This is a genomic window from Streptomyces sp. NPDC093089 (assembly GCF_044754405.1).
Lineage (GTDB): Bacteria > Actinomycetota > Actinomycetes > Streptomycetales > Streptomycetaceae > Streptomyces.
Genome location: NZ_JBIVPA010000001.1, coordinates 256,738 through 310,680 on the forward strand (window position 1 = coordinate 256,738; position 53,943 = coordinate 310,680).

57 protein-coding genes, 2 tRNA genes and 2 pseudogenes (2 of these 61 cut by a window edge) are annotated in these 53,943 nt (G+C 71.4%); 35 read left to right on the forward strand and 26 right to left on the reverse strand.

Annotation, left to right across the window (positions count from 1 at the left end):
• The 3 genes in view from dnaJ to dnaK are tightly spaced (at most 33 nt apart) and all read right to left on the reverse strand, a layout consistent with a single transcriptional unit that may run on beyond the window.
• Window positions 1–422 carry the start of a molecular chaperone DnaJ gene (gene dnaJ / locus ACIQFX_RS01210; RefSeq protein ID WP_402457463.1) on the reverse strand. Its footprint begins 757 nt before the window's first position, so 422 of the gene's 1,179 nt are visible here — the first part of the coding sequence; its start codon is at window positions 420–422; its stop codon lies beyond the left edge, outside the window.
• A gap of 33 nt (window positions 423–455) precedes the next feature.
• On the reverse strand, window positions 456–1,112 hold the full coding sequence (gene grpE, locus ACIQFX_RS01215) for a nucleotide exchange factor GrpE (protein ID WP_402457466.1): 657 nt from the start codon (window positions 1,110–1,112) through the stop codon (window positions 456–458).
• Entirely contained in the window at window positions 1,109–2,947 is a 1,839-nt protein-coding gene (gene dnaK, locus ACIQFX_RS01220; RefSeq protein ID WP_367823456.1) for a molecular chaperone DnaK, read from the reverse strand. Before dnaK ends, grpE begins: the two co-directional genes overlap by 4 nt.
• A gap of 261 nt (window positions 2,948–3,208) precedes the next feature.
• Between dnaK and ACIQFX_RS01225 the strand changes: the two genes are divergently transcribed.
• The 3 genes from ACIQFX_RS01225 (at window position 3,209) to ACIQFX_RS01235 (ending at window position 7,171) form a co-directional block, all read left to right on the forward strand.
• Window positions 3,209–3,697: a sugar transferase gene (locus tag ACIQFX_RS01225; RefSeq protein WP_402457470.1), complete on the forward strand. Its 489-nt coding sequence runs from the start codon at window positions 3,209–3,211 to the stop codon at window positions 3,695–3,697.
• A gap of 107 nt (window positions 3,698–3,804) precedes the next feature.
• Window positions 3,805–6,066 (forward strand): (Fe-S)-binding protein, encoded by a 2,262-nt coding sequence (locus tag ACIQFX_RS01230; RefSeq protein WP_402457473.1) that lies wholly within the window; start codon window positions 3,805–3,807, stop codon window positions 6,064–6,066.
• A gap of 193 nt (window positions 6,067–6,259) precedes the next feature.
• A complete protein-coding gene (locus tag ACIQFX_RS01235) occupies window positions 6,260–7,171 on the forward strand; it encodes a Yip1 family protein (RefSeq protein ID WP_402457475.1) in 912 nt (303 codons plus the stop codon).
• Window positions 7,172–7,257: 86 nt separating this feature from the next.
• On the opposite strand, the gene ACIQFX_RS01240 is transcribed toward ACIQFX_RS01235, so the two are convergent.
• The 3 genes from ACIQFX_RS01240 to ACIQFX_RS01250 all read right to left on the reverse strand — a co-directional run bounded on the left by ACIQFX_RS01240 (window position 7,258) and on the right by ACIQFX_RS01250 (window position 10,501).
• Window positions 7,258–7,992 carry a LuxR C-terminal-related transcriptional regulator gene (locus ACIQFX_RS01240; RefSeq protein ID WP_402457478.1) on the reverse strand — a complete coding sequence of 245 codons (735 nt, stop codon included), beginning with the start codon at window positions 7,990–7,992 and terminating at the stop codon, window positions 7,258–7,260.
• Entirely contained in the window at window positions 7,989–9,236 is a 1,248-nt protein-coding gene (locus ACIQFX_RS01245) for a sensor histidine kinase (RefSeq protein ID WP_402457481.1), read from the reverse strand. The genes ACIQFX_RS01240 and ACIQFX_RS01245 overlap by 4 nt, the downstream gene beginning before the upstream one ends.
• A 140-nt stretch (window positions 9,237–9,376) precedes the next feature.
• The gene (locus ACIQFX_RS01250) at window positions 9,377–10,501 is read right to left on the reverse strand and encodes a peptidoglycan DD-metalloendopeptidase family protein (RefSeq protein ID WP_402457484.1); all 1,125 of its coding nucleotides are present in this window, start codon (window positions 10,499–10,501) and stop codon (window positions 9,377–9,379) included.
• A gap of 208 nt (window positions 10,502–10,709) precedes the next feature.
• Between ACIQFX_RS01250 and ACIQFX_RS01255 the strand changes: the two genes are divergently transcribed.
• Together ACIQFX_RS01255 and ACIQFX_RS01260 are read left to right on the forward strand one after the other, a co-directional pair.
• On the forward strand, window positions 10,710–11,258 hold the full coding sequence (locus ACIQFX_RS01255; RefSeq protein WP_402457487.1) for a hypothetical protein: 549 nt from the start codon (window positions 10,710–10,712) through the stop codon (window positions 11,256–11,258).
• Complete coding sequence (locus ACIQFX_RS01260; protein ID WP_402457490.1) at window positions 11,255–13,873, forward strand: GH25 family lysozyme; 2,619 nt, start codon at window positions 11,255–11,257, stop codon at window positions 13,871–13,873. The genes ACIQFX_RS01255 and ACIQFX_RS01260 overlap by 4 nt, the downstream gene beginning before the upstream one ends.
• Before the next feature lie 50 nt (window positions 13,874–13,923).
• Here the strand turns inward: ACIQFX_RS01260 and ACIQFX_RS01265 are convergent, their stop codons facing one another.
• The gene (locus tag ACIQFX_RS01265; protein ID WP_190155575.1) at window positions 13,924–14,421 is read right to left on the reverse strand and encodes a phosphoribosyltransferase; all 498 of its coding nucleotides are present in this window, start codon (window positions 14,419–14,421) and stop codon (window positions 13,924–13,926) included.
• A gap of 13 nt (window positions 14,422–14,434) precedes the next feature.
• Window positions 14,435–15,010, reverse strand: coding sequence for a dCTP deaminase (gene dcd, locus ACIQFX_RS01270; protein ID WP_402457494.1), 576 nt, complete (start codon window positions 15,008–15,010; stop codon window positions 14,435–14,437).
• 426 nt (window positions 15,011–15,436) lie between these two features.
• Here dcd and ACIQFX_RS01275 point away from each other — a divergent pair.
• The 4 genes from ACIQFX_RS01275 to ACIQFX_RS01290 all read left to right on the forward strand — a co-directional run bounded on the left by ACIQFX_RS01275 (window position 15,437) and on the right by ACIQFX_RS01290 (window position 18,380).
• Window positions 15,437–15,507 (forward strand) — tRNA-Gly (locus ACIQFX_RS01275).
• A gap of 290 nt (window positions 15,508–15,797) precedes the next feature.
• Window positions 15,798–17,666 carry a hypothetical protein gene (locus ACIQFX_RS01280; protein ID WP_402457498.1) on the forward strand — a complete coding sequence of 623 codons (1,869 nt, stop codon included), beginning with the start codon at window positions 15,798–15,800 and terminating at the stop codon, window positions 17,664–17,666.
• A 332-nt stretch (window positions 17,667–17,998) separates the two neighbouring features.
• The gene (locus ACIQFX_RS01285) at window positions 17,999–18,127 is read left to right on the forward strand and encodes a hypothetical protein (RefSeq protein WP_402457500.1); all 129 of its coding nucleotides are present in this window, start codon (window positions 17,999–18,001) and stop codon (window positions 18,125–18,127) included.
• Between the two features lie 73 nt (window positions 18,128–18,200).
• Window positions 18,201–18,380: a hypothetical protein gene (locus ACIQFX_RS01290; protein WP_402457503.1), complete on the forward strand. Its 180-nt coding sequence runs from the start codon at window positions 18,201–18,203 to the stop codon at window positions 18,378–18,380.
• 346 nt (window positions 18,381–18,726) lie between these two features.
• Here ACIQFX_RS01290 and ACIQFX_RS01295 read toward each other — a convergent pair whose 3' ends face one another.
• Together ACIQFX_RS01295 and ACIQFX_RS01300 are read right to left on the reverse strand one after the other, a co-directional pair.
• Window positions 18,727–19,125: a RidA family protein gene (locus tag ACIQFX_RS01295; RefSeq protein WP_402457506.1), complete on the reverse strand. Its 399-nt coding sequence runs from the start codon at window positions 19,123–19,125 to the stop codon at window positions 18,727–18,729.
• 9 nt (window positions 19,126–19,134) lie between these two features.
• Window positions 19,135–20,328: an MFS transporter gene (locus tag ACIQFX_RS01300; RefSeq protein ID WP_402457510.1), complete on the reverse strand. Its 1,194-nt coding sequence runs from the start codon at window positions 20,326–20,328 to the stop codon at window positions 19,135–19,137.
• A gap of 47 nt (window positions 20,329–20,375) precedes the next feature.
• On the opposite strand from ACIQFX_RS01300, the gene ACIQFX_RS01305 reads away from it, so the two are divergent.
• The 6 genes and pseudogenes from ACIQFX_RS01305 to ACIQFX_RS01330 form a co-directional block, all read left to right on the forward strand.
• On the forward strand, window positions 20,376–21,785 hold the full coding sequence (locus ACIQFX_RS01305; RefSeq protein WP_402457513.1) for a PLP-dependent aminotransferase family protein: 1,410 nt from the start codon (window positions 20,376–20,378) through the stop codon (window positions 21,783–21,785).
• Between the two features lie 11 nt (window positions 21,786–21,796).
• Window positions 21,797–21,943, forward strand: coding sequence for a hypothetical protein (locus tag ACIQFX_RS01310; RefSeq protein WP_402457515.1), 147 nt, complete (start codon window positions 21,797–21,799; stop codon window positions 21,941–21,943).
• Window positions 21,944–22,060: 117 nt separating this feature from the next.
• Window positions 22,061–22,152: transfer RNA gene (locus ACIQFX_RS01315), tRNA-Gly, on the forward strand.
• A gap of 470 nt (window positions 22,153–22,622) precedes the next feature.
• A complete protein-coding gene (locus ACIQFX_RS01320; protein ID WP_402457518.1) occupies window positions 22,623–22,826 on the forward strand; it encodes a cold-shock protein in 204 nt (67 codons plus the stop codon).
• Window positions 22,827–23,079: 253 nt separating this feature from the next.
• The gene (locus tag ACIQFX_RS01325; RefSeq protein WP_402457522.1) at window positions 23,080–24,591 is read left to right on the forward strand and encodes a DEAD/DEAH box helicase; all 1,512 of its coding nucleotides are present in this window, start codon (window positions 23,080–23,082) and stop codon (window positions 24,589–24,591) included.
• A gap of 45 nt (window positions 24,592–24,636) precedes the next feature.
• Window positions 24,637–24,840: pseudogene (locus ACIQFX_RS01330) on the forward strand (hypothetical protein); the annotation flags it as partial.
• Here ACIQFX_RS01330 and ACIQFX_RS01335 read toward each other — a convergent pair.
• Window positions 24,827–25,036, reverse strand: a complete 210-nt coding sequence (locus ACIQFX_RS01335) for a hypothetical protein (RefSeq protein WP_402457525.1) — start codon at window positions 25,034–25,036, stop codon at window positions 24,827–24,829. The pseudogene ACIQFX_RS01330 and the gene ACIQFX_RS01335 sit on opposite strands and share 14 nt — an antisense overlap.
• 50 nt (window positions 25,037–25,086) lie before the next feature.
• Window positions 25,087–25,467 carry an ATP-binding protein gene (locus tag ACIQFX_RS01340; RefSeq protein WP_402457527.1) on the reverse strand — a complete coding sequence of 127 codons (381 nt, stop codon included), beginning with the start codon at window positions 25,465–25,467 and terminating at the stop codon, window positions 25,087–25,089.
• Between the two features lie 735 nt (window positions 25,468–26,202).
• On the opposite strand from ACIQFX_RS01340, the gene ACIQFX_RS01345 reads away from it, so the two are divergent.
• The 3 genes from ACIQFX_RS01345 (at window position 26,203) to ACIQFX_RS01355 (ending at window position 27,836) form a co-directional block, all read left to right on the forward strand.
• Window positions 26,203–26,541 (forward strand): MerR family transcriptional regulator, encoded by a 339-nt coding sequence (locus tag ACIQFX_RS01345; RefSeq protein WP_033202319.1) that lies wholly within the window; start codon window positions 26,203–26,205, stop codon window positions 26,539–26,541.
• Window positions 26,542–26,691: 150 nt separating this feature from the next.
• On the forward strand, window positions 26,692–27,162 hold the full coding sequence (locus ACIQFX_RS01350) for a DUF1206 domain-containing protein (protein WP_402457531.1): 471 nt from the start codon (window positions 26,692–26,694) through the stop codon (window positions 27,160–27,162).
• A 146-nt stretch (window positions 27,163–27,308) separates the two neighbouring features.
• Complete coding sequence (locus ACIQFX_RS01355; RefSeq protein WP_402457534.1) at window positions 27,309–27,836, forward strand: hypothetical protein; 528 nt, start codon at window positions 27,309–27,311, stop codon at window positions 27,834–27,836.
• A 200-nt stretch (window positions 27,837–28,036) separates the two neighbouring features.
• Here the strand turns inward: ACIQFX_RS01355 and ACIQFX_RS01360 are convergent.
• The 4 genes and pseudogenes from ACIQFX_RS01360 to ACIQFX_RS01375 all read right to left on the reverse strand — a co-directional run.
• Window positions 28,037–28,414 (reverse strand): annotated as a pseudogene (locus ACIQFX_RS01360) (ribonuclease BN); the annotation flags it as partial.
• 265 nt (window positions 28,415–28,679) lie between these two features.
• On the reverse strand, window positions 28,680–28,850 hold the full coding sequence (locus ACIQFX_RS01365) for a hypothetical protein (RefSeq protein WP_181924584.1): 171 nt from the start codon (window positions 28,848–28,850) through the stop codon (window positions 28,680–28,682).
• Between the two features lie 28 nt (window positions 28,851–28,878).
• Entirely contained in the window at window positions 28,879–29,235 is a 357-nt protein-coding gene (locus ACIQFX_RS01370; protein ID WP_402457537.1) for a PRC-barrel domain-containing protein, read from the reverse strand.
• Window positions 29,232–29,723, reverse strand: a complete 492-nt coding sequence (locus ACIQFX_RS01375; protein WP_402457540.1) for a DUF5994 family protein — start codon at window positions 29,721–29,723, stop codon at window positions 29,232–29,234. The genes ACIQFX_RS01370 and ACIQFX_RS01375 overlap by 4 nt, the downstream gene beginning before the upstream one ends.
• Window positions 29,724–30,031: 308 nt before the next feature.
• Here ACIQFX_RS01375 and ACIQFX_RS01380 point away from each other — a divergent pair, with 308 nt between their 5' ends.
• The 10 genes from ACIQFX_RS01380 to ACIQFX_RS01425 all read left to right on the forward strand — a co-directional run bounded on the left by ACIQFX_RS01380 (window position 30,032) and on the right by ACIQFX_RS01425 (window position 35,563).
• Window positions 30,032–30,622: a DUF5994 family protein gene (locus ACIQFX_RS01380; protein ID WP_402457543.1), complete on the forward strand. Its 591-nt coding sequence runs from the start codon at window positions 30,032–30,034 to the stop codon at window positions 30,620–30,622.
• A 4-nt stretch (window positions 30,623–30,626) separates the two neighbouring features.
• On the forward strand, window positions 30,627–30,836 hold the full coding sequence (locus ACIQFX_RS01385) for a hypothetical protein (protein WP_402457545.1): 210 nt from the start codon (window positions 30,627–30,629) through the stop codon (window positions 30,834–30,836).
• A gap of 113 nt (window positions 30,837–30,949) precedes the next feature.
• Window positions 30,950–31,216: a hypothetical protein gene (locus tag ACIQFX_RS01390; RefSeq protein ID WP_402457548.1), complete on the forward strand. Its 267-nt coding sequence runs from the start codon at window positions 30,950–30,952 to the stop codon at window positions 31,214–31,216.
• A gap of 42 nt (window positions 31,217–31,258) precedes the next feature.
• On the forward strand, window positions 31,259–31,534 hold the full coding sequence (locus ACIQFX_RS01395; protein WP_402457551.1) for a hypothetical protein: 276 nt from the start codon (window positions 31,259–31,261) through the stop codon (window positions 31,532–31,534).
• Window positions 31,535–31,758: 224 nt separating this feature from the next.
• On the forward strand, window positions 31,759–32,958 hold the full coding sequence (locus ACIQFX_RS01400) for a PP2C family protein-serine/threonine phosphatase (RefSeq protein WP_402457554.1): 1,200 nt from the start codon (window positions 31,759–31,761) through the stop codon (window positions 32,956–32,958).
• Between the two features lie 191 nt (window positions 32,959–33,149).
• The gene (locus tag ACIQFX_RS01405) at window positions 33,150–33,581 is read left to right on the forward strand and encodes a DUF5994 family protein (protein WP_402457558.1); all 432 of its coding nucleotides are present in this window, start codon (window positions 33,150–33,152) and stop codon (window positions 33,579–33,581) included.
• Between the two features lie 251 nt (window positions 33,582–33,832).
• Window positions 33,833–34,036, forward strand: coding sequence for a cold-shock protein (locus ACIQFX_RS01410; protein ID WP_402457561.1), 204 nt, complete (start codon window positions 33,833–33,835; stop codon window positions 34,034–34,036).
• 357 nt (window positions 34,037–34,393) lie between these two features.
• Window positions 34,394–34,657, forward strand: coding sequence for a CBS domain-containing protein (locus ACIQFX_RS01415; RefSeq protein ID WP_402457564.1), 264 nt, complete (start codon window positions 34,394–34,396; stop codon window positions 34,655–34,657).
• Window positions 34,658–34,715: 58 nt separating this feature from the next.
• Window positions 34,716–35,027 carry an SCO5918 family protein gene (locus tag ACIQFX_RS01420; RefSeq protein WP_402457567.1) on the forward strand — a complete coding sequence of 104 codons (312 nt, stop codon included), beginning with the start codon at window positions 34,716–34,718 and terminating at the stop codon, window positions 35,025–35,027.
• A 197-nt stretch (window positions 35,028–35,224) separates the two neighbouring features.
• Entirely contained in the window at window positions 35,225–35,563 is a 339-nt protein-coding gene (locus ACIQFX_RS01425; protein WP_402457569.1) for a MerR family transcriptional regulator, read from the forward strand.
• A 223-nt stretch (window positions 35,564–35,786) separates the two neighbouring features.
• On the opposite strand, the gene ACIQFX_RS01430 is transcribed toward ACIQFX_RS01425, so the two are convergent.
• Window positions 35,787–38,024, reverse strand: a complete 2,238-nt coding sequence (locus ACIQFX_RS01430) for a LuxR C-terminal-related transcriptional regulator (RefSeq protein ID WP_402457571.1) — start codon at window positions 38,022–38,024, stop codon at window positions 35,787–35,789.
• Between the two features lie 193 nt (window positions 38,025–38,217).
• Between ACIQFX_RS01430 and ACIQFX_RS01435 the strand changes: the two genes are divergently transcribed.
• Window positions 38,218–38,895, forward strand: a complete 678-nt coding sequence (locus ACIQFX_RS01435; protein WP_402457574.1) for an esterase/lipase family protein — start codon at window positions 38,218–38,220, stop codon at window positions 38,893–38,895.
• A gap of 418 nt (window positions 38,896–39,313) precedes the next feature.
• On the opposite strand, the gene ACIQFX_RS01440 is transcribed toward ACIQFX_RS01435, so the two are convergent.
• Window positions 39,314–40,417 (reverse strand): M23 family metallopeptidase, encoded by a 1,104-nt coding sequence (locus ACIQFX_RS01440; RefSeq protein WP_402457577.1) that lies wholly within the window; start codon window positions 40,415–40,417, stop codon window positions 39,314–39,316.
• A 564-nt stretch (window positions 40,418–40,981) separates the two neighbouring features.
• On the reverse strand, window positions 40,982–41,965 hold the full coding sequence (locus tag ACIQFX_RS01445; RefSeq protein ID WP_402457580.1) for a LysR family transcriptional regulator ArgP: 984 nt from the start codon (window positions 41,963–41,965) through the stop codon (window positions 40,982–40,984).
• Between the two features lie 69 nt (window positions 41,966–42,034).
• Between ACIQFX_RS01445 and ACIQFX_RS01450 the strand changes: the two genes are divergently transcribed.
• Window positions 42,035–42,658, forward strand: a complete 624-nt coding sequence (locus ACIQFX_RS01450) for a LysE/ArgO family amino acid transporter (protein ID WP_402457583.1) — start codon at window positions 42,035–42,037, stop codon at window positions 42,656–42,658.
• Between the two features lie 251 nt (window positions 42,659–42,909).
• On the opposite strand, the gene ACIQFX_RS01455 is transcribed toward ACIQFX_RS01450, so the two are convergent.
• From ACIQFX_RS01455 to ACIQFX_RS01470, 4 genes are all read right to left on the reverse strand, one after another.
• Window positions 42,910–43,569: a response regulator gene (locus ACIQFX_RS01455; RefSeq protein WP_402457585.1), complete on the reverse strand. Its 660-nt coding sequence runs from the start codon at window positions 43,567–43,569 to the stop codon at window positions 42,910–42,912.
• A complete protein-coding gene (locus ACIQFX_RS01460) occupies window positions 43,566–44,669 on the reverse strand; it encodes a sensor histidine kinase (protein ID WP_402457588.1) in 1,104 nt (367 codons plus the stop codon). The genes ACIQFX_RS01455 and ACIQFX_RS01460 overlap by 4 nt, the downstream gene beginning before the upstream one ends.
• Window positions 44,666–45,301 (reverse strand): DUF998 domain-containing protein, encoded by a 636-nt coding sequence (locus tag ACIQFX_RS01465; RefSeq protein ID WP_402457591.1) that lies wholly within the window; start codon window positions 45,299–45,301, stop codon window positions 44,666–44,668. Before ACIQFX_RS01465 ends, ACIQFX_RS01460 begins: the two co-directional genes overlap by 4 nt.
• A gap of 126 nt (window positions 45,302–45,427) precedes the next feature.
• The gene (locus ACIQFX_RS01470) at window positions 45,428–46,036 is read right to left on the reverse strand and encodes an SMI1/KNR4 family protein (RefSeq protein WP_402457593.1); all 609 of its coding nucleotides are present in this window, start codon (window positions 46,034–46,036) and stop codon (window positions 45,428–45,430) included.
• A gap of 138 nt (window positions 46,037–46,174) precedes the next feature.
• Here ACIQFX_RS01470 and ACIQFX_RS01475 point away from each other — a divergent pair, with 138 nt between their 5' ends.
• Window positions 46,175–46,690 carry a hypothetical protein gene (locus ACIQFX_RS01475; protein ID WP_402457596.1) on the forward strand — a complete coding sequence of 172 codons (516 nt, stop codon included), beginning with the start codon at window positions 46,175–46,177 and terminating at the stop codon, window positions 46,688–46,690.
• 66 nt (window positions 46,691–46,756) lie between these two features.
• Here the strand turns inward: ACIQFX_RS01475 and ACIQFX_RS01480 are convergent, their stop codons facing one another.
• The 3 genes from ACIQFX_RS01480 to ACIQFX_RS01490 all read right to left on the reverse strand — a co-directional run bounded on the left by ACIQFX_RS01480 (window position 46,757) and on the right by ACIQFX_RS01490 (window position 49,692).
• Complete coding sequence (locus tag ACIQFX_RS01480) at window positions 46,757–48,127, reverse strand: FAD-binding oxidoreductase (protein WP_402457599.1); 1,371 nt, start codon at window positions 48,125–48,127, stop codon at window positions 46,757–46,759.
• 492 nt (window positions 48,128–48,619) lie between these two features.
• Window positions 48,620–48,979, reverse strand: a complete 360-nt coding sequence (locus tag ACIQFX_RS01485) for a hypothetical protein (RefSeq protein ID WP_402457602.1) — start codon at window positions 48,977–48,979, stop codon at window positions 48,620–48,622.
• A 98-nt stretch (window positions 48,980–49,077) separates the two neighbouring features.
• On the reverse strand, window positions 49,078–49,692 hold the full coding sequence (locus tag ACIQFX_RS01490; RefSeq protein WP_402457605.1) for an MBL fold metallo-hydrolase: 615 nt from the start codon (window positions 49,690–49,692) through the stop codon (window positions 49,078–49,080).
• Between the two features lie 116 nt (window positions 49,693–49,808).
• Between ACIQFX_RS01490 and ACIQFX_RS01495 the strand changes: the two genes are divergently transcribed.
• The 4 genes from ACIQFX_RS01495 to ACIQFX_RS01510 all read left to right on the forward strand — a co-directional run.
• Window positions 49,809–50,765 carry a GlxA family transcriptional regulator gene (locus tag ACIQFX_RS01495; protein WP_402457608.1) on the forward strand — a complete coding sequence of 319 codons (957 nt, stop codon included), beginning with the start codon at window positions 49,809–49,811 and terminating at the stop codon, window positions 50,763–50,765.
• A 273-nt stretch (window positions 50,766–51,038) separates the two neighbouring features.
• A complete protein-coding gene (locus tag ACIQFX_RS01500; protein WP_402457611.1) occupies window positions 51,039–52,505 on the forward strand; it encodes an APC family permease in 1,467 nt (488 codons plus the stop codon).
• Window positions 52,502–52,939, forward strand: coding sequence for a hypothetical protein (locus ACIQFX_RS01505; RefSeq protein ID WP_402457614.1), 438 nt, complete (start codon window positions 52,502–52,504; stop codon window positions 52,937–52,939). The genes ACIQFX_RS01500 and ACIQFX_RS01505 overlap by 4 nt, the downstream gene beginning before the upstream one ends.
• Before the next feature lie 7 nt (window positions 52,940–52,946).
• Window positions 52,947–53,943, forward strand: partial view of a threonine/serine exporter ThrE family protein gene (locus tag ACIQFX_RS01510; RefSeq protein WP_402457617.1) — the 5' portion only. It continues 260 nt past the right edge of the window; 997 of the gene's 1,257 nt are visible here — the first part of the coding sequence; the start codon lies at window positions 52,947–52,949; its stop codon lies beyond the right edge, outside the window.

Genomic DNA, 53,943 nt, shown 5'->3' on the forward strand with positions numbered 1-53,943 from the left:
CGCCGCGGCTGGGTGCGCGTGCCCCCGGCCGCCCCGCGGTTGAACAGCCCGCCGAAGACGTCCCCGATGCCGCCCCCGCCGCCGAAGCCGCCGCCGCCCGCCCCGCCCTGGGCGCCTCCGAAGAGGTCGCCCAGGTCGAAGTTGAACGAGCCGCCGCCGGGGCCGCCGGCCCGGAAGCCGCCGTTCCCGAACAGCGCGCGCGCCTCGTCGTACTCCTTGCGCTTCTTGGGGTCACCGAGGATGTCGTTCGCCTCGGAGATCTCCTTGAAGCGCTCCTCGGCCTTGGTGTCGCCCTTGTTGGCGTCCGGATGGTTCTCGCGGGCGAGCTTCCGGTACGCCTTCTTGATCTCGGCCTCGGTGGCGTCCTTGGGGACGCCGAGAACCTTGTAGTAGTCCTTCTCGACGAAGTCCTTCGTGCTCATCGACGTCCCTCCTCCCGCTTCCGGGTACGGCTGCTACTCGCTGTCCTTCTCGGACTTGTCGGCGTCGTCCGACTCCTCCGCCTTCGCCTGCGCGCCCGGCTGGGGCTCGGCGACGGCCACGCGGGCGGGCCGGATGGTCCGCTCGCCGATCCGGTACCCCGGCTGCAGGATCGCCACGCACGTCGTCTCGGTGACGTCCGGCGCGTACGAGTGCATCAGGGCCTCGTGGATCGTCGGGTCGAAGGGCTCGCCCTCCTTGCCGAACTGCTGCAGACCCATCTTGGCGACGACGGTCTCCAGCGATTCGGCCACCGACTTGAACCCGCCCACGAGCTCGCCGTGGTCCCGGGCCCGGCCGACGTCGTCGAGCACGGGAAGGAGCTCGGACAGGAGGGTCGCGACGGCGATCTCCTTGACCGTGACCCGGTCCCGCTCCACGCGGCGGCGGTAGTTCTGGTACTCGGCCTGGAGCCGCTGGAGGTCCGCGGTGCGCTCGTCGAGCGCGGAACGGACCTGGTCCAGCTGGGCCGTGAGGCCCGCGGCGGCGGCCGACTTCTCGTTGCTTGCGTCCCCGGCCGGGGCCGTCGACTCCTCCTTGGCGGAGGTCTCGACGGCCTCGGCGGCGTCGTCAGGGGTGGCGCCGGAGGGGACGTCGGACTTCTCCTCGAAGCCCGGGGTCTCCTCGGTCACGCCTGACCGCCCTTCTTGGGCTCGTCGTCGATGATCTCGGCGTCGACGACGTCGTCGTCCTGCGCCTGGGCCTGGCCGGCGTCACCGGCGGCCTGGGCGCCCTGGGCGTCGGCGTACAGCGCCTGGCCGAGCTTCTGGGAGACGGCCGCGACCTTCTCGGTGGCGGTGCGGATCTCGGCGGTGTCCTCGCCCTTGAGCTTCTCCTTCAGCTCGACGAGCGCGGCCTCGACCTCGGCCTTGACGTCACCGGGGACCTTGTCCTCGTTGTCCTTGAGGAACTTCTCCGTCTGGTAGACGAGCTGCTCGCCCTGGTTGCGGGACTCGGCGGCCTCGCGGCGACGGTGGTCCTCGTCCGCGTACTGCTCGGCCTCCTGGCGCATCCGGTCGACCTCGTCCTTCGGCAGCGAGGAGCCGCCGGTGACGGTCATCTTCTGCTCCTTGCCCGTGCCCAGGTCCTTCGCGGTCACGTGCATGATGCCGTTGGCGTCGATGTCGAAGGCGACCTCGATCTGCGGGACGCCGCGCGGCGCCGGCGGCAGACCGGTCAGCTCGAACATGCCCAGCTTCTTGTTGTACGCCGCGATCTCGCGCTCGCCCTGGTAGACCTGGATCTGCACGGACGGCTGGTTGTCCTCGGCCGTCGTGAAGATCTCGGACCGCTTGGTCGGGATCGTGGTGTTGCGCTCGATGAGCTTGGTCATGATGCCGCCCTTGGTCTCGATGCCGAGGGACAGCGGGGTCACGTCGAGGAGCAGGACGTCCTTGACCTCACCCTTGAGGACACCGGCCTGGAGGGCGGCGCCGATGGCGACGACCTCGTCCGGGTTGACGCCCTTGTTGGCGTCCTGGCCACCGGTCAGCTCCTTGACGAGCTCGGCGACGGCCGGCATGCGGGTCGAACCACCGACGAGGACGACGTGGTCGATCTCGGAGAGGTTGATGCCCGCGTCCTTGATGACGTTGTGGAACGGCACCTTGCAGCGGTCGAGCAGGTCCGAGGTCAGCTGCTGGAACTGAGCGCGCGTGAGCTTCTCGTCCAGGTGCAGCGGGCCCTCGGCGGAGGCCGTGATGTACGGCAGGTTGATGGAGGTCTCGGTCGAGGACGAGAGCTCGATCTTCGCCTTCTCCGCGGCCTCGCGGAGACGCTGGAGAGCCATCTTGTCCTTGGCCAGGTCCACGCCGTGGCCGTTCTGGAACTGCGTCACCAGGTAGTCGACGACGCGCTGGTCCCAGTCGTCGCCACCGAGGTGGTTGTCACCGTTGGTGGCCTTCACCTCGACGACGCCGTCGCCGATCTCCAGGAGGGACACGTCGAAGGTGCCGCCACCGAGGTCGAAGACGAGGATCGTCTGGTCGTCCTTGTCCAGGCCGTACGCCAGGGCGGCCGCGGTCGGCTCGTTGACGATGCGCAGGACGTTGAGGCCCGCGATCTCACCGGCCTCCTTGGTGGCCTGGCGCTCGGAGTCGTTGAAGTACGCCGGGACGGTGATGACCGCGTCGACGACCTTCTCGCCCAGGTAGGCCTCGGCGTCGCGCTTCAGCTTCTGCAGGATGAAGGCGCTCATCTGCTGCGGGTTGAAGTTCTTGCCGTCGATCTCGATCTTCCAGTCGGTGCCCATGTGGCGCTTGACCGACCGGATGGTCCTGTCGACGTTGGTGACGGCCTGGCGCTTGGCCACCTCGCCGACGAGCACCTCGCCGTTCTTCGCGAAGGCGACGACGGACGGCGTGGTCCTGGCGCCCTCGGCGTTGGTGATGACGGTGGGCTCGCCGCCTTCGAGAACGCTGACGACGGAGTTAGTCGTGCCCAGGTCGATGCCGACCGCACGTGCCATTTCGATTCCTCCAGCTGACCGACTTGAGTGGAACTGACTCAAGGATGCACGACGACGGGGATCGCGTCAACAGACCTGAGTGGAGGTGGCTCAACTCTTCGCCTGCAGTCTCACTCAAAGGAGGGTCCGGAGCGCGTCGATGCCGGGTCGGACGGGGTGCGGCATGAGAGAGTCCGGATGCCCGTGTCCGGGCAAAGCAGGCATATCCCACGAATATCCCATGATTCCTTACGGATCTCGCCGGATCACGGAGGCAGGCGCATGACGGCGAAGCGCACGCTCGACCTGACGGGCGGAGTCACCCTGCTCGCCCTCCTCTCGCCCCTGGTCGTCGCCGTCGCCCTGTCGGTCGCGCTCGGCTCGGCCACCCCGGGCCGCGGCGTGCTGCGCCGGCGGACGGTGGCCGGCCTGAACGGCCGACCCTTCACGATGCTGACCTTCCGCACGAAGAGCCCGCTGGCCGCGCTGCCGCTGCTGCTGCACGTGGTCACCGGCCGGATGTCGCTCGTCGGACCGTGCCCGCTGGCCCCCGCCCACCGCGAGTGCGCGGGCGACGGCCGCCGCCGGCTCTCCGTGCGCCCCGGGCTCACCGGCCCGTGGCAGATCAGCGGCCGCTCGGAGCTGCCGTGGGAGGAGCGGGAGCTGCTCGACCTCCACTATGTGGACCATCATTGGCTGGGGATGGACCTCACCATCCTGGCGCGTACGCTTCCAGCAGTCCGCAGGCGTCGCGCGGCAAGGTTTGCCTGAGCGACACATATCACCGCGAGCGCCGCTACAGCGCGGCGCCGTGACCGGGTAATCTCAGCAGGAACTCAATAAGTTACCGCTTAGTAGGCCCGCCCGAGGAGCCCGTCATGCAACTCGCCGCGATCATCGTGTCGATCGCCATCACGGTGGTGGCCGTCGCGCTGTTCGGCCGCGCCACCGTGCAGATCTACCGCTTCGTGCGGCTCGGTCAGCCGGTGCCCGCCGGTACACGCACCGGTGACCCCAAGCAGCGCACCATCACGCTGGTCAAGGAATTCCTCGGCCACACGCGCATGAACCGCTGGGGCATCGTCGGCTTCGCGCACTGGTTCGTCGCGGTGGGCTTCTTCTCGCTGCTCCTCACCATCGTGAACGCCTTCGGCCAGCTCTTCCAGGCCGACTGGCTGATCCCGATCATCGGCGACTGGCTGCCGTACGAGGTCTTCACCGAGTTCCTCGGCCTCATGACGGTCCTCGGCATCGTGACCCTCATCGTCATCCGCCAGCTGAGCAAGCCGACCAAGGCGGGCCGCAAGTCCCGCTTCGCCGGCTCCAAGACCGGCCAGGCGTACTTCGTCGAGGCGGTCATCCTGATCGTCGGCGTCTGCATCATGACGCTCCGCGCCCTCGAAGGCGTCCAGCACCACGTGACGAGCTGGGAGCCCGGCTTCTTCGCCTCGTACCCGCTGATCGCGCTGCTCGACGGCCTGGACCTGAGCACGATCCAGTACCTGACCTACTTCTTCGCCTGCCTCAAGATCGTCACGTCCTTCACCTGGATGATCACGGTCTCGCTCAACACCAACATGGGCGTCGCCTGGCACCGCTTCCTCGGCTTCCCGAACATCTGGTTCAAGCGCAACGCCGACGGCTCCACCGCCCTGGGCGCGCTCCAGCCGATGACCACGGCCGGCAAGGAGATCGACTGGGAGGACCCGGCCGAGGACGCCGTCTTCGGCGTCTCCCAGGTCGAGCAGTTCTCCTGGAAGGGCATCCTCGACTTCTCCACCTGCACCGAGTGCGGCCGCTGCCAGTCGCAGTGCCCCGCCTGGAACACCGGCAAGCCGCTCTCCCCGAAGCTCCTCATCATGTCGCTGCGCGACCACGCGCACGCCAAGGCCCCGTACCTGCTCGCCGGCGGCGGCAAGGACATGGAGGGCAACGAGAAGGCGTCCGAGGAGCAGCTGAAGGACGTCCCCGCCTCCGCGATCGCCGAGGCCGAGCGCCCCCTCGTCGGCACCGCCGAGGAGAACGGCGTCATCGACCCCGACGTCCTGTGGTCCTGCACCACCTGCGGCGCCTGCGTCGAGCAGTGCCCGGTCGACATCGAGCACATCGACCACATCGTCGACATGCGCCGCTACCAGGTGATGATCGAGTCCGCGTTCCCGTCCGAGGCGGGCACGATGCTCAAGAACCTGGAGAAGAAGGGCAACCCCTGGGGCCTGGCCAAGAAGCAGCGCGTCGAGTGGACCAAGGAGGTCGACTTCGAGGTCCCGATCATCGGGAAGGACGCGGAGGACCTCTCCGAGTTCGACTACCTCTACTGGGTCGGCTGCGCCGGCGCCCTGGAGGACCGGGCCAAGAAGACCACCAAGGCCTTCGCGGAGCTGCTGCACATGGCGGGCGTCAAGTTCGCGATCATGGGCGGCGACGAGAAGTGCACCGGTGACTCCCCCCGCCGCCTGGGCAACGAGCCGCTCTTCCAGCAGCTCGCCCAGGAGAACGTCGCCATGCTGAACATGGCGTTCGGCGAGGACGACGAGGACGAGTCGACGAAGAAGCCGAAGTCGGCCAAGAAGATCGTCTCGACCTGCCCGCACTGCTTCAACACCATCGCCAACGAGTACCCGCAGCTCGGCGGCGAGTACGAGGTCATCCACCACACCCAGCTGCTCCAGCACCTCATCGACGAGGGCAAGCTGGTCCCGGTGACCCCGGTCGAGGGCCTCATCACCTACCACGACCCCTGCTACCTGGGCCGGCACAACAAGGTCTACACGCCGCCGCGCGAGATCATGTCCGCCGTCCCCGGCCTGCGCCAGCAGGAGATGCACCGCCACAAGGAGCGCGGCTTCTGCTGCGGCGCCGGTGGTGCCCGGATGTGGATGGAGGAGCGGATCGGCAAGCGCATCAACAACGAGCGCGTCGACGAGGCCCTCTCCCTCAACCCGGACATCGTCTCCACCGCCTGCCCGTTCTGCCTCGTCATGCTGACCGACTCGGTCAACGGCAAGAAGAACGACGGCAAGGCCAAGGAGTCCGTGACCGTCGTCGACGTGGCCCAGCTGCTCCTCGAATCGGTGAAGACCCCGGTCGACCCGGAGCCGGAGCCGGCCGAGGAGCCGGAGCCGGAACCGGCCGCCTGAGCCTGACCTGACCTGACGTGAGAGGGCCGCCCCGCGATCTCGCGGGGCGGCCCTCTCACGTACGTCTCAGCGGTGCTGGGCCACCGAAGTGTCGCCGAGCGAGCCGTCGGGCGTCCCTTAGGGGATGTCACAGCTCAGTGGCAAGGACCGGCCGGAGGAGCGCCTGCACAGCCCGAGCGGGTACGTTCAAGGCGTGGCTGGATTCAGGAACGGACGCGGCCGGGACAACCGCCCCCCGCAGCAACAGCAGCAGCAACCGCAGCAGGCGCCCTACGGGTACAACGCGGCTCCGCCGTCGTACCCGCAGCAGCAGTGGCCCCCGCAGGGCGGCGGCCAGTACGGCGGTCAGCAGAGCGGCCAGTACGGCGGTCGGCGCGGCGGCCCCCAGGGGCAGCAGCAGCCCTACGGCGAGCCGGAGTACTTCGGCGACCCCTACGGCCAGCAGCAGCCGGCGCAGGCGCACCCCGGCACGGCGAACAACCCGGGCCACACGCAGATGTTCAGCGTCGACGACCCGTACCGCGACGGTGGCGGCGGCTACCAGCCCGCCCCCGTCCCGATCGGCCCCCGCCTCCCCTGGAAGGCCCTCCTGAGCGGCATCGTGGTGCGCCCGGCGGACACCTTCCTCCGGATGCGGGACCACGCCGTCTGGGGCCCGGCCCTGATCGTCACCTTCCTCTACGGCATGCTGGCGATCTTCGGCTTCGACAAGGCCCGCGACGAGGCGATCAACGCGACCCTGTCGACGGCGATCCCGTACGTCCTGATGACGGCCCTCGGCTTCGTCCTCGGCGGACTGATCCTCGGCACGGTCACGCACACGCTCGCCCGCCAGCTCGGCGGCGACGGCTCCTGGCAGCCGACCGTGGGCCTGTCGATGCTGATCATGTCGATCACGGACGCGCCCCGGCTCGTCTTCGCGCTCTTCCTGGGCGGCGAGAACGGCTTCGTCCAGGTCGTCGGCTGGCTGACCTGGCTCGCGCTCGGCGCGCTGCTCACCCTGATGGTGAGCCGCTCGCACGACCTGCCGTGGCCGAAGGCCCTGGGCGCGTCGGCGATCCAGCTGGTGGCGCTGCTGAGCCTGACCAAGCTGGGCATGCTGTAGAGCGCGTACGCAGACAGACGGACTGACGGACAGAGGGAAGCCCCCCACCGCACGACGGTGGGGGGCTTCCCTTCGTCCGCGTCCGGTCAGCGGCTGCGGCCGATGCGCCACCAGTCCTTGCGGGTCGCCGGGTCGGCCTGCTCCGCCGCCTCCGCCCTGTCCGTCGTCCCGTCGGCCCAGAACTCCAGCAGGTCGCCCGGCGCGAGCCCGAGGGCGTGCTCGATCTCGCCGGGGGTGAGTCCGCGCAGGGAGTCCGAGAGCGATCTGGTGAGGTCGTACCAGTAGCCGCGCAGCGTCGACTCGCTCACGAACAGCTCCCGCGCGACCTGCGCGTAGCTCAGGCCTCGGGCACGGCCGTGCAGGATCTGGCGCTGGCGCTCGCTCAGCAGGGTGATGCAGTCGCGCCGGACGAGCACTTCGAGGATGCCGACGACCTGTTGCGGTACGACGGTGCCGCCGGCGGCGACCTCCAGGAAGAGCTCTTCGGCCCGGGCGCGCGGCAGGGCCTTGGAGACGATGCCGCTCGCACCGGCCGCGACGCACGCCGCCAGGACGAACCGGCGTTCCTCCTGGCTGTAGACGCAGACGCGGTAGCCGCAGCGGGTCAGCGTACGGATCGCGGCGATGCCCTGGCGCACGTCGGGCTGCTGTTCCAGGTTGGCCAGGTGCAGGTCGAGCACGACGACGTCCACCGCCGGGCGGCGCCGCACCAGCTCCTCCACCGTCGCGACCGCCGCGACCACGTCGAGGCCGGGCATGAGCGGGCCGATCGCCTCACGGATCAGCGAGGCGTCGTCGACGACCGCCACCGCGGGCCTCACGGCGCGTCCGCGAAGGCGGCCCGTACGGTCGGCTGCGCCGGCCCCGGCGGACCCGCCTCCGGTCCCGGGCGCGAGCGGACCGTCACGGTCGTCCCCTCGCCCACGGCGGACACGATCCCGACGCCGAGGCCCCGTCGGCGCAGCTCTCCGACGACCACCTCGCGCAGCCCGAGCCCGGCGGTCACCGACGCCGGGTCGAAGCCGACGCCGTCGTCGTGCACGGTCAGCGTCCAGGCTCCTTCCGGCTCCGTCGCGTCGAGGTGGACGACGACCTCGTGCGCGCGGGCGTGCACGCGGACGTTCAGCAGCACGCTCCCGAGGGCGCGCTCCAGCGCCTCCGCCTGCGCGGCGGGGATCCGCAGGCCGGTGCCGAGATCGAGCGAGGCGACGACGTTCAGGTCGGCGAACCGCTCGCACACCCGCCCGACCGTCGGGACGAGCCCCGCCGAGGGTCCCTCACCGTCGGAGGCGCACCGTTCCGTGCCCCTCAGATAGGAGCGCATCCGCCGCAGCTCCACCTCGGCCTGGTCGACGAGCCGGGCCCGCGAGACGTCGTCGCCCTGCTCGGTCAGCAGGCGCATGACGGCGACCCCGTTGTGCATCATCACCTGCGCCCGCCGCTCCTCCTCGCGCCGCGCGAGTTCGGCGGCACGCGCGCGTGAGGCGTCGGCATCGCGCGCGATGCGGCGGGTGTACCCGAAGAACATGCGGGCGACCAGCGCGTACACGACATAGGTCAGGACGTTGCCGACGGCGGTCGAGGTCATCTCGCTCCCGACGTCGCCGCCGAGGTAGACCACGTAGCAGACGGAGACGGCGAGCAGGCTGCCCGCCCAGACGCCGAGGCCGCGCACCCCGCCGGCGGTGATGATGACGGACAGCGCGTACCCCGGCTGGAAAGCGGTCCACGTGCCGAAGCGGTCCCAGGGCGCGAGCACCAGGGGGCCCAGGACGAGCAGGGCGCAGGCAAGACCGAAGTCGAGCACGGACACGACCGTGCCCGGCGGCCGGCGGCGTACGAGCGTCACGACGCTCACCGCGACCGCCGCGAGGGCGGCGGCGCCCCAGCACACGAGGTAGCCGGCCTCGTGCGGCGCCCGCGCCGCCCCGAGCTGCACCGCGGGCACCATCTGCGCGACGGTCCCGAGCCGGACCCCCGCGGTGAAGTACGAGAAGGCCCGCTCGACGCCGGCCCTGGTCGTGGGCAGCTCCGCGACCCGCCACAGCCCGCTCAGACTTCTCATCGTCCTCCTCGGCTCCGGATCGGCCCGCTGATCCGCAACGATGAAGATAGTTGAGCGGCATGCCGATGGGCAGGGCCTCGGAAGAGGCCCTGCCCTTGACGGAGCGCGAAGAGTCGGAGAAGTCCGAAGAGTCGGGGACGTCAGACGAGCTTGGCCAGCGCCGCCCAGGTGTAGTCCCCCGGGAGCCCGTCGACCGGGCCGCTGTAGCCACCCAGCTTGGCCATGTTCTGGAGCCCCTTGTACGTGTTCGTGCCGGGCGCTCCGTCGATGGGGCCGGTGTACCCGTGGCCGGTGAACAGCCTCTGCAGGCCCATCCACGAGTTGACGCCGAGCGCGCCGTCGGCCGGTCCCGTGTAGCCGCCGAGCTTGGCCATCCGCTGCATCGCCGCATACGTGTTCGTGCCCGGGGCGCCGTCGACCGGACCGTCGTAGCCGAAGCGCTTGCAGACGTTCTGCACGCCCTTCCACGAGTTGACGCCCATCACGCCGTCGACGATGCCGCCGTATCCGCCCCGCTGGGCCAGGCGCTGGAGCCCCTTGTACGTGTTCGTGCCGGGGATGCCGTCGATGGGGCCGGTGTAGGCATAGCCCTTGACGACGTACTGCACGCCCATCCAGGTGTACGTCCCCGGCACGCCGTCCAGAGCGCCCGTGTAGCCGCCGGCGCCGGCGATCTTCTGGAGCGTCAGCCCCTCGCCCTGGGCGGGGGGCGTACCCCCGCCACCGCCGACGACGGAGAGCGGATTGATCCGGGAGCCGCTGGGGTTGTAGATGTGCCAGTGCAGGTGCGGGCCGGTCGAGTTGCCCGCGCCGGGGGCGCCCGCAGCTCCGCCGGAGTACCCGACGACCGTCCCGGCGGCCACGGAGGCGCCGTTGGACAGCCGGAACTGCGACAGGTGCATGTACTGACTGCGGTAGCCCTCGGCGTGGTAGATGGTGACGGTGTGGCCGCCGGTGCCGTTGTCGTAGATGTTCTGGATCGTTCCGGCGCCGCAGGCGGGCAGCGCGGTCCCGACGGCCATGCCGTAGTCGATGCCGTTGTGGTTCGGCGGGTCCCACGGGCCGGTGACGGCATACGCCTGGAAGGGGTTGTAGAGCGCGGGGACGGCGTACGCGCTCGTGGGCAGCACGAGCCCGCCGACGGTCAGCGCGCCGCCTCCCACCACCGCGCCGCGCAGCAGCGTGCGGCGGCTGACGCCCGCCGGGGCCTGGGGGACGTCATGGTCGCCGCCGCAGCGGTGCGGCCGTGCCTCGTTCTCGGTCAACGCTTCTCCCTGAGGTCGTCCGGTCGTGAATCGATGTGCTCGGGAGGAAGATCGCGAGCCCGCTCATCCCATCGGGGCGCCCGGGGACCGACAACCCAACGAATCCGCGGAGTCGATCCTCAGGTTCCGCGGATTCGTTGGGTTGTCGGCGCGGGACCCGCCGGGTGATCTTGCCCTTCCGATGGTCCGGTGGATTCCAGGAGGTCAGGTGCCCGAGTGGGTTGACGGCGAAGGGCGGGGGCCGTCCCGGCGGTCCCTCCTGCGGACGGCCGGCGCGCTGCTGCCGGCACTGGTCATGGGGGTCGGCGGCGCGGCCGGTACGGCGACGGCGGCGGGCGGCCCGGACAGGGCCTTGCCGGCGGATCCCCGGGGGACGTTCTCGTCACCCGGCTACGACTGGACGGTGGTCCCGGGATCGGGAGTCGCGTCCGGAGTGGTGTTCACGCTCACCGGACCGGACGGCGGGCCGCTGCCCGGCCGGCGCGTCCGCTTCTCCCTGAGCGCGTTCCACACGGTCCGCCCGAGCCTCTGGTTCGAGGCGGCCACGGCACCCAAGGGAGGCAAGTCCCCCGAGCGGTACGGGTACATGGACCTGGACACGGACGCACGAGGCCGGGTCACCCTCGACTCCCTGCTGCGGCACGGAGCCGTGCCGACCGGCGCGGCGGGCCTCGGACTGCGCGCCCAGCTGGTGGGCACCGAGACCCTCCTCGCCACCTCCCGCCTGTCCGTTTCCGACCCGAGGAGCACGCGTTGACGAGAACGGTCGCCGGGGCGGAGCAGTGGGCCCGCCAGCACACGACCGACGGCGGTCCCTCCGGATTCGACAACGGCTACAACTGGGCCGAGATGTGCCAGTCCCTGATGTTCCGGGCCTGTGACCTGAGCGACTCGCGCGGGACGGCGTACGACGCGTGGGTGGCGTCCGGCGAGGGGCACGACGACTGGTCGGCGGCCCCGCGCGGGGCCTTCCACTGGTGGGCGAACCCGGGGCGGCTCAGGCCCGGCCACGTGGCCCTCGACCTCGACGGCGGCGGCACCCGCTGCCTGATGGCGTCGAGCGCCCTGTCGGGCGGTGAGGACTTCGCCCCCGGCGGCTACCGCATCGGCACCCAGTCCGTCGCCCGGTACAACTCGCTCACCGGCCTCGACTACCTGGGCTGGACGCTGGACAACGTCGGTGCGCGGATGGCCGACCTCGGCACCCCGGGCCCCGGTGGCGGCAGCGGCTCGTACACCCTGACCACGGCCGACCAGAAGGTCCTGCAGACGCTCGCGCAGCGCGGCGGCTACACGGGCGTCGTCGACGGCGCGATCGGCGTCAACGGCTGGAAGGGCGTCCAGACCGCCGTCCGCGGCTACGGCTACTCGGGCCCGATCGACGGCCTGCCCGGCACGAACACGTACAAGGCCGTGCAGGAACTCGCCAGGGACGGCGGCTACAGCGGGCCGATCGACGGCGCCCTCGGCCCGAACACGATCCTCGGCGTCTCGCGCTGGCTCGCCGCACACCCGCAGACCACCACCCCGCCGGCGCCGGGTCCCGCGCCCACGCCGTCGCCGACGGACCCGGTGTACGGGATCGACGTCGGCACCAGCCAGGCGAACCTGGACTTCCTGGCCGCGCGCAGCGCCGGATTCCGCTTCTGCGTCGTGAAGTCGGGCGGCTCCAACGACGGCACCCACCAGCCCTACACCTCGCCCTACTACGTCCAGCAGGTCGACGCGGCCCGGGCGGCCGGGTTCTTGGTCGGCCACTACTGGATGACCGGCTGGGGAGCGGCGGCCACCGACGCCGAGTACTTCCTCGCCCATCTGCGGGACTACCGCCCCGGCGAGCCGCTGATGGTCGACGTCGAGGGCGTCGACCAGAGCCCGGTGTGGACGGACGCGCAGACGGCGCAGTTCATCGACATCGTGAAGGCCCGTCTCGGCACGACCCCGTTCCTCTACACGTACTCCTCGCTGCTCCAGTCGAAGTCCTGGCCGCTGACCATCGCGACGGGAGCGAAGCTGTGGATCGCGGACTACGGCGCCGCGGCGGGCAGCCCGCGGATCGGCACGGCGTATCCGAGCTGGGCGATCCACCAGTTCAGTGACGAAGGGTCCGTCAAGGGCGTCGCCGTCGACATGAACCAGGCGAAGCCGGACGCCTTCGGGACGGCGGTCCTGCCGCCCCCGGGCGCGAACCCGGTCCCCGGCGGAACGCCGGCCATCCCGCTCGCCGACGGCGTGACCCTCCAGAAGGTCGCGCAGCTCGGCGGGTACACGGGCCCGATCGACGGGGTCCTCGGGCCGAACAGCTGGAAGGGCGTCCAGACCTTCCTCACCCGGCTGGGGCTGTACACCGGTCCGGTCGACGGGGCCCCGGGCACGAACACGTACAAGGGCCTCCAGCAGCTCGCCCAGCGCGGCGGCTACACGGGCCCCGTCGACGGGATCATGGGCCCGAACACGTACGCCGGGCTGCGGAACTACCTCGCGCAGGCGGGCGGGACCGCGAGCGTGACGATCTCGACGGCGGACGCCATGACGCTCCAGCAGGTGGCGCAGCGCGGCGGCTACACGGGCCCGGTGGACGGCGCCATGGGTGTGAACAGCTGGAAGGGCGTCCAGACGGTCCTCGCGCAGGGCTACTACAGCGGCCCGGCCGACGGGGTCCCGGGCCCGGAGACGTACAAGGGCATCCAGCGCCTCGCCGCCGACTACGGCTACACGGGTCCGATCGACGGCGTGCCCGGCACGAACACCTTCGCGGGCCTCCGGACGTACCTGAGCGTGACGGGCAGCGGCCCGGGCCCGGTCTCGGTGGCGAACGGAACGATCCTGCAGAAGATCGCCAAGGGCGGCGGCTACGAGGGCCCGCTCGACGGCGTCATGGGCGTGAACGGCTGGAAGGGCGTCCAGACGGTCGTCCGGGGCTACGGCTACACCGGCCCGCTCGACGGGGCGCCCGGCACGAGCACGTACAAGGGGCTCCAGACCCTGGCGACGGCCGGCGGCTATGCGGGCGTGATCGACGGCGTCATGGGCGTGAACTCGTGGAAGGGCGTCCAGACCGTGATGCGCCGCTTCGGCTACGGGGGTCCGATCGACGGGCTCCCGGCGACGAACACGTACGCGGCGATGCAGCGGATGGCGGCCTTCGGCGGCTACACGGGCCCGGTGGACGGCGTCCTCGGCTCGTACAGCTGGGCCAGCATCCAGGCGTGCCTGCGCGGCTGGAGCTACTCGGGCCTGATCGACGGGATCCCCGGCCAGGGGACGTACGTGGCGGTCCAGCGCCTGGCCCAGACGGGCGGCTACACGGGCCCGCTGGACGGGGTGCCGAGCACGAACACGTACGCGGCACTGAACACCCTGGTCACCTGAGCCGACTCAGGTGACCAGGTAGGGGGGTGGGTCCTCTTCGCCTGTGACTCTCAGGCGTCGAGAACCTGCCCCTCCCTCTTCACGACGGGCGGCTCGACCGACCAGGGGAAGTTGATCCACTCGTCGGTCTTCTTCCACACGTACTCGCACTTCACCAGGGAGTGCGACTTCTCGTAGATGACCGCGGAACGGACCTCGGCGACGTGGTCGACGCAGAAGTCGTGGACCAGCTTGAGCGTCTTGCCGGTGTCGGCGACGTCGTCGGTGATCAGGACCTTCTTGTCGGAGAAGTCGATCGCGTCCGGCACGGGCGCCAGCATGACCGGCATCTCCAGGGTGGTGCCCACGCCGGTGTAGAACTCCACGTTCACGAGGTGGATGTTCTTGCAGTCCAGCGCGTAGGCGAGACCGCCGGCGACGAAGACACCGCCGCGGGCGATGGAGAGGACGACGTCGGGCTCGTAGCCGTCGTCGGCGATGGTCTGCGCCAGCTCGCGGACCGCGGTCCCGAAGCCCTCGTACGTCAGGTTCTCGCGTACCTCACTCATGCCTGCGACCGCCTCACACCTGGGTCCGATGGAAGTTCACGAACGAACGGGAGGCCGTCGGCCCCCGCTGTCCCTGGTACCGCGAGCCGTACCGCTCGCTCCCGTACGGGAACTCGGCGGGCGAGCTCAGCCGGAACATGCACAGCTGCCCGATCTTCATCCCCGGCCAGAGCTTGATCGGCAGGGTGGCCAGGTTCGACAGCTCCAGGGTCACGTGCCCCGAGAACCCCGGGTCGATGAACCCGGCGGTCGAGTGGGTGACGAGCCCCAGCCGCCCCAGGGAACTCTTCCCCTCCAGGCGCGACGCGATGTCGTCCGGGAGGGTGATGACCTCGTAGGTCGACGCAAGCACGAACTCGCCCGGGTGCAGGATGAACGCCTCGTCGCCCTCCGGCTCGACCTCGCGCGTCAGGTCCAGCTGCTCGACGGCGGGGTCGATGTGCGGGTAGCGGTGGTTCTCGAACACCCGGAAGAAGCGGTCAAGCCTCACGTCGATGCTCGAGGGCTGCACCATGGATTCGTCGTACGGGTCGATGCGCACCCGTCCGGCATCGATCTCGGCCCGGATGTCCTTGTCTGAGAGAAGCACGCCCCCACGATACGCAGAGGGCGCGGACCTGCCCCAATCGGCAGCCGCCCGCGCCCCGCCCCTAGGATCCCCTAGAGGGTGTCCCGCCTCAGCGCCGCCCGGTCTCCACCGGCACCGCATGCCGCAACCGCGCACACCGAGGACAGCGGATCAGCCGCCCGGGCCCGATCCGCGCCGCCCCGAGCTGCTGAAGCGGAAACGACGCGGTACTGAACACGTGCCCCTCGGCACAGCGGACGACAGTGCGCTCCATGGAACCCATCAAGTCCCTTCCCCTACCCATGCGGTGGACGAGACAGCCACATTAGGGGATCAACAGGACACCCTCCACGCGGCACTCCGCACACACCGATGTCCGAGCTTCGCGCTCGGTGACCCATGGGGTAGAGTGTGCAACGATGCGGCCTTGATCAATCAGGCAGCTGCGCGGATGTAGTTTAATGGTAGAACATGAGCTTCCCAAGCTTATAGCGCGGGTTCGATTCCCGTCATCCGCTCTTCCACGAAGCCCCAGGTCGGCGACCTGGGGCTTGTTGTTGTCCAGACCTCACCGGGCTCGCGTGCCATGCAGGCGCAGGGTCCGTTTCGTTTAGCCGCGAAAAGCCGAGCGCCGTCTATGGCTGGTCGCCGCCGGATGTCCCCGACCGGTGGAGCGCGGTGTGCTACCCCACGTCTCAAGCCATCGGCTGACTGAGAAAGCGGCAGGAGGCCGGACACCACGGCTCGTGTCCGGCCTTCTGCCGTCCCGCCGGCCGTCCGGTACATCGCGCGTGGTCATAATGCGCGGGTGAGCAGACCTCCCGTGCCGTTGCCCGCCGAACACATACCGCCCGGCACCGCCGAGTGGCGGAATCTGAACGCCGAGCGTTGGCTCGCTGCCGCGCCGGCCCGGTGGGCGCACCCTCTGTGGACGCTGCCGGCGCTGGTCGCCTCGCTGGTGTGGGACATCGCGGAGGCTCCCGTCGCCCCCTGCACGTCCGCCGCCCCGTGCGGCACCGACTGGCTCGGCCTCGGGATAGCCGTCGTGTTGCTGCTGACCCTGTATTGGGTGTGGCGGCAGCCGCGGCTCGCGCTCGCGGGGCTTGCGGCCACACTGACGGGGTTCGCCGTGGAGGGCGGCTTCACGTCGGCGCTCGGCGAACCGTCCGCGCTCGCGTTCCTGATGGCCGCCGCGTTCACCACCGCCGGGCTCATCCATCGACTCGCCGCCGCCGGACGGCAGCGGGCGCGGGCCCTGGAGGCGGCCGGGCCGGTCGCACAACCGCTGCCCGCCGCCGCGCGGACGTTCCGCCGGGGCCGGCTCTCCTTCGTCCTGGCCGCCCTGCTGCTGGGCGTCGCCGGGTTCGGCTGCTGGCAGGTGCAGCAGGTCGTCGACGCGTACGAGGAGCGGGCCGCGGGAGCCACGCACCTGTCCGCACGGGTCACGGCCCTGGAGCAGGACGACGACGACATCGACATCGTCACAGTGGAGGCCGACGGGCGTACCCATCACTTCGAGACGGCCTACCCCGAGGACTTCCCCGTGGGCAGCCGGGTCGACATCGTCGTGGACGGCGACTGGGCGGCGCTGGTCGCGGAGCCGTACGACGCCATCGGCTGGGAGCTGATGGCGGTGGCCGGCTCCGTCGCAGGGCTGGCGTTCCTCGCCAACGGCGTGGACGGACGGACGCGTTCGCAGCGGCTGCGGCGCGAACCGCTGCCGGTGCTGCACGTGCTGGTGCGCGAGGGTCACGACGACGGCCGCACCTGGGTGTTCGCGGCCGACGACCCGGAGGGCCTTCGGCCGATCCTGCACTTCCATTCGCTGTACGCCTTCGAGGAAGAAGAAGACGACGACGAGGACGGCGGCGACGCAGCCGTCGTTGAACTCGACAAGATCACGGAGATCCTCAAGGGCGAGGATCCTCCCCCGCCGCTGCGGGAGGCCGTTCTGTACGGCGTCCCCTACGCCGGCGCCGAAGTCGCCTTCGTCGCGTTCGACGACGAAGACGACGTCGAGGTGTCGGTGCAGTGCAGTGTCACCGCGGTGAAGCCGGCCGGCCCGGGCTTGATGGAGCGCGGGCAGCGGCGCCGTGAGCGGGAGAACCCGCAGCGGCCCTGCGACGAGATCGCCGCCGGCATGACGCCCTCGGCGGGCCCGCGCACGTGGACGGCTCACGGCCTCTCGCGCGCCGTGGGTCTCGGCCTGCTGCTGGTGCAGGGCGGCGGCATCTGGGCCGCGCTCGAGGACGGACCGTCGTGGCACTGGCTGTGGCTCGCCGTGGGTCTGCCCTGGCTGGTGACGGCCGTGGCGACGGCGCTCACCTGGCGGATCACCGCCGACCGTGACGGGCTGTGGGTGACCGGGGCGTGGCGCGTAAGGCGGGTCCCGTGGAGCGTGATCACGTCCGTGCACCACTCCGACGACGGCATCCGGGTCGGCCGGGCCAAGGACTCTTCCGTAGAGCTGTCCCCCACCGGCTGGGCATGGCTGGAGCGCAGCCTGGGCCGCGAGCCGCATGCGGTGCGCACCGCCGAGGAGCTGCGGGCTCTGCTGCTCCACCCGGAAGTACGGCCGCTGGAAGAGGCACCGGTGGGACGGCAGGGCATGCCGGTCGGACCGCCACTCGTGGCACTGTCGGCGCTGTGGGGTGTGGCGGTGCTGCTCCTCCTGTGACCGGGCCGCTTCGGCGTTCCGGGGGATGCGACCGCCTGTCAGTTGCCGCTCACCGGTCCTGGAGTGCCGGAGCGGCATGTCGACTCCCGCCCCGAAGCTCACGTCGGCGCACGAACCACCAGACCGCGGGCAGCAGAACGAGCCAGGCGACCATCCGAAGCCGCAGCCGGCATGAGTGCCGCGCGTCGGCGAACGAGAGGACAAGACCGCCTTGCTCGTCCGCGGCCTCGGTAGGGTCGCCCTCACACCGGCGTCCGCTGTACGGCGTCATCAAACCTCGGCACAGCTCCCTACACGGCCGCGCTATGCCTGCACCCCAGGAGTCAGCCCCCATGACGTGGCAGTGGATCGGCCTCGTCCTCTTCTCCCTCACGGTGCTGCCGGCGGGCCTGGCCATGGCCACGAACCGAGTCCCCGGGCGGCTGCGCCGCCCTGCCGTGGCCCAGCGCGGGGGCTCCTGACCCCATGCCCGCAGTAGCACCTCGGACCAGCCGCGCGCGACGTGAGGCCGTATCGCTCACCGCTGGGTGGGCCGTGCTCACCCTGGCCCTCTGGCTCCTGGGACACGCGACGGGCCACCCGGTCGGCCTCGCGGCGAGCGCCGCGACCGCCGCCCTCTTCACAGCCATCGGCGAAACCGGCGACTGGGCCCGCCGACGTTGGAAGGCCCGGCGTAACCCACCGGAGAAGCGCGACGCCTCCACCGGCCCCTGAACGGAAGCCCGTGCCACAACGTGCCAGTAGGGGCGGTAAGCAGCGGTGACCAGAGGTTTCGCCAAGTCGACCGAAGCGAGATCGCCGATGACTGTTCTCGCAGGTCAGACAGTATGCACGCACCCAAGTGCCGGGTGATTCCCAAGCTTATAGCGCGGGTTCGATTCCCGTCATCCGCTCTTCTACGAAGCCCCAGGTCAGCGACCTGGGGCTTCGTCGTTGTCCAGCCTCTCGGGGCCGCGTGCCAAACTGCCGGTCCGGCCGGCGTGCCGGACCCACCCCCTGGTAAGTCATCGCCTGCGCACAGCGTCGCCCCCGGAGATGCCGATATCTCGTGACCGTTCACTCAGGCCGTGGCCGAGTCGACCCTCGCGAGGGCGTCGATCTCGACGCGGAAGGACGGGTGAACGAGCCCGGCGACCCGTACCAGGGAGCACGCCGGTGGCCGGGCCGGGTCCAGGTGCTTGTCCCGGATGCGGCGGAAGGCGTCCAGGTCGGCCAGATCGGTCAGGTAGACGGTCAACCTGGCCACGTCGTGAAGCTGAGCTCCGGCCGCCTGAAGGGCGATGGACAGGTTCGTGAAGACCTGCTCGATCTGGGCGGCGGCATCCGATTCGCCGACGGTTCTGCCCTCGGCATCCATGGGGACCTGGCCTGAGACGGCGACCATCGGTCCGCTGAACGCCACCGCGTGGCTGTATCCGTTGACGGGCGGGCTGCCTTGGGGACGGACGAAGTGCTGCATGTGCTCTCCTCAGAGGTTCGTTGTCGTGGTCCGTGCGTGCCGGTCGCGCCAGGCCGGGGCGAGGGCGGTCAGCATCGCCGTTCCGGTCAGGGCGAAGGCCCAGGGGTAGCCGGTGCCCGCCACGAGCCAGCCGAAGGCGACGGCGCCGACGCCCATGCCGGCGTCGTAGGCGAGGTTCCACAGCGCGCTGACAGTGCCGAAGCCGGCTGCGGGAACGCGGGCGTACATCAGCGTCAACGTGGCGTTCTGGGTGATGCCGAAGCCGATCCCGAACACGCCGACCGCGCAGACCAAGGTCACCGGGCTGTTGGTGAGCGCCATCATCAGCGTGCCGGCGGCCGACAGCAGCAGCCCGGGCATCACCAGACCGCCGGGGCCGCGCCGGTCCCCGTACCACCCGGCCAGCCATCGCGCCACCGTGGCCGTCGCGGGCTGGACGAACAGCGCCACGGCGACCAGGCCGGTGGCCGAGGCGGGGGCGGCGAGCGGCAGGAAGGTGACGACGACCCCGGCAGCGACAGCAGTGACGGCGACGACCACTGCCGGGCGCCGCAGTTCGACGGTACGCAGCCCTTCCGCGACGCCGACCGGCCGCCCCGACGCGCGGATCCGGTCGGGCAGGCCGGGCACCGAGACGAGCGCGGCGAGCGCGGCCACAGCCCCCGCCGTGAAGACCGCTCCATAGCCCGCGTGCGCGGCCAGCCACACACCCAGCGGCAGCGCCACCAGGGAGGGCACCCCGCCGACGACGCCGACCAACGCCAGCCCTTCACCGCGCCGTTCGACCGGGATGAGCGACGCCGTCAGCGCGCCGCCCGCGACCACGGTGAACGCGAAGCCCAGCCCGCGCAGCAGGCAGACCACAACGATCCACCACAGCTGCCGGGAGCAGGTCAGCGCGAGCGCCGGCGCGCCCAGCAGGCCCAAGCCGACGGCCAGCACAACGCGATAGCCGTAACGGTTGATGATGACGGGCGTCGCGAGCTCGCCCACCACCGTCGCCAGCATCAGCGCGCCGGTGGCCAGCCCGGCCGTCCCGCCGCCCCCGCCGCCGGCCGTGGCGTAGCCGGGTACGACCGACAGCAGCAGGTAGAAGCTGGTCGAGGCGCCCACGATCGACACGAAGCGCAGCAGCAACGGCCTGCTCAGCAGCGGCGGGCGCGGCGCGAACACCGGAGAAGCCGAGTCGTGGGTTTCGGTCACGGCAGGACGCTAAGCGCCCGACCGGATCGCCGGTAAGCTCCAGTTCCATGCCGCTGGAGTGGTCCAGTTCCCCACCCGAACTACTGTTGGCCGTCGACCGGACCAGCAGCCGGCCGCTGCGCACGCAACTGGAACACGGCCTGCGGGACGCGATCCGCACCCGCCGCCTGGCGGTCGGCGAACGGCTGCCGTCCTCCCGCGAACTCGCCCGCACGCTCGGCCTCTCCCGGGGTCTGGTGCAGGAGTGCTACGCCCAACTCCAGGCCGAGGGCTACCTGGTGACCCGCCCCGGCTCCGCCACCCGGGTCGCGGCAGGCGCCGCGCCGTCGCCCGGCGCCGCGCGGACGCACACCGCGGCCCCACGCCTGGTGGCCGACTTCCGCTGGGGCGTACCGGACTTGGGCTCCTTCCCCGTCCAGGACTGGCTCTGGGCCACCCGCGAGGCGACCCGCTCCATGCCGACGACGGACTTCGACTACGGCGACCCGCGCGGCAGCGCCGTCCTGCGCGAAGTCCTGGCCGGCTACCTGCGCCGGGTCCGCGCCGCCGCGCCCGACCCGGAGCACATCGTCGTCTGCAACGGCTACGCCCAGGGCCTCGGCCTCACGCTCCGCGTCCTCGCGCACGGCGGCGTGCGGACCGTGGCGTTCGAGGACCCCGGATCGCCCGCCACCATCCGCACGGCCGCCACGGCAGCGGGGCTGCGCGCGGTTCCCGTGCCGGTCGACGAGCACGGCATCGACGTGCGCGCGCTGGCCGCGACAGGCGCCCGCGCCGTCGTCGTCACCCCCGCCCACCAGTGGCCGACCGGAGTCGCCCTCGCCCCGGAGCGCCGACTGGCGCTGATCGAGTGGGCAGGAGACCGCGACGCGATCCTCATCGAGGACGACTACGACGCCGAGTTCCGATACGACCGCGAACCCGTCGGCTCGCTCCAGGGCCTGGCACCCGACCGTGTCATCTCCCTCGGCACCGTCAGCAAGTCCCTCGCCCCAGCCCTGCGGATCGGCTGGATGATCTGCCCGCCCGATCTGGCCGAACCGCTCACCGGCCAGAAACACCGGAGCGACCGCGGCACGCCCACGCTCGACCAGCTCGCCCTAGCCGGATTGATCGAGTCCGGACGCTTCGACCGCCACCTGCGCCGCGTGCGCGCCACCTATGCAGCACGCCGTGCCGCCCTGCTCGCCGCACTCGCCGAACACGCCCCCGCACTGCCGGTCACCGGCCTCGCCGCAGGCTTCCACGCCGTCGCCCACCTGCCCGCCGGAGCAGACGAACACCACATCGTCACCGCCGCCCGCGAGCGGTCCATCGGCCTCTACGGCATGAGCGCCTGCCGTGCCTCGGGCTCCGCCACGCCCGCACAACTCGTCCTCGGCTTCGGAAATGTCGGTGAACGGGACATCAGGGAGGGCATCGCGGCCATCGGCGATCTGCTCGTCAACGGGTCGTAGGGGACCGGCCCGTGACCGACACCACCGATCTCGACCATGCCCAGCCCACCGTCCTCGCTTGGCTCGCCGGGCGCGGGCCGGACGCGCGCCTGCTGTCGAACCTTCCGCTGCCGACCCCGCCGACATGGACGCTCCCACCGACGCCCGGCTGGACCTGAGGCCCGCCGACGAAGGACACGCGGCCGGTCCATGGGGACCGTGCCACAACGTGCCAGCAGGGGCGGTGAACAGCGGTCAACAAGGGGTTTGGCCAGACTGCCCAAGCAGGACCATCGGCGGATGTTTTCGCAGGTCAGAAACCATGTGAGGGTCCAAGCACCGGGTGCTTCCCAGGCTTGTGGCGCGGGTTCGGTTCCCGTCATCCGCTCCTCTACGAAGCCCCAGGTCAGCGGCCTGGGGTTTCGTCGTCGTCCGGACCTCTCGGGGTCCAGCAAGCGCCACCGTGAGCTGCGGGGAGGGCCCCGGCCTTCGCCCCGCAGGCACAGATTCCGATGCCCTCGCCGCCACCGCAGTCGGTCGACCGCGTTGCTTCCGAGGCGCTGCGCCCGGAGTACGTGAATACCTGCGCTCGCGGCCTGAGAATTTAACGACCATCGCAGAGAGAGTTTTTTCCGGCGACGCACAGGGAGAAATATTCGACGCACACAGGCTGCGGCAACGTGCTACTGTCGAACTCAGTTGCAGTTTTGGTACCCAAAAACTTCAAGCGCCTCTCGTCGGCCGCACGCCGAACGGAAGCGCTTTGTATTTCCGGTCATTTTCCGGGCAGGGCATCATCGCGGCGACACGGCGTCCGTACGGTACGGATTCCGTCGTACTGCCCCAAGGAGATATGACATGACTGCTGGCACCGTGAAGTGGTTCAACGCGGAAAAGGGTTTCGGCTTCATCGAGCAGGACGGTGGCGGCCCCGACGTGTTCGCCCACTACTCGAACATCGCCTCCCAGGGCTTCCGCGAGCTCCAGGAGGGCCAGAAGGTCACCTTCGACATCGCGCAGGGCCAGAAGGGCCCGACGGCCGAGAACATCGTCTCCGCCTGACACTGACGCGTCATACGTAGCCGGGGCCCGCATCCTTCGGGGTGCGGGCCCCGGCTGCACTCATTTCTCAGGCCTTTTACTCGAACCTGAGCCACCCTCATTTCTTTCGCTCGCCCGCTTGCGCGTCGACAGTCGTTCGACCCGGTCAAAGCCGCTTGCTTTTGCATTTCATTCGGCCCGTGCCTGTGATTCCCAACGCTGTTCATCCGCTGCCGGAATTCCTCGATACGCGCCGTATCAAGGAAGGTTCTGCATGAACCCCACACGCACGAACAACCGTTCCTCCCGCACCCGCCGCAACGGCGGTCACGCGTACGGCTCCACCGCAGGTTCGCCCCGGAGCAGCCGCTTCGCTTCGTCCGCGTCGGGCCGTTCGGGCGCTCCGAGCCGCTCCGGCGGCTACAGCCGTCGGCCTGGAGCGGTGCAGGGAGAATTCGCACCACCGAAGACGATCACTCCGGCGCTGCCCGCCGTCGAGGCCTTCGCCGACCTGGCTCTGGACCAGCGCCTTCTGGCCGCGCTCACCGCACAGGGCGTGTCCGTCCCGTTCCCGATCCAGGGCGCGACGCTGCCGAACTCCCTGGCGGGCCGCGACGTCCTAGGCCGCGGTCGGACCGGCTCCGGCAAGACCCTCGCCTTCGGTCTCGCCCTGCTGGCCCGCACCGCCGGACAGGCCGCCGAGCCCCGTCAGCCGCTCGCCCTGGTCCTCGTCCCCACCCGGGAACTCGCCCAGCAGGTCACCGACGCCCTCACCCCCTACGCCCGCGCCGTGAAGCTGCGCCTGGCCACCGTCGTCGGCGGCATGCCGATCCGCCGGCAGGCGAACGCGCTGCGCGGGGGCGTCGAAGTCGTCGTGGCCACCCCCGGCCGCCTCAAGGACCTCATCGACCGCGGTGACTGCCGACTGGACCGGGTCTCGATCACCGTCCTGGACGAGGCCGACCAGATGGCCGACATGGGCTTCATGCCGCAGGTCACCGCGCTGCTCGACCAGGTCCGCCCCGAGGGCCAGCGGATGCTGTTCTCCGCGACGCTGGACCGCAACGTCGACCTCCTGGTCCGCCGCTACCTCACCGATCCCGTCGTCCACTCCGTGGACCCCTCACAGGGCGCCGTCAGCACGATGGAGCACCACGTCCTCCATGTGCACGGTGCCGACAAGCACCGGCTGACGACCGAGATCGCGGCGCGCGAGGGTCGGGTGATCATGTTCCTGGACACCAAGCACGCCGTGGACCGCCTCACCCAGGACCTCCTCGACAGCGGTGTCCGGGCGGCCGCCCTCCACGGCGGGAAGTCACAGCCGCAGCGCACCCGCACCCTCGCCCAGTTCAAGACCGGGCACGTCACCGTCCTCGTCGCGACGAACGTCGCCGCGCGCGGCATCCACGTCGACCACCTCGACCTCGTCGTCAACGTCGACCCGCCGACCGACCACAAGGACTACCTCCACCGCGGCGGCCGTACCGCCCGGGCCGGCGAGTCCGGCAGCGTCGTCACCCTGGTCACCGCCAACCAGCGCCGCGACATGACCCGCCTCATGACCACCGCCGGCATCGTGCCCCAGACCACCCAGGTCCGCTCGGGCGAGGAGGCGCTCGCCCGGATCACCGGCGCGCGGACCCCGTCCGGCATCCCCGTGACGATCACCGCTCCGCCCACCGAGCAGCGCAAGCGCAGCACGACCTCCCGAGGTCGACGCGGTCCCGCCGCGGCAGCGAGGCGCGCCGGCGCACGGCGTTCCGCCGCCGACGCGGCGGCCTGAGCGCCACGTGATCCGGAAGCCGACCCGTCTCCTCAGGGGCACGTCGTGACGCCGGTCCAGACGCAGCCCCGCCCGACGCGCCCCGCTCCCGCGCACCCGACGGCGGCCGACACCATGGACGCGGCCGGACCGCAGGCCGGCGATGACATGCCCGTCGAGGTGGCCCTCTCGGTCATGGCCGGCGCCCGCACCGGACACCTGCTCGTCTGCGACGACGATCTGCGCATCGGCCTCGTCACCCGGGCCCAGCGCTGACGTCCACGATCGAGACGCGGTACATCCAGCCTGCCTCCGGGATCCCCACCGCGCCCTGAAGGATCCGCGCCCTGTGGAAGTACAGACAGGCGGGCGGCCCGTCCCCCCGCGTCGTGGCGGTGAAGACGGCGGAGAACCCTCCCAAGCGGGCCGAGTCCGCCAGGACCTCTGGCCCCCGCTGCCTCCGCACCGCCTCGGGCGCCGGCCGACCGGGTCGCCCCGCCCCCTCAACCGGTCCTGCTACCGCAAGAGAAGAGCAGACACCGTCTTCCCACCGGAGGCTCGCCGGGTGACCGCGGTCGACGTGGCGAGTCGGTTGACCGGGGGCCAGCCGAAGCCTCCGGCGCCGACGTCGAGGTCGGGGGCGCGCATGCGCGGGGCACGGGGACTGTGGTCGTGCACGGCCACCTCGATGCCGTTCGGGTGCGCGGTCAGGTCCAGGGGGCAGGTACCGCCGCCGTGGCGCAGGGCGTTGGTGACGAGCTCCGAGACCACCAGGACCACGGTGCCGGCGGCCTCGGATGCGAGCGCCGGCACGAGCCCTTCGAGAAAACGCCGGGCGCTGTCGCGTGCGGCGGCGACGGATCCGGCAGGGCGGTCTGTCGCGACGTCGACGCTCATCGTCTCCGTTGGGCCCCCTGGTCTCCGGATCGCCCCGCCCGTTCCTTCCTGTCCGCTGCATCTGCCCCGACATGGGGCGGTCAACCCGATGTGAACGCGCCCCACCCCGCCCCCATCACTGTTCGAGGTCGATTACCTCGCCACCCGACGCTCAAAAATCTACATTGGCTGGAGTAGACATTGAGTGTCGGCGTCGCTATGGTTTCTTTCGTAGCCAGAGAGACAGAAGGGCTCGGCAGAGACGAACTGCCGAGCAGCAGCACCTTTAGTTGCAGGACGGTGCGGCTGTGGAGTTTCGAAGCCAGGTTGGTTGCAGGACGGCGACGGGACTGACGGCCGGACCGGGTGGCCCGCAGTGATCAGGGGCCGCCATGAGCGGGACCGCGGTCATGGCAGATGCGGTACCCGTGCGTGCAGTGCGCAGTACCCAGCAGTGAAGAGTGAGCAGTACCCCGATGGCAGGAAATTGATCACCGAGGGAAGAACGGAGGAACGAAGCACCATAAGGATCGCCCGGACGAAACTCTTGGGTCCGGGTACCGCAGGACATCGATAGCGAGGTGGTCTCCGGTCAAGCAACCGCGATCCCCGCACTCCCGACAGCAGCCAGGTCGGGTCTGCGGACACAGAGGGCCGACGCAGTATCAGGGTCGGCACGTGGTGTAGAAGTTCCTTCGGGGCCCTGGTGCCGTACGGCGCCAGGGCCCCTCAACGCGTTCCATGAGAGAGGTGCAAATGACAGCAGACGACTCCTACGGCCGACTCGACGACGACGACTACCCCGCTTACACCATGGGCCGCGCGGCCGAGATGCTCGGCACCAGCCAGAGCTTCCTCCGCGCCATCGGCGAAGCGCGCCTCATCACCCCGCTCCGCTCCGAGGGCGGCCACCGCCGCTACTCCCGCTACCAGCTGCGCATAGCCGCCCGCGCCCGAGAACTCGTCGACCAGGGCACCCCCATCGAGGCCGCCTGCCGCATCATCGTCCTGGAAGACCAGCTCGAGGAAGCCCAGCGCATCAACGCCGAATACCGCCGCGCCGCCGAAACGGCCGACCCGCCGGCCTCGGCCTGAGACGGTGCCCGCCCGCCGTACCTCGGCGGGCTCCCGCACCGAGGCGGGCGTCTCCTCTGGTGCCGGGGTGTCGGACGTGTGCCGCCCCGGTCGGCTGCCGCGGTTCGGAAGTTCCCTCGCCCATGCCTTCGGTGTGCCCATGCCTTCGGTGTGGGCGTTCTGCTGTGCTGTGCCGCAGGACCGGGGCAATCGCCTCCGCCTCCCGCATGGTGCGGGAGACGTCCATCGACTGGGCGGAACCAGGGGGCCCGGGGCTCAAGACGCACGGCTGCTTCGCGCGTTCCGAATCGGGCGCCCCAGGAACGCGCTCACGGCCTTGCCGCCACCGGCGCGGTCGCGGCCGGGGCCGGCCTGTCCGTCCTGCTGGCCGCCGTGCGGTACGACCCCAGCCAGGCCAAGGGCCTGGACGAGACCTTGCACTCGTTCGCCGCCACGCCCGCAGGGCCTGCCCTGCTGATCGCCGCCGCTGTGGGCCTCCCTGATCTGCCGCACGGGCAGGTCGAGCGCAGACGATCGGCTGCGGCGGCGGTGATTCCCCGGCTTATAGCGCGGGTTCGATTCCCGTCATCCGCTCCACGACAAAGCCCCGGGTCAGTGACCTGGGGCTTGTTCATTGTCTAGACCTGTCAGGGCTGGCGTGCCATTCGCGTGCCACAAGTACCCTCACGGGGCGTCAGATTGGGCACTGAACGATCACTCGCGACCACGGCGCCGAGCGCTCTCGAATATCGAGAAGCATTTCGAGTGACCTGCGACACGCGACAGGGGTGGGGGCCGACTCGCTGCCGGCCCGCACCGCCTGCACCGCCCGCACCGACCGCACCGCCTGCACCGGCATGACGGACTACGAGGCCGGACGCGACGGGGACGGCGGACTGAAGATCCTGGCGACCTACACGATCGCCAGCCTCCTGCTGGACTACGTGCACGGCCTCGTACCGGCCCTGCACACCGACTCGATCCAGTGGGGCCGACTGACCGACTCGAAGCACGCGAACTGGGCTCTTGTCCTGCTGGCGACCTCGCTCCCGGTCGGGTCGATCTGCTTCGGGTCGGACCTCGTGGCCAAGGTGCTGCACCACAGCACCAAGTCGGCCGACTCCCCCGGAGCGGCATCTGCCCAGTCGGCCGGCGACCAGGCCCCACGGTCGACGCCTGACCGGCCCGAATCGGCCTCCGAGCAGCTGACCGAGTCGGCCCCCACGAAGGTCACCGAGGCACCTGCCACGGCGCCGAGGGGGCGCCGGTGTCGGCCGGCCCGGGGGAGCCGAGTTCGCGAGGAAGAACGCGGCTGAGCCGGACTGTGCGAGGGCCGGGTCCGGCCCGCGGTCGTGCCATGGAAACTGGATCGAACACGCTCACGTGTGTCGATCCGGAAGGGCGGCCCCGGCGGAGTGAATGCGCTGGGGCCGTTGCGAGCACCGCCTCCATGAGGCGTATGCGCTCGACGTCGATCGACGCGGCGCAGCGACATCGGCCTGGCCTGGACGGCAGCTCACCCTCGCCGTTCCAGTGCACGTGTCACGCGAGGGAGGCCAGCGTGGAGCAGTCGGCCGGCCGGCGCGCCGCCGAACACGACGAAGCCGACGCCGACCAGCCAGGACTGGATGACCAGAACGGTTCCCACCGGGCCGTAGGCGACCGCGCTGGATGCGATCAGTGGTGAGAACACAAGCCGGGAGAAGAGCCTGAGGCCGAGCAGCCCGACCATGGTGGCGACTGCCCCGGGCAGCAGAGCGGTCCGGGGAACCCGGCCGCCGAGCAGCATCCGCTGGGACCACCGGAAGAACAGGGTGCCGATCGGCACCGTGACCATCCCGCGGGCCGAGGAGCCCGGCCACAGGGGCGTGATCGCGGACAGGAAGAGGCCCCCCGGGCGGCGAACGAACTCGACGTCACGTCCTGGCTCTTGGCCCGGCTGGGGTCGAACCGCACCGCTGCAAGCACGACGAACAGGCCGACGGGTCCGAGGGTGACGAGCACGGCGCGCTCCCCAGGTCTTCTCTCTGCCTCTCCACGGTAGGACTGTCGCGTATACCGGAAGCCACCGCCCGGGGCGGGGGTCACCGGCCTCCATTCCCGCAGGTCATGAGCCATGTCGAGGCCCGAACAGCGGGTGATCCAGACCGTCCCCGAGGTCACCGGAGCGGGCGGTGGCGGGCGGAGCGGCGGGTGCGCAGGGCCATGTAGAGGAGGTCTGCCACGAGTACCGCGATGCCGATGAAGAGCAGGAACAGGAGTCCGTCGGCGACGGCGCCGATGAGGCCCAGGATGATCGCGACGATGATCAGGGCGAGGAAGAGTGTCATGGGGGCCGCCTCCCCGGCGGTCGGGTGCTCAGCGCCGGGCGAGTTGGCGTTCGCCGTTCGCACCGGGTTCGTAGGTGAGGCCGTAGTGGCGGAAGACGGCTTCCTCGTCCTCGAAGGGCAGGACACCGTCCGTGCCGATGGAGGGGCTTCGTTTCACCGTTTTCCTGTCGTGGGCGACCCGCACGTGCCCCGGCCCCACCGTCGCCCCTTCCAGGGGGACGAACACCAGGCGGTGCCGGGTGGGCAGGCCGACGCGGACCGTGGCCATGGCCGGTTCGTCGGTGCTGGTGTCGACGTAGACGGATTCCAGTTCGCCGATCTTGTGGCCGCCGGGGTCCACCACGGCCTGGTTGCGCCACTCGCGGATGTCCGCCGTCTGGATCATGCCGCTCCTCCCTGTTCGGTCGCCGGTGGGGGAAGCGTGGCGACGAGGAGCTCGGTGGCCTGCGTGATGTTGTCGGCGTGGACCGCGCGGGCCATGGCCGTGCGGGCGGCGTCGGGCTTCGTGTCCGGCGGCACCACCATCAGCGCGAAGTGGTCCTTGTCGCCACGGGTGATCAGGACGGTGTCGTCGCCGACGGGGAAGGAGTCGAGGTGGACGACCCGGTCGTCGATGACCAGCCGGGTCGGGATCGCGTCCCACGCGGTGGCGTCCAGGCCAACCCGGGTGATGGGTCCGAGGTGTTCCGTCAGGGCTGCCACCAGCGCGGGAACCTCTTGCTCCACGTCGCGAGTGCGCGGCCACCACGCTCCGTCGAGGACGCCCTGGCGGGAGTGCGTCGTCTCCAGCCGGAGCAGCGCCGTACCGGGCCGCACCGCCTGGTGGATCTCGTCCGGCAGGAGCAACGGGGGCGGGATGTCGGAGTCGGTCATGGTGGATCCGCTCGTCTACGGGTGAGGTACCGCAGCCCGCCACGGCCGCGGCCGGGAGCCACGGCAGGCCGCCGGCGGGGCGACTGTGCCGTAATCTCACGGTAACCCCGGCTCCCGCAGGTCCGCCCGTCGCCGCACACTCGTCCGCACGAAACGGAATCGCCTCCCCGTATCAGGCCGAGAACGGGCTGATCAGACGTACCCTGGAAGTACCGGAAGTACTTCGAGCACCAGCTTCCACGCAGGTGTCATTTCCGGGGAAAACGAAAAACCGGGCTGCCGACGGGCAGCCCGGGGGCAGGTCCGCCATGACCACCACCCCCGACAGGACTGCGAACCGCGCCCTCACCCCAGGACTTCCGGCCCGCTTGTCGCTCACCCCGAAGACCACCCTCGCCGGTCGGCTCGACGGCGCCTGGTGGCCCCGTTCACGCGACCTGGCAGCCGAGCTGCCGGCGCTGGCCGGCGCCCTCGAAGGACGCTGGGGCCGCATCACCCGCGTCCTGGTGAACCCGGGCCACTGGCCCGTCGTCCCGCACAAGGTCGCCGTCACCGGCCGCGTGCTGCACGTGGGCTGGTTCACCGAGCAGGACCCGGACAAGGTCATCCTGCTGTCCTACACGACCGGCCGCTGCGACCTGCTCGTGATTCCGCCCGAGACCGAACCGGCCTCCGCGGCCCGGCTGATGACGGCCGCCGCCCTCCCCGGAAGCATCCTCTCGGCAGGTGGGCTGATGTCCGACGAGGCCGCGACCGGCCGCCGTACGGGGGAGGCGTGGAGCAGCGAAGACGCCTGGGAGACCGACGGCGGGGCCGCCCCGGCGCGCCGGCCGCTCCCCGCGGCGCACCCGGTCGTCGGCGCGCGGATGATCCCGCTGCCGGGACACACGGGGAGGTGAGGACATGGAGATCGTGATCACCCTCGTGGCAGGCGCACTTCTGATCGTGCTCGGCACACGCCTGATCCACCGGCTGAACGCCCAGCACGACGCGCGCATAGCGGCCCGTCACTTCAGCGATCCCTACCCCTCCCTCAGCCGTCCCCCCGGCCACAGCCACCCCAGGCCGCCCGAACGGATCGCCGATCGTCGGCCTACGGGCACCTGGCCCTGACCGGCCTGACCTCAGACCACTCCTCCGGCCGAAGGCCGCGGGTGGGGCACCCGACACCCGGGACAACCCACCCGCCGGCCTCTCGCTTTTCGTCCCGAACGGAGCACTCCGTCTTGCACCCCACCGAGAACGAACCACTGCCGCAGGCCGAACACGCCGAGATCCGTATCGTCTCCGCCACGCCCGAGGCCGCCCGCGCGGTCGCCGAAGTGATCCGCCGGTGCTTCGCCGGCGCGGAGCAGCGCAGCTACCCCGTGTCGGACGGCGGCACCCGGCTCCACCTCACCGTCGACACCGAGACCGCCGCCGGACCCGCCCGCACCTGGCTCGCCACCAGCAGACCTCCCACCGGCACCGGCCCCCACACCGAGGAACCCTGACCGGCCACGAACGACGCCACACGACGACAGGACCACGCGGCCATGGCGACACTCCACGAGCGGCAGCGGTACCGCCGACAGATCCTCCAGGCCCTCTACACGGCCGCCGAAGGCAACCGCCTGCTCGGCATCACCGGAGCCGCGCTCAACCACGACCTGCGCATCCCGGAGCAGGACCTCGCCGCCGCCTGCTCCTACCTCGCGGGCGAGGGACTGGCCACCGTCGACTGGGAGCCGGGAAACACACCCGCGATGGTCTCGCTCACCCACCAGGGCATCCGCCTCATGGAAGCCGAGGAGGAGGAAGAAGGCGACTGAGCCGGTCCGCCCCCGAACCCGGCGGGCCCGAAAGTCCCCGGAGGGGGACCTGCAACCGGTGTCCCCGCACGGTGGCCGGGTGGCGTGACCTGCCGCCGAGAAGCATCCTGGAGGCCACATCGCTGGTGCGGGCCGCTCCGGTACCCGGTCGCCGCGCGGTCGCGGCACCCACCCCGTAAGGCAGGACCGGGCGAGGTCATCGCCGCTCGGTTGGAGGCAACGGGATGACCGTCGGACCGCTCGGAGAACCCGATCGCTCGGAGAGCTTCGGCGAGGGGATCCTGGGAACGATCCTGGACCGGGCACACGAGCTGCCACCTCACCGGGTCGGGCTGGTCGTCGCCGAGACGGTGGGCCGGCTGGGCGGCAGGAATCCGCAGATCCTGCTCCAGGACTATCAGCAGCAGAGGCTCGTTCCCCTGCTCTCCGAAGGGCTGACGGGCGGCGAGCCGCTGTCCATCGACGGTTCGGATGCCGGCAGGTGTTTCCTCACGTCGCTCCCGGTCGAGCTGGCGATGACCGACGGAGTACGCGTCCACGCACCGCTGCTCAACGGCGGCGACCAGGCCGGGGTGCTGGCCGTCACCCTGGACACGGTCGACGACGACGTCCGCCGCATCCTTCGCCGGATCGCGGGCCTGGCCGGCGAACTCCTGCAGAGCAAGAACGGCTACACCGACCTCTTCTTCCGCACCCGCCGCAGCGAGCCGATGAACGTCGCCGCGGAGATCCAGTGGTCGCTCCTGCCGCCGCTGACCATGACCATGCCGCGCGTCGCCGTCGCCGGAGTCCTGGAGCCCGCCTATGACGTGGCCGGCGACAGCTTCGACTACGCCCTGAACGGCGGCACCCTCCACCTCGCCATGATCGACGCCATGGGTCATGGCCTGGACGCGGCGACCATGGCGACCGTGGCCATCGGCGCGTACCGGCACGCCCGCCGCATCAGCGTCGAGCTGTCCGAGATCTACCTCTTCATGGACCGGGCGGTGGCCGAGCAGTTCGCCCCCGACCACTTCGTCACCGCGCAGATGCTGCGGCTGGACACGACAACCGGCCGTCTCCAGTGGGTCAACGCCGGACACCCCGCCCCCGTCCTGATCCGGGAGCACCGTGTCATGGGCCGCCTGGACAGCCCCACCACCCTCCCCGTCGGCTTCGGCGGAGCACAACCACAGGTCAGCGAGGTGACGCTCGCGCCCGGGGACCGGATCCTCTGCTTCACCGACGGCCTGGTCGAGGAACACGAGAGCGGGCAGGAGCAGTTCGGCGAGGACCAGCTGATCGACTGGGTGAACCAGCTGGAGAAGACGGACCGAAGCGTCCGCGCGGTGGCACGGGACCTGTCCCACACGCTCAGGCGAGCACGCGGCGAAGCCACCTCGGACGACGCCACTCTCGTCCTGGTCGAGTGGCGCGGGTGACGCCGGGCCGCACCGTGCGGCGCACGACCCGCCGGCAGAACCGGGCCGGCCCGACGTCTTCGTCCGCCCCCGGCCCGGAGCACGTTGGACGTACCGGGAGCATCCCGTACACCCGCCTCCACGCGTACGTCGTTCCCGGCGATCGATGCGCCGGGCCACTCATGGGCGTCCCGGGGACAGGCCGCCGTCTCATGACCAGCACGACCGATCCCGCCCGCCAGGCACGCCTGGCGCTGACACCGAAGACCTCCCTCGCCGGCCTGCTGGACGGCGCCCGGTGGCCGTACTCACGCGATCTCTCAGCCGAACTCCCTTCCCTGGTAGACGCCTTGGAGGAGCGTTGGGGGCGCATCACGCGCCTCACGGCGAACCCCGCGCCCTGGCCGACCGTCCCGTACGCGGTCCCCGTTCACGGACACACCGTGCACGTCGGCTGGTTCACCGGGCAGGCCCGCGACTGGACGATCCCGCTCTCGTACAGCCCCGACCGCTGCGACCTGCTCGTGGTCCCACCCGAGGCAGGCCCGTCCCGCCGTCGGGGCGCGCATGCTGCCCATGCCGCGGAGCATGCGGTGGTGACGGACGGCGCGAGGGCGGAGCCGGTATCTACCCGCGCCGCATGAGAATTCGGCAGACGGCGCGGCAAGGATTACTGCCACACAAAAGGAGCGGAGGTATTCCACCGACTTTCGGGAAGACATCGTGCTAGTCTCGATTTCAGTTGCAGTTGTGGTTCCCGAAACTTCAAGCGCCCTCAGCAGCTGCCAGGGCAGCGGGAGTGCTTTTTTCGTCTCCGGATTCTCCGGCGGGTCGATCATCACAGCGACACGGTTTCCGCACAGTGCGGACGCCGATGATCCTCGAAGGAGAAAACATGAGCACGGGTACCGTGAAGTGGTTCAACGCGGAAAAGGGCTTCGGCTTCATCGAGCAGGACGGCGGCGGCCCCGACGTGTTCGCCCACTACTCGAACATCGCCTCCCAGGGCTTCCGCGAGCTGCGGGAAGGCCAGAAGGTCAGCTTCGACATCGCGCAGGGCCAGAAGGGCCCGACGGCCGAGAACATCGTCCCCGTCTGATCCTGACGCACACCCGTGGCTGGGGCCCGCATCCTTCGGGGTGCGGGCCCCAGCCGCGTACGCCCCACGGAATCATCCCGAGCGGATCCGCCCGTGGACCCGCTGCGGCCGGCGGCCCGGATATCACTTCCTCGTCGCGCGCCGCCCCCTCCGCCGATCACGTCTTTCGGGCCCCTTTCCGGCGGTTCGGCTTTCATGTTCCATTCGAAACCGTCGGGAAATCATTTCGTTCCGTTCCTTCGCCGCGGAAATTCCTTGACGTGCCTCACACCGAGGAAGGTCCCGCTTGAACAGCACGCACCCGACCGGTCGCCGTTCCACCCCGGACGGCGGGGACTCCCCCACCAGGAGCCGCTTGTGACACCGACACAGACACCACCCCGCCGCCCGTCCACCCCGACCACGGCCGAACCGCACGTCTGGGCGGACATGACGGTCGAAGTCGCCCTGGCCGTCATGAGCGGAGCCCGTACCGCACGCCTGGTCATCCGTGACGCCGACGGAAGGCGCACCGGCCTCGTCACCCGGGCCCAGCTCGCCGGCTTCCGCGCCAGTCCCGCGTACACCGACCGGGTGCGCCTGAGCGAACTCGGCCCCACGGACACCGCACCCCGCCCATGACCACCCGCGCCGAGCGCGGTCACCCGCCGTCCCCCTTCCCTTCTCCCTGTGAGGTCCCATGCGCTGCGTGATAGCACGTTTCCCGTTCGAGCTGACGAAGAACGGCGTCCTGGAGACGATGAAGGGCGTCAAGCCCGAACCCGTGGACGGCCCGTTCGTGACCATCGGGCGCCGTGCCTACCCCGCCATGCAGGTCGGCGCGGTCATCACGCGCCAGGACCGCCGCGACTTCGGCGTCGGCGAGGTCCTGCGGGCCATGACCCGGCTCGGCTTCACGTGCGGCACCCGTCCGGCCGTCCCCTCTTCCCCGGCCGCCGCCTACCCTGTCCCGCGGGAGTCGGACCTCATGGGCGCGCCCCCCGCGGCCTGACGGCCGGAGGGCCGACGGCGGGGCGGGAGCCCCGCCCGTCCAGCTGTCCGACCGTCCTCCGCCCGAGGGCGATTCCCCTCATCCGCCCCTCCAGCCGTCAAGAGCGCCGGTATCGGTGTCGCGGACGGCGGCGTTACCCTCGGTGAACGAGCCGGACCACCGGCCCGCGCACCGGAAGGTCCGCCGGAGAGGTGAGAATGACAGCAGACGATCCGCTCGGCCGTCTCGATGACGACGACTACCCCGCCTACACGATGGGCCGGGCCGCCGAGATGATCGGTACGACGCCCGGCTTCCTCCGCGCCCTGGGAGAAGCCCGGCTGATCACCCCGCTGCGCTCGGAGGGCGGCCACCGCCGCTACTCCCGCTACCAGCTGCGTATCGCCGCCCGCGCCCGCGAACTCGTCGACCAGGGCACCCCCATCGAGGCCGCCTGCCGGATCATCGCCCTTGAGGACCAGCTCGAGGAAGCCCAGCGCATCAACGCCGAGTACCGCCGCACAAAGGGCGAACCCCACCCCCCGGCAACCGACTGAACCAGGTCCCGTCCGGCTTCCTCACGTGAGACCGCGTGCCACAACGTGCCAGCGGAGGCGGTGGACAGCGGGTAGCAGAGGGCCCTCACGGGCAAAGCCGCAGATGCTCCTCGGGAGGGGTTCCCGCAGGTCAGAAGGCATTCTCCTACTCAAGTGCCGGGTGATTCCCAAGCTTACGGCGCGGGTTCGATTCCCGTCGTCCGCTCTTGAACGAAGGCCCAGGTCAGAGACCTGGGCCTTCGTCGTCGTCCGGCCCCCCGAGCGTGCCTGCCGTGCCCTGCGCGTCGACGAGGCGCGCGAGTTCCACCCGCGACGAGATGCCGAGGCGGGCGTAGGTGCCGCGAAGGTGGTGGTCGATCGTGCGGGGACTGAGGACCATCCGGATCGCGATCTCGCGATTCGTCGCCCCGTCCGCCACCATCCTGGCGATCAGGGTCTGCTGGGCAGTGAGCGCGCCGAGGGCCGCCGGGGGCCGGGCGCACCGGGCCGTATCGCCGAGCGCGCGCAGCTCCGCCTCCGCATGCCGCGCGCCGGGCAGGGCCCCGAACTGCTCGAACGCCTGGAACGCCGCACGCAGCCGGTCACGCGCCTCCGTGGTACGCCGCATCCGTCGGAGGGCGATGCCGTACAGCAACTCGGTCCGCGCGCGTTCGAGGTGACGGCCGTCCGCGTCGTGGAGGTCCAGGGCGTCACGGTAGTGGGCGAGGGCCTCCCCGCCGGAGGCGAGCAGCGCCCGGCAGCGGGCCGCGAGGGCCAGATGACCCGGGCTGGCGACGGTGTCCGCCCAGCGGGTGTAACCGACGGCCGCCGCGGCCGCGGCGGCCGGTTCGCCGGCGCGGACGGCGGCCTCCACGTAGTGCGGGGTGGAGAGCAGCCGAATCGCCGGATGTCCGTGCCCGGGACCGAGGCGGGCCAGGGTGCGCAGCTGGGAGGCGGCCTCGGCGGGGCGGCCCTGCGTGAGGTCGAGGTACGCGAGCGCCCAGAGGCTGAGCGCCGTGGCGAGCCCGATGCCGTGCTCCGCCGCGTACGTCCGGGCCTGCCGGGCGCGGTCCCGGCACGTGGTGGCCTCGCCCTGGACCGCGGCCAGCAGGGCGAGGCCGGCCAGGATGTGGCAGGCGACGTTGTCCTGACCGGTTTCGCGGGCGAGGCGGTGCGCGTCGACCCCGGTGGCCGTCGCGGCGCCGAGGCGCCCGTTCCACGCCTCGGCGTACGCGCGGAACTCCAGCAGCCGGGGCAGGACGGCGAGTTCGCCCTGGGCGCGGGCGGCGGACTCGGCCCGGTGCGCCACGGTCAGGGCGAGTTCGTCGTCGCCGAGGTAGAGCGCGGCCAGCGCCGCGTGCACCAGCACGGTGGGGTCGTCGCCGTGCCGGGCGAGGGACACGGCTTCACGGAGCCGGACGGCGGCCTCGGCGTAGCGGCCGCATACGGCGGAGGCGATCCCGGTGAGTCCGGCGAGCAGGGCGCGGGCGGCGGGAGCGGACGGTGGCGGGCTCTGCCGGGCGAGGACCGCGGCCTGGTGGCAGCGGTGCAGGTCGCCGGTGTAGTGGCCGACTTCGGCGGCGTAAGCGAGGGCGTACGCCGCGGTCACGGGGGCGGCGAAGGCGTACTCGGCAGGCGTTCCGCCGGTCGCCGAACGCCCCGCGTCGGTCACGGGGTCCGCCCCCCGCGCGCCGGCGAAAGCCGTGGTCGCCGCCTCGGCGAGGTCGTCGTAGGCATCGGGGGCATGCCCGGAGCGCAAGGTGACCAGGCCGCGCAGCAGCCGCACGCGGGGATCCGTGCCGGGAGCCGTGCGTTCCGCGGCGGCGAGGAGGCAGCGTGCCCGGTCGGGCCGGCCGCCGTGCCAGGCGTGGAGGGCGGCACGGGCGAGGGTGGAGTGACGGACGGCGGTGTCGGGGCTGAGGAGCGCGGAGCGTTCCGCGTGGTGGGCAGCGGTCGCCGGGTCGGGGGCGGGTGCGTCGGCCAGGGCGCGGGCGAGGCGGCTGCTCGGGCCGAGGGAGGCGCAGGCGCGATGCCAGTTCCACGGGCCGGGCTCGGTCCTCGGGTCGAGGACGAGCGCCAGCGACCGGTGGGCGAGGCGCCTCTCCTCGGATCCGGCGCTGTCGTACACGACGTCCCGCACCAGCGGGTCGGCGAAGACGAGACCGGCGGCGGTGGAGTGGATGAGGGCGGCCTCCTCGGCGGGTTCGAGGTCCGCGGGCTCGTGCCCGGCGGCGACCACCGCGCGGTCGAACGCCCTGCTCTCCAGCGGGTGCTGGTCGGCGGCGGCGAGCAGCAGCAGTCGGCGCGTGGCGGCCGGCAGCCGGGCGAGGCGGGCGCGGCGCTGTTCCGTGGCCGGCAGCCGACGGGTCAGCGGATCCGGCAGCGGGTCGAGACCGGCGCGTTCACGCGCGGTGAGTGCGGCGGTGAACTCGGCCGCCGCGCGCGCGTCGCCGTACACCGCGAGCCGGATGCGAACGCTCACGCCGTCCTGCGACAGCCCGGGGGCGCGATCGCCCGGCTGTTGTCCCAGCGCACCCGCGCCGCGTGGCCCAACTGGCATGTCTCGTAACGCTAGAGCTAAGTTACCGGGGTGTAAAGACCGGTGAAACAGCCGATGTCCGCGGCGTCGCGCCGCCCTCACTCTGGGGCTCCCCCGAGAAGTGAGAGGAACACCGATGCGACGATTCACCCGTGCGCTCTCCGCCGTCGCGAGCTGTGCCGCGGCGGCGGCCGTCCTGCTGCCGGCCGCCCCGGCCCAGGCGGCGGTGCCCGATCCGGTCCTGTTCGTCCACGGATACAAGGGCGGCGCGTGGAACTTCAACGAGATGGTCTCGGACTTCAAGGCGTCGGGCTGGCCGGCCGACCGGCTGTACGCGATGTCGTACAACCCGTTCCAGTCGAACGAGACGACCGCCGCGCAGATCCGCGACCAGGTCAACGCGCTGCGCGCCCGCACCGGCGCGGCGAAGGTGGACGTCGTCACCCACTCGATGGGCGGCCTGGGCTCGCGCTGGTACCTGAAGTTCCTCGGCGGCACCTCGTACGTCGACGACTGGGTGTCCCTGGGCGGCCCGAACCACGGCACGAACGCGGCGCAGATCTGCGACTGGGCGCTCGCGTCGTGCAAGGAGATGGCGACGGGCAGCACCTTCCTGACCACGCTCAACAGCGGCGACGAGACGCCCGGGGCCGTCAACTACGGGACCTTCTGGTCCACGTGCGACGAGTTGATCAACCCGGACTCGAGCACGGTCCTGTCCGGCGCGACCAACACCAACGTGGGTTGTGTGGAACACGCGTGGCTGCTGGTCAGCGAGAACGTCTCGCAGCTGACGCGGAACTTCGTCAGATGACGTGAGCCGTCACCGAGTGAGCCCCGGAGGCGAAGGGCGGTCGTCCCGAGGCCGTCCTCCGCCCGGGTGCCCCGGCCCGGGACCAGGTCCCGGTTCCGTCTCGTGCGCAGGACCGGTGGGCGGGCGACGTCGTCCCGCCGGGTCCGCGGAGGCGCCTTCCCGACGTTCCGACACCGTGCGCGGTCGTGCCCTTCGGAGTGGTGAACAGCGGTGACCGGGGGTATCGCCAGACCATCCGGAAGTACCGCCCCGAAGAACGACTTAGCAGGTCAGAGGCCGGGTAGCCGAGATGAGGAGCGGTGATTCCCAAGCTTATGGCGCGGGTTCGGTTCCCGTCATCCGCTCTTCATGACGAAGCCCCAGGTCAGCGACCTGGGGCTTCGTCGTTGTCCGGACCGTCGGCACGACCGGAATCCGGTCAGAACTCCAGCACCTCGCGGTCGAGCGGATACCGCGCACGGTGAGGGCCCTCGTGCGGCGAGGACGTGATCGGCAGGACGCCGGTCGGCTGCAGGCCCAGGTTGTCGTCCCAGATGCGGGGTTCGACCCGTCCGACGACGCGGAACTCCCGGAAGGTGAACGGCGGGCTGTCGGTCGGGAAGAACTCGGCCGTGGTCATCACCTGGAAGTGCAGGTGCGGCGTGGTCGAGTTGCCGCTGTTGCCGATCAGCCCGAGAACCCGGCCGGGTTCGACGCGGTCGCCTTCCCGGACCTTGAGCGAGCCGGGCTTCAGGTGGGCGTAGAGCAGGTAGCGGCCCGGCGCGACCTCCAGGGTGACGTGGTTGCCGACGGTCTCGTCGATCGGCGGGACCGGCGGCGCGACGGGCGGCGTGTTGTCCGGGATCCCGTCCTGGACCTCCACCACTCTGCCGCCGGCCGCGGCGACGACCGGCTGCCGGTAGCTCAGGTAGCTGGTGAGCCGCGTGGGGTCGCCTTCCCAGGTCCGTCCTCGCTCTCCGACCCGGTACCAGTCGATCGCGAAGCGCTGCGGCACGTCGAAGCGGCCGTTGATCGGGGCGAGGCCGCGCCGGTGGTGGGTGTTCCCGCAGCACGACTCGCTGGAGTACCACGTGCCGGGGCGTACCGGCGCGTTCAGGTTCATCGGCGCGGTGCGGCCGGTCGGGGTGACCTGAACCGTCTCCTCGAACGGGGAGGAACCGGAGGCGGCGACGACGGCACCCGAGAGATGGTGCTCGAGGACCTTGGGCACGTGCTGACCGCGGTCGAGGGCCAGGTCGAGCCAGATGACCCACTGCTGGGAGCCCGGGATGACGGTCGGCGTCGGCCCCGGGGGCGCCGGGGTGTACCCGTCCGCACCCGGCAGGGGATCACCCACGGGATTGGCGGCATCGGCCAGCGCCTGGCCACTCAGCGAGCCCACCACCCGGTGTGTGCGGGCGTCCCGGACCTCGACGCGGTCGAGGCGCACCTGCGCGCTGCTGGGCAGTGCGTTCGTGGTGAGCAGTTCGTACGAGAGGTGCGTCCTGCCGTCCGTGGCGTGGAACGGCGTCGGTTCGGTCATCACCGCCGCCGTCAACGGCGTGAACTGTGGGCCGGATGCCGGACCGGCCGTGTCGGTCCCGTATCCGGGTGCCGTTGAAGCCGTCAGCATGCCGGCCGCGAGCACGGCGGTCACGAGCCCGCGACGTAGCGGGCTCCGTCCGGTGCGGTTACGAGGGTCGCGCTCTGCCATGGTGCTCTTCCAGTCGTCGGGTCCCGGGCCGTGAAGGGCACCGGCACGCCCCGCGCCGAGGCGCATGCCCCTGTGTAACCCGGCGACGCGCCGCTCCGAGCCGAGGGCACCGGGGCCACGTCCGAACTGCACCCGTCCAGCCGCATCGACCACCGAGCCCAGGAGGCGCGCGACGGCCTCGGCGCCTTGCGCAGGCGCGTGCCACAACGTGCCGGCAGGACCGGTGACCGGTGACCAGTGGTCGACAGGAGGTCCGGCCAGGCATCGGGGCCGCCTCCCCATGACGGCCGTTCCCAAAGGTCAGACGGCATTCCCACGTCCAAGTCCTGGGGGATTCCCGAGCTCATGGCGCGGGTTCGGTTCCCGTCATCCGCTCGTGGACGAAGGCCCTGGTCAGCGACCAGGGCCTTCGTCGCCGTCCGGGCCTCTCCGAGCCCGCGCGCCATGAGTGTCATGGGGCCCAGGCCAGTCGCTTCCCCGGTCGGTCATCAGTGTTTCGGCGGCGACCGTCGCCACCACCTCGGCGACGGTGGACAGGGCGGGCGAGTCCAGCTTCCACTGCTGCCAGTACAGCGGGACGTCCATGGGCCGGGTCGGAGCCAGTTCCATCAGCCGGCCGGAGCGCAGGAGCGGCTCCGCCTGCGGTTCGGGCACCATGCCCCAGCCGAGGCCGAAGGCCACCGCGTCCCGGAACCCGTCGGATGTGGGTACCAGGTGGCGGATCCGCCCGGCGCCCGAACGTCCCTGGGTGAGGGACCGGACGAACGCGTCCTGCAGGCCGTCGCGCCGGTCGAAGGCCACGGTCGGGGCCTCGGGCAGGTCCTCCGGCAGAGACCCCCGGAGATGGCGGGCAGCGAACTCGGGGGCGGCCACGGCTCGGTAGCGGGCCAGTCCGAGCCGTCGCACCGTGCAGCCGGCCACCGGGTCGGGTGAGGAGGTGACGGCCGCCATCACCTGCCCCTCGCGCAGCAGGGCGGTGGTGTGGGCCTCGTCCTCCCGGTGGAGCTCGAAGCAGATCGGCGGCTCCTGCGGAACCCGGGTGAGCGCGGGCAGGAACCAGGTGGCCAGGGAGTCGGCGTTGACCGCGACCGGGATGCGGACCGGGCCCTGCTCGGCCGCCAGGCCCAGTTCGGTGCGGGCGTCCCGTTCCAGCCGCGCCAGTTGGCGGGCGAACCGTACGACCACCTCCCCGGATTCGGTGGGGCGCACCGGTTTGGTGCGCATCAGCAGGACCCGGCCGGTGCGCTGCTCCAGAGCCTTGACGCGCTGGCTGACGGCGGATGGGGTCACGTGCAGGGCGGCGGCCGCGGCGTCGAAGGTGCCCTCGTCGACCACCGCGAGCAGCGTCCGGACCTGGTCCAGGGGAAGCTCGTCCATAAGTGCGGCTAAGGGTACTTAAGAATCTTTAGCTGTACTCATCCCAGCTTGCTCCTTACGGTCGAAGCCATGACCAGCAGCCTCCTCGCCGCCGTCCTCGCCGGATTCGGGACCGGACTTTCCCTCATCGTGGCCATCGGCGCCCAGAACGCGTTCGTCCTGCGCCAGGGCGCCCGCGGCCACGCCGTCCTCGCCGTGGTCGCGATCTGCGCCGTGTCGGACGCGGTACTGATCGCACTCGGCGTGGCGGGGGTGGGAGCCGTGGTCACGGCGTGGCCGGCGGCGCTGACCGCGGTGGGCCTGCTGGGTGGGGCGTTCCTGCTCGGCTACGGCGTTCTCGCGGCCCGACGCGTACTGCGCCCCGATCCGGCCGCCGCCCTGACCCCAGGTGGACCGGAGGCCGGCTCGGCCCGCCGGGCGGTCCTGACCTGCCTGGCGATGACATTGCTGAACCCGCACGTATATCTGGACACCGTGCTGCTGCTCGGCTCACTGGCCTCCGACCGAGGCGACCTGCGCTGGGCCTTCGGCGCGGGCGCGGTCCTGGCCAGCCTGGGCTGGTTCTTCACGCTGGGCTTCGGCGCCCGGCTGCTGAGCGGCATCCTCTCCCGGCCGAAGGCATGGCGCGTACTGGACGGGCTGGTCGCGGCCACCATGCTCGCGATGGGCGGAATGCTGGTCGCCGGCGCCTAGGACCGGGATCCCGCGAGGTGCGTCTTGGGCACGTGCCCCATCCGTGCCCTTCGAGGCGGTGAACAGCGGTCACCACGGGTGCCGACGGAGCCTCTCGCAAGGCCCGGCAAAGGGGCTTGTCCACCGGCCAGAGGCCATATCGGCAGCAACAGCGGCGGTGATTCCCCGGCTTGTGGCGCGGGTTCGGTTCCCGTCATCCGCTCTTCGTGACGAAGCCCCGGGTCAGGGACCTGGGGCTTCGTCGTCGGCGTTCATCGGCCGTCGGGGTGTGAGGGGGTGACGAGGCCGTGTTCGTAGGCGGTGATGACCAGCTGCACGCGGTCGCGGAGGCCGAGTTTGGTGATGGCGCGGGAGATGTGGGTCTTCGCGGTCAGGGGGCTGATGACCAGGGTGGCGGCGATCTCGTCGTTGGAGAGTCCTTCTGCCACCAGCCTGACCACTTCGTTCTCACGCACGGTCAGGGAGTGCAGGGCGGTGGTGGGGCGGGGGCGGTGGGCGAAGCGTTCGACGACGCGGCGGGTGACGCCCGGTGAGAGCAGGGAGTCGCCCGCTGCCACGACTTCGACCGCCCGGCGTAGTTCGGCCGGTTCGACCTCTTTGGTGAGGAAGCCGCTCGCGCCTGCTCGTAGCGCCTCGAAGACGTGCTCGTCGGTGTCGAAGGTGGTCAGGATGATCACTCTGGTCGCCGGCAGTTCCGTCAGGATGCGGCGGGTGGCCTCGATGCCGTCCATGCCCGGCATCCTGATGTCCATCAGCACGACGTCGGGTGCCAGCAGGGCGGCTTGGCGTACCGCCTCCTCGCCGGAGGCGGCCTCGCCGACGACGGTCAGCGTCTTGGCGCGGACGAGCAGGCTGCGGAACCCCGCCCGTACGAGAGCCTGGTCGTCGGCGAGCAGCACACGGGTGGTCATGGAGCCAAGCCTGTCAGATGGTCCGTCAGCGGCAGGACGGCCTCCACCGCGAAGCCGGCGCCGGTGTCGACGCGCAGGGTTCCCCCGAGGGCCGTGACGCGCTCGCGCATCCCGGTCAGGCCGTGCCCCTCCGTGAAGCCCGCCGCCGGGCGCCCGTCGTCGGTGACCGTCACGACCAGGGTGCGCGGCCGGGCCCGCACCTGGATGGTGAGGCGTCCGGCGTCGGAGTGGCGGAGGGTGTTGACCACGGCCTCCTGGACGACCCGGTACGCGGTGAGCGCCTGGGCCGCCGGAAGGGCGTCGGGGTCGCCCTCCGCGTCGTAGCGCACCTCCAGCCCGGCGGCTTCGGCCTGTGCGATCAGGCCGGCGACGGACTCCAGGCCGTGCTGGGGCACGTCGCGGAGTTCGCCCACGAAGGTCTTCAGGTCGGTCATGGCCTGGTTGCGCACGGAGATCGCGGTGCGGAGGGCGGCGCGCGCCTCCTCGGGCGAATCGTCCAGGGACTCGACGGCGACGTTCAGGTGGACGCCGACGACGGCCAGGGTGTGGGCGACCACGTCGTGGACCTCCCGGGAGATGGTCAGGCGCTGCTCGACCAGTCGGGTCTGTTCCAGTTGCAGGAGACGGGCCTGGTGTTCGGCCCGCCAACGGCCGTACTGGCGCCAGGAGATCGCCGCGGCCGTCACCAAGGCCAGCCAGAGCAGTTCGACGCCTCCTCGGGCGAGGGTTTCGGAGGCGTCCAGTCCTTGCGGGACCAGGCCGCACGCCAGGGCGAGGGCGGCGACGGCGGAGGCCCGGCCCGGGCGGCCGAGCGCGGCGGTGAACAGGGCGACGGACAGGGGCCAGACCCCGCCGCCGTCGAACAGGCCGGCGCTTCGGTAGCCGACGAGCGCGGCCGCGGACAGGACGAGCACCAGCATGGGCCGGCGGCGGCGGAGCAGCAGCAGGCCGCCCAGGATCACCCCCAGGCCGAACGTGCCGTGCCACGACAGCGGCGCGCCCACCGCGGCGGGGCCCGCGCCGATACCCACGGCGGTCAGGAGCGCCAGGGCCGGGTCCACCAGCCGGACGCACCACCCGTTCTGCGGACGGGGGCTCACTGGGATATGTCCGACGTCATGCGGACCATCGTGCCCGACGCCGTGGGCGGGGACTTCGCCGAGGCGGCGGCCAGTGCCAGCCAGGCCAGGTTGAGGGCGATGACGACGCGTTCGGCCAGGCCCAGCGGGGCCGTGTGGGTGAGGGCCGCCTTGTCCACGAATGCCACGGCGAACAGCACGAACGCCACCGCCGACGCCCACGCGAGCGCGGTCAGCCCGCGTGCTTCCGAGGTCCCCGCCGACTCGCGCCGCCGTACGGCGGTCAGCCGGACGATCGCGATCGCCAGCGCCAGGAATCCCGCCCAGGCCGCGACTCCGTGCACGCCGTCGGAGAGCGAGGGGCTGCTCCAGTTGCCCGGTGGGTCCGCCGGAAAGACGGCGGCGACCAGGACGCATCCCGCCCAGAAGCGCAGCAGCCACCCGCCCCACCCGCTGCCGGCGGCCCGGACGGCCACGGCCGCCGATCCGGCCGCGACCGCCAGCAGGCCGACGGTCACCAGCCAGCCGTGCGGCAGGTTGACGTACCTGCTGATCGTCTCGGTCGACGGGTCGTACCCCGTGTTGACCGCGTCGGACACCGCGAAGGCGAGGACGGCTGCGGCGAAGCAGGCCAGAGGGAATGTCTTGTTCATGGCACCGGACAGTAGGTCCGGCCCTCCTCCGGAGGCGTCGTCCCGGACGCGTCATTCGAGCCTGCGTCGACGGAGTACACGACTACTCCGATCGGTGTACGCCCGCGCCCGCCCGGTTCCGTCGGTTCACCACGGGGTCAGGTTCATGCCCCGGTCGACCCACTCGGCGAAGGACACGGGTCGGCCGGCCCAGTGGAGGGGGAGGATCCGGTCGCAGGTGGCGCGGCCGTCGAACCACATCTCGCCGCGGTGGGGGCCCGTGACGACGAGGAGGGTGGAGAAGCCGCAGCCGCCCTCCTGGAGGTACACCGCACCGGCGGTCTTCCGCTCCTCCAGCACCCCGCCCTCGCAGTCCCACTCCTCCCAGGCGTCCGCGTCCTCGCGGGGCGGCTCGCGCTCGTCGAGCTCGTCGTCGTGGGCGTGGTACGAGTCGGGGTGCGGGAACGGCTCGGTCAGCAGGCCGTAGTTGGTGTCGGTGTCGCCGTACCAACCCCAGCCCCGCGGGCCGCGCCACAGCTGCTTGAACCCCCTTTCGGGGTTTCCCCGCCGCAGGAGGTGCTCGCGGTACTCGGCCGGGAACGTGATCCCGAGCTCCTCCTCCGCCTCCCGCAGGTCCGTCTCGGTCAGCCTCCGCTCCAGCGGAAAACCGTCCCGCCGCATGGCCTCGGGGTCCCGGAACCCGTGACGACGGCCGTCCACGAGGCGGAGGTACTCCGCCCGCCAGTCGATCTTCATGCCGCGAGGTTAGACACCCCGCGCGGGGTGGACGGTCGGCCGGTGCGGCAGGCGGGTTTCCCGGTGGGCCTCCATGCTGGAGGGAGTTCTGTCGAGGGCACCGCGGAGTCGGCGGTCGGAAACCTGCTGGAGGCCGGAATGCGCCGAACCGAGGAGGTCGCAGCCCGGAGGAGGGAGCGTCGCGAGCACGCCGACTACACCGGCGCCGTGTACGGATCCATGCTCGCGGCCTCCGTCGTCGTCGGTGCCGGCAGCCTGGGGCAGTTCCCGCGCCTGGAGCTCGTCGCGCTCCTGCTGCTCACCGGCACGGTGTTCTGGATCGCGCACGTGCACGCGACGCTGTTCGGCGAGCGGCTGACGCAGCGGCGGTCCCCGACCCGCCGGATCGTGCTGCGCGCCTGCCGTGACGAGTGGCCGATCCTCAAGGCGGCGATCCCGCCCGCCGTGGCGGTCGCGATCAGTCCACTCCTGGGTCTGGACATGCCCGGAACCCTCTGGCTGGCGCTCGGGGTCGCGATCGCCGGTCAGATCGGCTGGTCCACGGCGGCCGCCCTCCGGGTCGGGGCCTCACGGCGCGAGGTGGGCGCCACCGCCGCGGTCAACTTGCTGCTCGGTCTGCTGATCGTCGGCTTCAAGCTGTTGCTGAAGCACTGAAGCACTGAAGCACTGAAAGGCTGACGGGCTGACGGGCTGACGGGCTGGCGGGCTGACGGCGGGGGGTCAGGGCTTGATGTTCTGGTTGAGGTGGAAGAGGTTGTGGGGGTCGTAGGCGCGTTTGACGGAGACGAGACGGTCGTAGTTGGCCTTGTAGTTGGCCCGGATGCGGCTCTGGTCGTCGTCGGCCATGAAGTTGATGTAGCCGCCTTCCTCCGAGTGGGGGGCGGTGGCGGCGTAGTAGTCGCGGACCCAGGCGATGGCGTCGTCGTTGGCGGCCGGGTCGGGCCACATGCCGGCGATGACGGTGGCGAACGAGGCGTCGCGGTAGGCGAAGGCGGTGGCGTCGGGGGCGACGCGGTGGCAGGCGCCGTTGATCGGGTAGATGTGCATGGTCGAGTTCACGGCGGGGAGCCGGGGACCGTACTCCAGGTGGGCCGCGATCGCGTCCTCGCTGAGGTCGGTGACGAAGTTGGCCTTCCAGTAGTGCTGGAGGCCGGGCGGGACGAGGGCGTCGAAGGCGCTGTTGAGCGCGGGGTAGGGCATGGGGCCGACGTGCTCGGCGACCACCGGGGCGAAGTCGCGGAAGGCCCGCAGGGCGCCCGGGCCCTCGTCCAGGGGGCCGGACCAGCAGGCCACGATGAGGACGAAGGGGTCGCCGTGCCGGTCCTCGGGGATGAAGGGGAGCGGCGGGGCCAGCTGGAAGGCCGGGAAGCCGCCGAGCTGCTCGGGGGCGTCGGCGATGTACTCGGCGAAGGAGCGCAGCACGGTGGCGGCGTCCTTCGTCTCGTAGAGCATCGGCCCGCCGTAGATCTGGTCGACGGGGCTGAGCCGGAACTCGAAGGAGGTCACGGCGCCGAAGTTGCCTCCGCCGCCGCGGAGGGCCCAGAAGAGGTCGGCGTGCTCGTCCTCGCTCGCGACGAGGAACCGACCGTCCGCGGTGACGACGTCGGCGGAGACCAGGTTGTCGCAGCTCAGTCCGAGCCCGCGGGCGAGGTAGCCGATGCCGCCGCCGAGGGTGAGGCCGCCGACGCCCGTGGTCGAGATGATGCCCCCGGTCGTCGCCAGGCCGAAGGCGTGCGTCGCCGCGTTGAAGTCGCCCCAGGTCGCGCCGCCTTCGGCGCGGGCGGTCCGGCGCCCGGGATCGACCCGTACGCCGCGCATGCCGGAGAGGTCGGCCACGACGCCGCCGTCGCAGGTGCCGAAGCCGGGCACGCTGTGGGCGCCGCCGCGCACGGCCAGGTCGAGGCCGTTCTCCCGCGCGTAGCCGACCGCGGCCATGACGTCGCCCGCGTTGACGCAGTGGACGACGGCGGCCGGCCGTTTGTCGATCATGGCGTTGTGGACGGTGCGGGCCTCGTCGTAGGCGTCGTCCTCGGGGGTGGTGACCGTCCCTCGGACCCCTTCGCGCAACTGCTCGGTCGAGAGCTTGCCCATAGCGAATCGCTCCTCGTGCGGTACCCCGCCACGGGGTGAGTGAGCTCGGCTCTCCTTACGCTACGCCGGTGCCGCGAGGCCTCAACTCGATCTCCGGCCGTGCGGAAAGCCCCAGGTCGGGGACCTGGGGCCGGGCCGCGGCGGAGCATCCGGCGCATCCGGCGCATCCGGCGCATCCGGCGCATCCGGCGCATCCGGCGCATCCGGCGGCGCAGACGAGCAGGGCGCCGAAGAGGTACGGGTCGGCGAGGGTGGGGCGGCCGTGGTTGCGGGTGAGCGTGAACGCGATGACGGTCGCCGCGCAGACGGCGCCGGCCCCACCACCCCCACCACCACCCCGGGTACGGGTTCCGCCGGCTGGCGGTGAGCGGCCACGGCAGACGGGCACTGGCAGACCGTCGCTGGCAGACCGGCAGGGACCGACCGGCAGGGACCGACCGGCAGCGGGCGGCCCCCGGTCGCGGTACCCGCGGTCAGTCGTCGACGGAGCGGTCAGTTGTCGATGTAGCTGACGTCTCCCACGGTCCAGGCGCTCACGTCCGCGATGGCGACCCGGTACATGCCGCCGGTCTCCGGGATGCCGACGGTGCCCTGGAGGATGCGGGCGAGGTGGAAGTGGAGGTGGGTGGGCGGTTCGCCCTTGCGTTCGGTGGGGCTGAAGACAGCGGAGAACTCACCTAGGCGGGCGGAGTCCGTGAGGACTTCCGACACCCGCTGTCTCCACAGGGCTTCCGGGGCCAGTCGCCCGGTGAGGACCGCGCCCCCCGTGACCACGGTGAGGGACATCTGATTGCTCCGCCCGGACTCCACCGTGGCGGCGATGTCTACGAGCAGCTCGTCAGGCTTCGACATGGAAGCCGATTCTAGAGCGCGCGGTGGGCCCGTGCGCAGGTACCGGGGACAGGACACCCACAGGTCCTGTCCGGAAAGTCCCACCTGACTCGCGGTGCCTAGCGCGGTGCGGTGTCGTCGGCCGGGAAGGCGGGCCCGTGGCCGGGGACGATGACGTCGGCGGTGTCGAGGACGCGGAGCCGGGAGTCGCGCAGGACGCCGTGGTCCGGGGCGACCGGGTCCTCCACGGGGCCGTCGGGGCGCCACCAGAGGTCGCCGACGAAGGCGACGACGCCGGTCCCGGTGCCGGCGAGCAGCGTGATGTCCTCGGCGCTGTGGCCGGGGGTGCGGATGAGGCGCAGCGACGGGGTGAGTTCGTGGCCCTCGGCGTCGCGGTCGGTCCACTGGTCGTTCTCGTAGATCGCCTTGTGGTCGTGGACGCGGGCGTGGCCGAAGAGGCCGACGTTCATGGTGTTGTCGGGGTGGTGGTGGCTGAGGACCACGTCGGTGATGTCGTCCGGGGCGAGCCCGAGTGCGGCCAGCGGGCCGAGGATGCGGTCGCGGCCGGCCACCATGCCGGGGTCGACGATCACGTGCCGGTCGCCGTCGTGGACGTACGACACGGTGGCGGCGACGCCGGGGCCGGTGGAGAGGGTGTAGCCGGTGGTCAGGACCGTGTAGGCGGCGGTGCGGCCGCGGGGGGCGTCGGTGCTGTTCTTCTTCGTCGTCGTCATGCCCTCAAGTCTTCTGCGGAAGACGCTCCTTCACGAGTGGCCGTGCTGCCACCGATCGCGGGAATCGTGCCACTTGCCGGCGCCGGCGCCGCCGCCCCGCGTGCCAGACTCCCCGCATGCCGCCGTTCACGACCGTCGCCGCGTACGCCCCGACCGGTGTCGGCATGCTCGGGGCCGGCATCGTCTCCGAGGTGTTCGACGCGCGCGGCGGGGGTCTGCCCCCGTTCGACTTCGCGCTGTGCACGGACCGGCCGGGGCGGGTCCGTACGGACGTCGGGCTGCCGCTGGTCGTCGAGCACGGTCTCGACCGGCTGGCGGCCGCGGATCTGGTGATCGCCCTGCCCTGGGCGGGTTTCCGCACACCTCCGGCCCCCGCCGTCCTCGACGCGCTGGCCGCCGCGCACGCGCGGGGCGCGCTGGTCGCGGCCCACTGCGTCGGCGCGTTCGCGCTCGCCGCGGCCGGGCTGCTCGACGGGCGGCGCGCCACGACGCACTGGCGGTTCGCCGGGCTGCTCGCCGAGCGCCACCCGGCCGTCGCCGTGGAAGCCGACGCGCTCTACGTCGACCAGGGCCGGATCGTCACCGGCGCGGGCGCCGCCGCCGGTTTCGACCTCTGCCTGCACCTCCTGCGGCGGGAGTACGGGGCGACCACTGCCAACGCCGTCGCCCGGGACCTGGTGCTCCCGTCCCACCGCGACGGCGGGCAGGCCCAGTACCTGGCCACCCCCGTCCCCGAGGACAGCCGGGACGAGCGGCTCACCGAGGTCCTCGCGTGGGCCCGGGAGCACCTCGACGAGCCGCTGCCCGTGGCGGAGTTGGCCCGCAGGGCGCTGATGAGCCGGCGGTCCTTCGCCCGCCGGTTCGCCGCCTCGACCGGCACCACCCCGCACGCCTGGCTGCTCGGGCTGCGCCTCAGCCGCGCCGAGGAGCTCCTGGAGACGACGGACCTCCCCGTCGAGGAGATAGCCCGCGCGGTGGGCTTCGGCAGCGCGGCGGTGCTCCGCGCCCAGTTCGTGCGCCGCCGTGGCGTGCTCCCGCGCGCGTACCGCCGCTCCTTCACCCGGACGCCGTGACGCGGGCGGCCTGACGGGGTCGTCCTCACACGCACGGCCGGACGGAGCCGTCCCGACACGCACGGCCGAACAGAACCGCCCTGACACGCGCGACCGGACGAGACCGCCCTGACACGCGCGCTCGGACGGGCCGCCTTCACACGCACGGCCGGACGAGGCCGTCCGACACGCGCGACCTGACGCGCGCCCTCACCCGTACGGCCCCGTCCGGTTGCCCGGTGTCAGGGGTCGGCCGAGCGTGAGGAGGAATCGCGCGACCCCCAGGGAGGGCCCATGAGCAGTCTCGATACACCGGCCGAAGTGCCCAGACCGCGGGCGGCGGCGCAGGTGGCTGCTCCCAGCACGATGACGTGGGTGACGCTGGCGCTGATGACGACCGCGTCGGTGGCGAGCCTGCGGGCCGCGCCCACGATGGCCGTCTACGGCCTGGCGTGCGTGTTCCTGTACCTCGTGCCGGCGATCGTGTTCCTGCTGCCGACCGCGCTGGTCTCGGCGGAGCTCGCCTCCGGCTGGAACGGCGGCGTGTACCGCTGGGTGGCCGAGGGGCTGTCGAAGCCGCTGGGCTTCCTCGCGGTGTGGTGCCAGTTCGCGATGACGATCTTCTACTACCCGAGCCTGCTGGCGTTCGTGGCGTCGACCATCGCGTACGTCATCGACCCCTCGCTCGCCTCGAACGGCGTGTACACGGCGATCGTCATCATGGTCCTGTACTGGACCGGCGTCTGGGTGTCCTCGCGGGGCACCAAGGCGCTTGCCGGACTGTCCAGTTGGGGCCTGATCATCGGCACGCTCGTGCCGGGCACGATCCTCGTCGTCCTCGGCATGGTCTTCCTCGGCCAGGGCAACGCCTCGGCCGCGCCGATGAACGCCGACCACCTGCTGCCGCAGTGGACCGGTCTGGCGAGCCTGGTCCTGATCGTCAACAACTTCCTGTCGTACTCCGGCATGGAGATGAACGCCGTGCACGTCTCCTCGCTGAAGGACCCGGCGAAGGAGTACCCGAAGTCGATGTTCCTGGCGATGGGCCTGGTCCTGCTGATCTTCATCCTGCCCGCCCTGGCCATCAGCTGGGTCGTGCCGGCCGACCAGCTCAGCCTCACCGCCGGCGTCATGCAGGCCTTCGACGCCTTCTTCGCGTACTTCGACGTCCAGTGGATGACCCCGATCGCCGCCGTGATGCTGATCTCCGCCTCGCTCGCGGGCATGCTGACCTGGCTCGCCGGCCCGTCGAAGGGCCTCCTGGAGATCTCGCGCGCCGAGGGCTACCTGCCGCCGTTCCTGCAGAAGCTGAACAGGTTCGGCGTCCAGCAGAACATCCTGGTCACCCAGGGTGTGGTGACCTCGGCCATCGCCCTGATGTACGCGCTCATCCCGAACGTGTCGAGCGTCTACTGGATCTTCTCCACGATCACCACGCAGGTGTACCTGATCGTGTACCTGCTGATGTTCGCCGCCGCGATGCGGCTCCGGAAGACGCATCCCGACCATCCCCGCGGCTACCGGGTGCCCGCCCTGGGCCTGGTGTGCACGACGGGCCTGCTGGCCTCGCTCGCGGCGCTCGCGATCGGCTTCGTTCCGCCGTCCCAGTTCGGCGGCGGCAGCGTCCTCGGGTACGTCCTCTTCATCGCCTGCGGTCTGGGCGTGCTGGGCCTGCTGATCCCGTGGCTCTTCCTGAAGTTCCGCAAGCCGAGCTGGCGCGCCGCCGGCGCCACCCTGGAGAGCGAGGGAGACCGGGCATGAGTCCCACCCGCTTCGCCTCGGAGCACAAGGTGATCTACTGGGGCACGATCGTCATCCTCGTCGGCCTCGTCGTCACCGGTCTCATCCGCTACGAGAGCGTGAAGACGAGCAACGAGACGCTCTCCAAGGCCAACCAGCTCCAGGAGGAACTGGTCAAGGCCGGCTACCCCTCCCCCGACACCGACACCATCGAGCGGCTGCTCGGCACCGACGGCGGCCAGGTCTGCGAGGACCCGGGCGAGGCCCTGGCGACGGCGCTGTGGAAGATCCAGCAGGCCAACGGCGCGGCCGGCCCCGGCATGCGGCCCGTCATCTCCGACACCAAGGCCATCGGGGCCGAGCGGATCGTGCTCCAGGTCTACTGCCCCGACAAGGTCGACGACTTCGACGAGCAGGTGGAGGACCTGGACACCGACGACACCGTGCGCCGGTGAGCGGGGAGTGACCGCTCCCTCCACCGGAACCGATCCCGACCCCGACGCCCTCCACGCCTTCCTGCGCGAACTCACCCGGTTCATGCTGGAGTCCAGCGGGGAGGGCGCCGAGGGCGTCGACCGGGTCGTCCGGGGCCTCGCCCGGGCGTACGGGGGGCGGGCCGAGACCGTGCTCGTCGCGGACGGCGCCGTGCTCTCCGTGACGGCCGGCGGCCGCACCCTCACCTCGACCGTCCGCGCCTTCCCCGACCTCGCCCGGCTCGACCGGGTGGTCGCCCTGAAGGAGTTCGTCGAGCGCGTACGGGACACCCGGCCGCCGCTGCCCGAGGCGGCGGCCGGCCTGCGGCGGGTCGAGGACCTGCCCTCCACGGTGCCGCGCTGGGCGCGCGGCGCCGGCATCGCGCTGTTCGCCGTCGGCTTCGCGCCCGCCGTCCAGCCGACCTGGTACGAGATCGGCACCACCGCGCTCCTCGCGACGCCGGTGGCGGTGCTGACCGTGCTCGCGGAGCGGCGGCCGCGGCTGGCGCGGGTGCTGCCGCTGCTCGCCGCCGTCCTGGTCTCCCTGATGACGCTGGGGCTGCTCCAGCCGGGCCACGGCCACGGCGGCCCCGTACTGATCATGCTTCCGGCGCTGTTCTTCTTCGTGCCCGGCGACCTGCTCAGCGCGGCCACCGCCGAACTCGTCGGCGGTTTCCTGTCGACGGGCGCCGTCCGGCTCGTCTACGCCCTCGTGCTGCTCCTCCAGCTGTACGTGGGCGTGCTCCTCGGCGTGGCCGTCACCGGCACCCCGGCGGACGCGCTCTTCGACACCGCGCAGGACGCCGACCTGTCCCGGTGGGTGATCGTCGGGAGCTGGGCGGTGTTCACGGTGGGCCTGGTCCTGGCCTTCGGGGTGCCGTGGCGGATCGCGGGCTGGGTGGCGGGGCTCGTCTACCTGTCGCTGGGCGTGCAGGCGGCGGGCACGGCGCTGGTCGGCGAGGTCGCCGGCACGTTCGTCGCCGCCA

What these genes read in the sequence shown, in the direction of transcription:
- ACIQFX_RS01505 (WP_402457614.1), top strand. Translation starts at nt 52,502, where the DNA reads ATGAGTCCCACCCGCTTCGCCTCGGAGCACAAGGTGATCTACTGGGGC.
- ACIQFX_RS01480 (WP_402457599.1), bottom strand. Translation starts at nt 48,127, where the DNA reads ATGGGCAAGCTCTCGACCGAGCAGTTGCGCGAAGGGGTCCGAGGGACG.
- ACIQFX_RS01325 (WP_402457522.1), top strand. Translation starts at nt 23,080, where the DNA reads ATGAACCCCACACGCACGAACAACCGTTCCTCCCGCACCCGCCGCAAC.
- ACIQFX_RS01485 (WP_402457602.1), bottom strand. Translation starts at nt 48,979, where the DNA reads ATGTCGAAGCCTGACGAGCTGCTCGTAGACATCGCCGCCACGGTGGAG.
- ACIQFX_RS01410 (WP_402457561.1), top strand. Translation starts at nt 33,833, where the DNA reads ATGAGCACGGGTACCGTGAAGTGGTTCAACGCGGAAAAGGGCTTCGGC.
- ACIQFX_RS01455 (WP_402457585.1), bottom strand. Translation starts at nt 43,569, where the DNA reads ATGACCACCCGTGTGCTGCTCGCCGACGACCAGGCTCTCGTACGGGCG.
- ACIQFX_RS01425 (WP_402457569.1), top strand. Translation starts at nt 35,225, where the DNA reads ATGACAGCAGACGATCCGCTCGGCCGTCTCGATGACGACGACTACCCC.
- ACIQFX_RS01395 (WP_402457551.1), top strand. Translation starts at nt 31,259, where the DNA reads ATGGCGACACTCCACGAGCGGCAGCGGTACCGCCGACAGATCCTCCAG.
- ACIQFX_RS01470 (WP_402457593.1), bottom strand. Translation starts at nt 46,036, where the DNA reads ATGAAGATCGACTGGCGGGCGGAGTACCTCCGCCTCGTGGACGGCCGT.
- ACIQFX_RS01440 (WP_402457577.1), bottom strand. Translation starts at nt 40,417, where the DNA reads ATGACCGAACCGACGCCGTTCCACGCCACGGACGGCAGGACGCACCTC.
- ACIQFX_RS01475 (WP_402457596.1), top strand. Translation starts at nt 46,175, where the DNA reads ATGCGCCGAACCGAGGAGGTCGCAGCCCGGAGGAGGGAGCGTCGCGAG.
- ACIQFX_RS01305 (WP_402457513.1), top strand. Translation starts at nt 20,376, where the DNA reads ATGCCGCTGGAGTGGTCCAGTTCCCCACCCGAACTACTGTTGGCCGTC.
- ACIQFX_RS01420 (WP_402457567.1), top strand. Translation starts at nt 34,716, where the DNA reads ATGCGCTGCGTGATAGCACGTTTCCCGTTCGAGCTGACGAAGAACGGC.
- ACIQFX_RS01295 (WP_402457506.1), bottom strand. Translation starts at nt 19,125, where the DNA reads ATGCAGCACTTCGTCCGTCCCCAAGGCAGCCCGCCCGTCAACGGATAC.
- ACIQFX_RS01405 (WP_402457558.1), top strand. Translation starts at nt 33,150, where the DNA reads ATGACCAGCACGACCGATCCCGCCCGCCAGGCACGCCTGGCGCTGACA.
- ACIQFX_RS01230 (WP_402457473.1), top strand. Translation starts at nt 3,805, where the DNA reads ATGCAACTCGCCGCGATCATCGTGTCGATCGCCATCACGGTGGTGGCC.
- ACIQFX_RS01465 (WP_402457591.1), bottom strand. Translation starts at nt 45,301, where the DNA reads ATGAACAAGACATTCCCTCTGGCCTGCTTCGCCGCAGCCGTCCTCGCC.
- ACIQFX_RS01225 (WP_402457470.1), top strand. Translation starts at nt 3,209, where the DNA reads ATGACGGCGAAGCGCACGCTCGACCTGACGGGCGGAGTCACCCTGCTC.
- ACIQFX_RS01445 (WP_402457580.1), bottom strand. Translation starts at nt 41,965, where the DNA reads ATGGACGAGCTTCCCCTGGACCAGGTCCGGACGCTGCTCGCGGTGGTC.
- ACIQFX_RS01500 (WP_402457611.1), top strand. Translation starts at nt 51,039, where the DNA reads ATGAGCAGTCTCGATACACCGGCCGAAGTGCCCAGACCGCGGGCGGCG.
- ACIQFX_RS01345 (WP_033202319.1), top strand. Translation starts at nt 26,203, where the DNA reads ATGACAGCAGACGACTCCTACGGCCGACTCGACGACGACGACTACCCC.
- ACIQFX_RS01495 (WP_402457608.1), top strand. Translation starts at nt 49,809, where the DNA reads ATGCCGCCGTTCACGACCGTCGCCGCGTACGCCCCGACCGGTGTCGGC.
- ACIQFX_RS01365 (WP_181924584.1), bottom strand. Translation starts at nt 28,850, where the DNA reads ATGACACTCTTCCTCGCCCTGATCATCGTCGCGATCATCCTGGGCCTC.
- ACIQFX_RS01450 (WP_402457583.1), top strand. Translation starts at nt 42,035, where the DNA reads ATGACCAGCAGCCTCCTCGCCGCCGTCCTCGCCGGATTCGGGACCGGA.
- ACIQFX_RS01320 (WP_402457518.1), top strand. Translation starts at nt 22,623, where the DNA reads ATGACTGCTGGCACCGTGAAGTGGTTCAACGCGGAAAAGGGTTTCGGC.
- ACIQFX_RS01375 (WP_402457540.1), bottom strand. Translation starts at nt 29,723, where the DNA reads ATGACCGACTCCGACATCCCGCCCCCGTTGCTCCTGCCGGACGAGATC.
- ACIQFX_RS01265 (WP_190155575.1), bottom strand. Translation starts at nt 14,421, where the DNA reads ATGAGTGAGGTACGCGAGAACCTGACGTACGAGGGCTTCGGGACCGCG.
- ACIQFX_RS01400 (WP_402457554.1), top strand. Translation starts at nt 31,759, where the DNA reads ATGACCGTCGGACCGCTCGGAGAACCCGATCGCTCGGAGAGCTTCGGC.
- ACIQFX_RS01380 (WP_402457543.1), top strand. Translation starts at nt 30,032, where the DNA reads ATGACCACCACCCCCGACAGGACTGCGAACCGCGCCCTCACCCCAGGA.
- ACIQFX_RS01435 (WP_402457574.1), top strand. Translation starts at nt 38,218, where the DNA reads ATGCGACGATTCACCCGTGCGCTCTCCGCCGTCGCGAGCTGTGCCGCG.
- ACIQFX_RS01370 (WP_402457537.1), bottom strand. Translation starts at nt 29,235, where the DNA reads ATGATCCAGACGGCGGACATCCGCGAGTGGCGCAACCAGGCCGTGGTG.
- ACIQFX_RS01340 (WP_402457527.1), bottom strand. Translation starts at nt 25,467, where the DNA reads ATGAGCGTCGACGTCGCGACAGACCGCCCTGCCGGATCCGTCGCCGCC.
- ACIQFX_RS01490 (WP_402457605.1), bottom strand. Translation starts at nt 49,692, where the DNA reads ATGACGACGACGAAGAAGAACAGCACCGACGCCCCCCGCGGCCGCACC.
- dnaK (WP_367823456.1), bottom strand. Translation starts at nt 2,947, where the DNA reads ATGGCACGTGCGGTCGGCATCGACCTGGGCACGACTAACTCCGTCGTC.
- ACIQFX_RS01285 (WP_402457500.1), top strand. Translation starts at nt 17,999, where the DNA reads ATGACGTGGCAGTGGATCGGCCTCGTCCTCTTCTCCCTCACGGTGCTG.
- ACIQFX_RS01245 (WP_402457481.1), bottom strand. Translation starts at nt 9,236, where the DNA reads ATGAGAAGTCTGAGCGGGCTGTGGCGGGTCGCGGAGCTGCCCACGACC.
- ACIQFX_RS01385 (WP_402457545.1), top strand. Translation starts at nt 30,627, where the DNA reads ATGGAGATCGTGATCACCCTCGTGGCAGGCGCACTTCTGATCGTGCTC.